This window comes from Mesorhizobium sp. B2-7-1 (genome assembly GCF_006440735.1).
In the GTDB taxonomy this organism is placed as follows: Bacteria; Pseudomonadota; Alphaproteobacteria; order Rhizobiales; family Rhizobiaceae; genus Mesorhizobium.
This window is the reverse complement of the sequence record NZ_VFUA01000021.1, coordinates 1-57,110: the sequence shown is the minus strand read 5'-3', so window position 1 is coordinate 57,110 and position 57,110 is coordinate 1. Positions and strand designations below refer to the sequence as shown.

51 protein-coding genes (1 of these 51 running past the window's edge) are annotated in these 57,110 nt (G+C 64.5%); 14 read left to right on the top strand and 37 right to left on the bottom strand.

Features of this window, described 5'->3' with window-relative positions; translation table 11 throughout:
- Positions 1-1,080 carry the 5' portion of a sugar ABC transporter substrate-binding protein gene (locus FJ471_RS11270; protein WP_140803226.1) on the bottom strand. 30 nt of this gene lie to the left of the window's left edge, so 1,080 of the gene's 1,110 nt are visible here — the first part of the coding sequence; its start codon is at positions 1,078-1,080; its stop codon lies beyond the left edge, outside the window.
- Positions 1,081-1,270: 190 nt separating this feature from the next.
- On the opposite strand from FJ471_RS11270, the gene FJ471_RS11265 reads away from it, so the two are divergent.
- On the top strand, positions 1,271-1,981 hold the full coding sequence (locus tag FJ471_RS11265) for a TetR/AcrR family transcriptional regulator (RefSeq protein ID WP_140803225.1): 711 nt from the start codon (positions 1,271-1,273) through the stop codon (positions 1,979-1,981).
- Positions 1,982-2,113: 132 nt separating this feature from the next.
- Here the strand turns inward: FJ471_RS11265 and FJ471_RS11260 are convergent, their stop codons facing one another.
- The 18 genes from FJ471_RS11260 to FJ471_RS11175 form a co-directional block, all read right to left on the bottom strand.
- Positions 2,114-2,926 carry an NAD(P)-dependent oxidoreductase gene (locus tag FJ471_RS11260; RefSeq protein WP_140803224.1) on the bottom strand — a complete coding sequence of 271 codons (813 nt, stop codon included), beginning with the start codon at positions 2,924-2,926 and terminating at the stop codon, positions 2,114-2,116.
- 3 nt (positions 2,927-2,929) lie between these two features.
- On the bottom strand, positions 2,930-4,132 hold the full coding sequence (locus FJ471_RS11255; RefSeq protein WP_140803223.1) for a pyridoxal phosphate-dependent aminotransferase: 1,203 nt from the start codon (positions 4,130-4,132) through the stop codon (positions 2,930-2,932).
- Complete coding sequence (locus tag FJ471_RS11250; protein WP_140803222.1) at positions 4,132-5,748, bottom strand: hydantoinase B/oxoprolinase family protein; 1,617 nt, start codon at positions 5,746-5,748, stop codon at positions 4,132-4,134. Before FJ471_RS11250 ends, FJ471_RS11255 begins: the two co-directional genes overlap by 1 nt.
- The gene (locus FJ471_RS11245) at positions 5,745-7,841 is read right to left on the bottom strand and encodes a hydantoinase/oxoprolinase family protein (RefSeq protein WP_140803221.1); all 2,097 of its coding nucleotides are present in this window, start codon (positions 7,839-7,841) and stop codon (positions 5,745-5,747) included. Before FJ471_RS11245 ends, FJ471_RS11250 begins: the two co-directional genes overlap by 4 nt.
- On the bottom strand, positions 7,838-9,508 hold the full coding sequence (locus FJ471_RS11240) for a thiamine pyrophosphate-binding protein (RefSeq protein ID WP_140803220.1): 1,671 nt from the start codon (positions 9,506-9,508) through the stop codon (positions 7,838-7,840). The genes FJ471_RS11245 and FJ471_RS11240 overlap by 4 nt, the downstream gene beginning before the upstream one ends.
- Positions 9,509-9,707: 199 nt before the next feature.
- Positions 9,708-11,111 (bottom strand): FAD-binding oxidoreductase, encoded by a 1,404-nt coding sequence (locus FJ471_RS11235; protein WP_140803219.1) that lies wholly within the window; start codon positions 11,109-11,111, stop codon positions 9,708-9,710.
- Positions 11,112-11,164: 53 nt separating this feature from the next.
- Positions 11,165-11,920, bottom strand: coding sequence for an amino acid ABC transporter ATP-binding protein (locus tag FJ471_RS11230; protein WP_140803218.1), 756 nt, complete (start codon positions 11,918-11,920; stop codon positions 11,165-11,167).
- A gap of 11 nt (positions 11,921-11,931) precedes the next feature.
- The gene (locus FJ471_RS11225; protein WP_140803217.1) at positions 11,932-13,011 is read right to left on the bottom strand and encodes an amino acid ABC transporter permease; all 1,080 of its coding nucleotides are present in this window, start codon (positions 13,009-13,011) and stop codon (positions 11,932-11,934) included.
- A gap of 3 nt (positions 13,012-13,014) precedes the next feature.
- On the bottom strand, positions 13,015-14,178 hold the full coding sequence (locus FJ471_RS11220; protein WP_140803216.1) for an ABC transporter permease subunit: 1,164 nt from the start codon (positions 14,176-14,178) through the stop codon (positions 13,015-13,017).
- Positions 14,179-14,259: 81 nt separating this feature from the next.
- The gene (locus FJ471_RS11215) at positions 14,260-15,294 is read right to left on the bottom strand and encodes an amino acid ABC transporter substrate-binding protein (protein WP_140803215.1); all 1,035 of its coding nucleotides are present in this window, start codon (positions 15,292-15,294) and stop codon (positions 14,260-14,262) included.
- Between the two features lie 89 nt (positions 15,295-15,383).
- Positions 15,384-16,331 carry a LysR substrate-binding domain-containing protein gene (locus FJ471_RS11210; protein WP_140803214.1) on the bottom strand — a complete coding sequence of 316 codons (948 nt, stop codon included), beginning with the start codon at positions 16,329-16,331 and terminating at the stop codon, positions 15,384-15,386.
- 82 nt (positions 16,332-16,413) lie between these two features.
- On the bottom strand, positions 16,414-17,163 hold the full coding sequence (locus FJ471_RS11205) for an SDR family oxidoreductase (protein WP_140803213.1): 750 nt from the start codon (positions 17,161-17,163) through the stop codon (positions 16,414-16,416).
- A gap of 11 nt (positions 17,164-17,174) precedes the next feature.
- On the bottom strand, positions 17,175-17,885 hold the full coding sequence (locus FJ471_RS11200; RefSeq protein WP_140803212.1) for an SDR family oxidoreductase: 711 nt from the start codon (positions 17,883-17,885) through the stop codon (positions 17,175-17,177).
- Positions 17,886-18,179: 294 nt separating this feature from the next.
- Positions 18,180-18,968, bottom strand: coding sequence for a FadR/GntR family transcriptional regulator (locus FJ471_RS11195; protein WP_140803211.1), 789 nt, complete (start codon positions 18,966-18,968; stop codon positions 18,180-18,182).
- 56 nt (positions 18,969-19,024) lie between these two features.
- Positions 19,025-19,372 carry a RidA family protein gene (locus tag FJ471_RS11190; RefSeq protein WP_140803210.1) on the bottom strand — a complete coding sequence of 116 codons (348 nt, stop codon included), beginning with the start codon at positions 19,370-19,372 and terminating at the stop codon, positions 19,025-19,027.
- 13 nt (positions 19,373-19,385) lie between these two features.
- A complete protein-coding gene (locus tag FJ471_RS11185; RefSeq protein WP_140803209.1) occupies positions 19,386-20,192 on the bottom strand; it encodes an SDR family oxidoreductase in 807 nt (268 codons plus the stop codon).
- Positions 20,185-20,997 (bottom strand): shikimate dehydrogenase, encoded by an 813-nt coding sequence (locus FJ471_RS11180; RefSeq protein ID WP_140803208.1) that lies wholly within the window; start codon positions 20,995-20,997, stop codon positions 20,185-20,187. Before FJ471_RS11180 ends, FJ471_RS11185 begins: the two co-directional genes overlap by 8 nt.
- 3 nt (positions 20,998-21,000) lie before the next feature.
- On the bottom strand, positions 21,001-21,891 hold the full coding sequence (locus tag FJ471_RS11175; protein WP_140803207.1) for a 2-hydroxy-3-oxopropionate reductase: 891 nt from the start codon (positions 21,889-21,891) through the stop codon (positions 21,001-21,003).
- A 113-nt stretch (positions 21,892-22,004) separates the two neighbouring features.
- Between FJ471_RS11175 and FJ471_RS11170 the strand changes: the two genes are divergently transcribed.
- Together FJ471_RS11170 and FJ471_RS11165 are read left to right on the top strand one after the other, a co-directional pair.
- A complete protein-coding gene (locus FJ471_RS11170) occupies positions 22,005-22,769 on the top strand; it encodes an aldolase/citrate lyase family protein (protein ID WP_140803206.1) in 765 nt (254 codons plus the stop codon).
- A 14-nt stretch (positions 22,770-22,783) separates the two neighbouring features.
- Positions 22,784-24,001 (top strand): FAD-dependent oxidoreductase, encoded by a 1,218-nt coding sequence (locus FJ471_RS11165; RefSeq protein WP_140803205.1) that lies wholly within the window; start codon positions 22,784-22,786, stop codon positions 23,999-24,001.
- Between the two features lie 97 nt (positions 24,002-24,098).
- Here FJ471_RS11165 and FJ471_RS11160 read toward each other — a convergent pair whose 3' ends face one another.
- The 10 genes from FJ471_RS11160 to otnK all read right to left on the bottom strand — a co-directional run bounded on the left by FJ471_RS11160 (position 24,099) and on the right by otnK (position 35,078).
- A complete protein-coding gene (locus FJ471_RS11160; RefSeq protein WP_140803204.1) occupies positions 24,099-25,766 on the bottom strand; it encodes a N,N-dimethylformamidase beta subunit family domain-containing protein in 1,668 nt (555 codons plus the stop codon).
- Between the two features lie 37 nt (positions 25,767-25,803).
- Entirely contained in the window at positions 25,804-26,649 is an 846-nt protein-coding gene (locus tag FJ471_RS11155; protein WP_140803203.1) for an SMP-30/gluconolactonase/LRE family protein, read from the bottom strand.
- A 24-nt stretch (positions 26,650-26,673) separates the two neighbouring features.
- The gene (locus FJ471_RS11150) at positions 26,674-27,693 is read right to left on the bottom strand and encodes an ABC transporter ATP-binding protein (RefSeq protein ID WP_246684688.1); all 1,020 of its coding nucleotides are present in this window, start codon (positions 27,691-27,693) and stop codon (positions 26,674-26,676) included.
- Between the two features lie 3 nt (positions 27,694-27,696).
- Entirely contained in the window at positions 27,697-28,683 is a 987-nt protein-coding gene (locus tag FJ471_RS11145; protein WP_140803202.1) for an ABC transporter ATP-binding protein, read from the bottom strand.
- Positions 28,680-29,516: an ABC transporter permease gene (locus FJ471_RS11140; protein WP_140803201.1), complete on the bottom strand. Its 837-nt coding sequence runs from the start codon at positions 29,514-29,516 to the stop codon at positions 28,680-28,682. Before FJ471_RS11140 ends, FJ471_RS11145 begins: the two co-directional genes overlap by 4 nt.
- Entirely contained in the window at positions 29,513-30,526 is a 1,014-nt protein-coding gene (locus FJ471_RS11135; RefSeq protein ID WP_140803200.1) for an ABC transporter permease, read from the bottom strand. The genes FJ471_RS11140 and FJ471_RS11135 overlap by 4 nt, the downstream gene beginning before the upstream one ends.
- Before the next feature lie 33 nt (positions 30,527-30,559).
- On the bottom strand, positions 30,560-32,047 hold the full coding sequence (locus tag FJ471_RS11130; RefSeq protein WP_246684689.1) for an ABC transporter substrate-binding protein: 1,488 nt from the start codon (positions 32,045-32,047) through the stop codon (positions 30,560-30,562).
- A 265-nt stretch (positions 32,048-32,312) separates the two neighbouring features.
- Positions 32,313-33,023: a GntR family transcriptional regulator gene (locus FJ471_RS11125; RefSeq protein WP_224667266.1), complete on the bottom strand. Its 711-nt coding sequence runs from the start codon at positions 33,021-33,023 to the stop codon at positions 32,313-32,315.
- Between the two features lie 127 nt (positions 33,024-33,150).
- Positions 33,151-33,801, bottom strand: a complete 651-nt coding sequence (locus FJ471_RS11120) for a class II aldolase/adducin family protein (RefSeq protein WP_140803198.1) — start codon at positions 33,799-33,801, stop codon at positions 33,151-33,153.
- Entirely contained in the window at positions 33,798-35,078 is a 1,281-nt protein-coding gene (gene otnK / locus FJ471_RS11115; protein ID WP_140803197.1) for a 3-oxo-tetronate kinase, read from the bottom strand. The genes FJ471_RS11120 and otnK overlap by 4 nt, the downstream gene beginning before the upstream one ends.
- 107 nt (positions 35,079-35,185) lie before the next feature.
- Here otnK and FJ471_RS11110 point away from each other — a divergent pair, with 107 nt between their 5' ends.
- The gene (locus FJ471_RS11110; protein WP_210242015.1) at positions 35,186-36,418 is read left to right on the top strand and encodes an aminotransferase class III-fold pyridoxal phosphate-dependent enzyme; all 1,233 of its coding nucleotides are present in this window, start codon (positions 35,186-35,188) and stop codon (positions 36,416-36,418) included.
- Positions 36,419-36,424: 6 nt separating this feature from the next.
- Here FJ471_RS11110 and FJ471_RS11105 read toward each other — a convergent pair whose 3' ends face one another.
- The 3 genes from FJ471_RS11105 to FJ471_RS11095 all read right to left on the bottom strand — a co-directional run bounded on the left by FJ471_RS11105 (position 36,425) and on the right by FJ471_RS11095 (position 39,187).
- The gene (locus FJ471_RS11105; protein ID WP_140803196.1) at positions 36,425-37,102 is read right to left on the bottom strand and encodes a GntR family transcriptional regulator; all 678 of its coding nucleotides are present in this window, start codon (positions 37,100-37,102) and stop codon (positions 36,425-36,427) included.
- 223 nt (positions 37,103-37,325) lie between these two features.
- Positions 37,326-38,303 carry a transketolase C-terminal domain-containing protein gene (locus FJ471_RS11100; RefSeq protein ID WP_140803195.1) on the bottom strand — a complete coding sequence of 326 codons (978 nt, stop codon included), beginning with the start codon at positions 38,301-38,303 and terminating at the stop codon, positions 37,326-37,328.
- Complete coding sequence (locus FJ471_RS11095; RefSeq protein WP_140803194.1) at positions 38,300-39,187, bottom strand: transketolase; 888 nt, start codon at positions 39,185-39,187, stop codon at positions 38,300-38,302. Before FJ471_RS11095 ends, FJ471_RS11100 begins: the two co-directional genes overlap by 4 nt.
- 103 nt (positions 39,188-39,290) lie before the next feature.
- Between FJ471_RS11095 and FJ471_RS11090 the strand changes: the two genes are divergently transcribed.
- The gene (locus FJ471_RS11090; RefSeq protein ID WP_140803193.1) at positions 39,291-40,658 is read left to right on the top strand and encodes an aminotransferase; all 1,368 of its coding nucleotides are present in this window, start codon (positions 39,291-39,293) and stop codon (positions 40,656-40,658) included.
- Positions 40,659-40,700: 42 nt separating this feature from the next.
- A complete protein-coding gene (locus FJ471_RS11085) occupies positions 40,701-42,134 on the top strand; it encodes an NAD-dependent succinate-semialdehyde dehydrogenase (RefSeq protein ID WP_140803192.1) in 1,434 nt (477 codons plus the stop codon).
- Positions 42,135-42,155: 21 nt separating this feature from the next.
- On the opposite strand, the gene FJ471_RS11080 is transcribed toward FJ471_RS11085, so the two are convergent.
- Both FJ471_RS11080 and FJ471_RS11075 read right to left on the bottom strand, forming a co-directional pair.
- A complete protein-coding gene (locus tag FJ471_RS11080) occupies positions 42,156-42,836 on the bottom strand; it encodes a GntR family transcriptional regulator (RefSeq protein WP_140803191.1) in 681 nt (226 codons plus the stop codon).
- An 81-nt stretch (positions 42,837-42,917) separates the two neighbouring features.
- Positions 42,918-43,472, bottom strand: a complete 555-nt coding sequence (locus tag FJ471_RS11075) for a VOC family protein (RefSeq protein WP_140803190.1) — start codon at positions 43,470-43,472, stop codon at positions 42,918-42,920.
- 133 nt (positions 43,473-43,605) lie between these two features.
- Here FJ471_RS11075 and FJ471_RS11070 point away from each other — a divergent pair, with 133 nt between their 5' ends.
- Together FJ471_RS11070 and FJ471_RS11065 are read left to right on the top strand one after the other, a co-directional pair.
- Complete coding sequence (locus tag FJ471_RS11070; protein WP_140803189.1) at positions 43,606-44,526, top strand: aminotransferase class IV; 921 nt, start codon at positions 43,606-43,608, stop codon at positions 44,524-44,526.
- On the top strand, positions 44,523-45,290 hold the full coding sequence (locus tag FJ471_RS11065) for an SDR family NAD(P)-dependent oxidoreductase (protein WP_140803188.1): 768 nt from the start codon (positions 44,523-44,525) through the stop codon (positions 45,288-45,290). Before FJ471_RS11070 ends, FJ471_RS11065 begins: the two co-directional genes overlap by 4 nt.
- Positions 45,291-45,293: 3 nt before the next feature.
- Here the strand turns inward: FJ471_RS11065 and FJ471_RS11060 are convergent, their stop codons facing one another.
- The 3 genes from FJ471_RS11060 to FJ471_RS11050 form a co-directional block, all read right to left on the bottom strand.
- A complete protein-coding gene (locus FJ471_RS11060) occupies positions 45,294-47,480 on the bottom strand; it encodes an alpha-ketoacid dehydrogenase subunit alpha/beta (protein ID WP_140803187.1) in 2,187 nt (728 codons plus the stop codon).
- Between the two features lie 192 nt (positions 47,481-47,672).
- Positions 47,673-48,794 carry an NAD(P)/FAD-dependent oxidoreductase gene (locus FJ471_RS11055; RefSeq protein WP_140803186.1) on the bottom strand — a complete coding sequence of 374 codons (1,122 nt, stop codon included), beginning with the start codon at positions 48,792-48,794 and terminating at the stop codon, positions 47,673-47,675.
- Positions 48,795-48,796: 2 nt separating this feature from the next.
- Complete coding sequence (locus FJ471_RS11050; RefSeq protein WP_140803185.1) at positions 48,797-49,486, bottom strand: GntR family transcriptional regulator; 690 nt, start codon at positions 49,484-49,486, stop codon at positions 48,797-48,799.
- 164 nt (positions 49,487-49,650) lie between these two features.
- On the opposite strand from FJ471_RS11050, the gene FJ471_RS11045 reads away from it, so the two are divergent.
- From FJ471_RS11045 to FJ471_RS11020, 6 genes are all read left to right on the top strand, one after another.
- Entirely contained in the window at positions 49,651-51,027 is a 1,377-nt protein-coding gene (locus FJ471_RS11045; RefSeq protein ID WP_140803184.1) for an aspartate aminotransferase family protein, read from the top strand.
- Between the two features lie 215 nt (positions 51,028-51,242).
- Positions 51,243-52,301, top strand: a complete 1,059-nt coding sequence (gene torT / locus FJ471_RS11040) for a TMAO reductase system periplasmic protein TorT (RefSeq protein ID WP_140803183.1) — start codon at positions 51,243-51,245, stop codon at positions 52,299-52,301.
- A 160-nt stretch (positions 52,302-52,461) separates the two neighbouring features.
- Positions 52,462-53,949 (top strand): sugar ABC transporter ATP-binding protein, encoded by a 1,488-nt coding sequence (locus FJ471_RS11035; protein ID WP_140803182.1) that lies wholly within the window; start codon positions 52,462-52,464, stop codon positions 53,947-53,949.
- The gene (locus tag FJ471_RS11030; protein WP_140803181.1) at positions 53,946-54,971 is read left to right on the top strand and encodes an ABC transporter permease; all 1,026 of its coding nucleotides are present in this window, start codon (positions 53,946-53,948) and stop codon (positions 54,969-54,971) included. Before FJ471_RS11035 ends, FJ471_RS11030 begins: the two co-directional genes overlap by 4 nt.
- Positions 54,968-55,957: an ABC transporter permease gene (locus FJ471_RS11025; protein ID WP_246684687.1), complete on the top strand. Its 990-nt coding sequence runs from the start codon at positions 54,968-54,970 to the stop codon at positions 55,955-55,957. The genes FJ471_RS11030 and FJ471_RS11025 overlap by 4 nt, the downstream gene beginning before the upstream one ends.
- A gap of 26 nt (positions 55,958-55,983) precedes the next feature.
- Positions 55,984-57,110: hydantoinase/oxoprolinase family protein (locus FJ471_RS11020; protein WP_140803180.1), on the top strand; the 1,127-nt coding region annotated here is incomplete at its 3' end.

Below are 57,110 nucleotides of genomic sequence, written 5' to 3'. Positions count from 1 at the left end.
ACCCCAGAAGTCCTTCCAGTTGTAGGAAGGAACGGAATCGAGATATTTGGCCTTGAAGTCCGCCGCGTCCTTTTTTGAGATGAGGATCGTCGGGCCGTAGAATTCACGGTGCTCCTTCGGCTCCTCCGAGGGTTTGAAGGCGCCCGTCGCCGCGTAATACGCAAGCGCCGCCGTGATGCCGCCACCCCAGTGCGGATTGGTGAAGACGGTCGCCAGAAGCTTGCCGTCCATGACGAGCTTCACGGCCTCCGGATTGCCGTCATAAGCGACGATCGGCATATTCTCGATGCCTTCCGCGCGCAGGGCTTCGATGACGCCATAGGCGATGTTGTCGTTCGCACAGTGAACGCCGGTGATCTTGTCGCCGAACCGGGTCAGGAAGGAGGCCATCAGCTCCGTGCCCTTGGTCGTGTCCCAATCGGCGGGCTGGGCATCGAGAAGCTCGATGTTGGGGAAGTCCTTCAGCGCGTTCTTCAGGCCGTTCAGACGTTCGATCGCCGGATTGTTGGCGGCAATGCCGCCCAAATGCACGACGCCGCCCTTGCCACCCATGGCATCGAACAGGATACGCGCCGTCTGCTCTGCCGGCTTCTCGTCCGACCAGGTCATGTGCGAGACGTAATTGTCGCCAATGTCCCACGGGTGCAGGTCGTCGGTCTTGTTCCAGATCGTGGAAATGTAGGCGCCGGCATCCCGTACCGCTTCGACCACGGGACGGGCGTTCGGGCTGTCGTTGGCGTCGCAAGCGATCGCGCACTTGCCGCCGGTCTTGGCCAGGAACGCCTTGATGTCGGCCAGCGACTTTTCGGAAGATCCCTCGTTGATCAGCGAGATGAGGGAATCCTTGGACTTGCCGAGGGATTCCACGAACGTCTCCCCGCCCGACACGACCGAGTTCCAGTAAGCTGAAGCGCGGTCGCGATAGGACCAGGCGATCGCCGGATCTGTGATCGCCGCGCGGGCGCCGCCGCCGAAAGCGAAGGGGGCCGCCATGGCTCCCATGCCGGCAGCCGTGGCGAGAAGAAAATTTCGCCGGTTGATGGTCTCGCGCTCTATGTAATCCTTGATGAAAGTCGACATGCTACCTCCCATTTGGTAACGACCCGCAGGGGCGGGCCACCTATTGAGCAACTCGAGAAGCCTAGCCGTCCAAACCCGCCCTCTGGTCGCTTAATGCACCATCTAGTTACTTCCTGAACATGCAAGAGTCAAGCGGCGGCGCAGCGCGCGGCCTGTTGACTTCTTGGACAATTGAAATGACTTTCAGCGTATGACCGATCGTCGCCTGCACGCTGGAACTGGAATCAAGGGAGCGGCCAAAGTGGACGCCACGTCCGACAAATCAAGCAATGTCGCCAAGAAGAAGCGCCTTCGGGATGCCGAAGCGACCAAGCTTCGCATTCTGGAAGCAGCAAAGAGCGATTTCGCCAAGAATGGCCTTGGGGGTGCGCGCGTCGACGTCATCGCCGCGAAGGCCAAGGCCAACAAGCGTATGATTTATCACTATTTCGGCAGCAAGGATAACCTTTTCCAGACCGTCGTTGAAAATGCCTATCTCGACATTCGGACGGCTGAGCTGAAGCTCCATCTCGACGATTTGGAACCCAAGGAGGCTCTTGAGCGCCTCGTCCAGTTCACGTGGCAATATTACCTGAGGAATCCTGAGTTTATCACCTTGGTCAATAGTGAGAACCTTCACAGAGCAAAGCATGTGAAGAAGTCTGAATTGATAAAGACGGCGAGCAGAAAATTCGTTGCAATGGTCTCGAGTATACTTGATAGAGGCGTAATAAGTGGGGATTTCCGTGCCGGTATCGATCCTGTGCAGCTGAATATTACGATTGCCGCGATCGGTTACTATTACATCACAAACCGCTTTACGGGTTCAATTATTTTTGAGCGGGATCTGATGGACAAGGATGCTCTCAACGAGCGCCTGGAGTTCAATATCGACACCATTATCAGGCTTGTAAGTGCCTGACCTTTTTGTGGAGTTCGGGCACGTGCTGCGGGCCACGCCGTTGTGGATCTCGCCCGTCCACCCTGGGCTGAATGCGCTGGTTTCAACCCAAGGACGACCTCCACAGTTCCGCGACCGGATGTCAGCTGGTGCTCACGCCGGCTTATCGTCGGGGTGGCCAAGCTCGCAGAACCAGCCGCCGAGATATTTCACCGACGGTTTCTTCGGATCGGGAACAGGGGTCTTCGCCTCGACGGCGGCGCGGAACGGCTCGGCGCTGTCCTGCGGGATAAATCCCAGGTGGTCCGCACCGCTGTTGTCGACCATCTTCAGCTTGTTGTCGGAGATGCCGAAGGAGATGGTGTGGCCGACGCGCGGCGCGGTAAGCGATGCCTCGACCAGCCGTACGCAATCGGCGAAGGAGAGATACGACCACAGCATGCGGCGGTCGGCCGGTTCGGGGAAGGACGAGAAGATGCGCAGGCACACGGTCTCGATGCCGAACTTGTCCCAATAGAGCCGGCTCAAGCTTTCGACGAAATTCTTCGACACGCCATAGAGGCTGTCGGGGCGTACCGGCGCGTCGACGCCGATATGCGCCTCGATCTCGTGATAGCCGATGGCATGCACCGACGAGGCGTAGATGACGCGCTTGACGCCGTGTTTCCGTGCGCCTTCATAGATGTGGTAGGAGCCGCGGATGCTGGAATCGAGGATCGTCTGCCATTCGCATTCGAGCGGCGCGCCGCCGAAATGCACGATCGCGTCGCAATCCTTGGTCGCCGCGATCGTGGCGTCCATGTCGGCGAGATCGAACACCGCTTCCTCCTCGTGCGGCGCAAGATCGCCGAACGGTTCGCGGCCCGCCAGGCGGATCGTCTTAGCCAGCGGCGCCAGGCCCTTGCGCAACACTGAGCCGAGGCGGCCGGCAGCGCCGGTGATCAGGATACGTTCGTAATGCGGCATCACTTACTCCACTTGCGCGACAGCGGCGTTGATCCGCGCGATCGCTTCGGTCAGCACCTCATCGCCGGTCGCGGTCGAGATGCGGAAATAGGGTGACAGTCCATAGGCGACGCCCGGCACCGACGCCACCCGGCCTTCGTTGAGAAGATAGTTCGACACGGCTGCGTCGTCCGCCAGCACGGCGCCCTTGGGCGTCTTGCGGCCGATCAGGCTGGCGCAGCCGATATAAGCATAGAAGGCGCCCTCCGGCGGCGACAGCGTCAGGCCGTTGATCTTGCGGATGCCGTCGACGACCAGATCGCGGCGCCGCTCGAAAGCCTGGCGGAAGCGCGCGACCTCGTCCTGCGGGCCGTTGAGCGCTGCGACCGTCGCGGCCTGCGCGATCGAGCAGACAGACGTGCAGGACTGGCTTTGGATTGTCGACATCGCCTTGAGAAGCGGCGCCGGCCCGGCCGCATAGCCGACGCGCCAGCCGGTCATCGCATAGGATTTCGAGACGCCGTTGACGATCAGCGTGCGGTCCTTGAGCTCGGGGCAGGCCTTGCCGAAGGAGATGAATTCGCGCCCGTCGAAAAGGATGTGCTCGTATATCTCGTCGGAGAGGATGAGCACCTGTGGATGCTTCGCCAGCACCGCGCCGAGCGCCTTGAGGTCGGACTGAGAATAGACCGCACCGGAGGGATTGCCGGGCATGTTGAGGAAAAGCCACTTTGTCCTTGGCGTGATTACCTTTTCCAGCAGCGCCGGCGTCAGCCGGAAGCCGGCGGTCTGCGGGCACTCGACGACAACCGGCGTGCCGCCGAGCAGCTTCACCATTTCGGGATAGGAGACGAAGTAGGGCGCAGGCAGGATCGCCTCATCGCCGGTCTCCAATGTCGCCATCAGCGCGTTGAAGATGATCTGCTTGGCGCCGTTGGCGACGACGATGTCGTCGGCTGTGTAGTCCAGCCCGTTCTCGCGCCGGAATTTTCCAGCGATGGCTTCGCGCACTTCGGCGGTCCCGGCAGCGGCCGTGTAGAGCGTCTGGCCAGCCTTCGCCGCAAAATGGGCGGCCTCGACGATGTGATGCGGCGTCGGAAAATCGGGCTCGCCCAGGCCGAGGTTGATCACGTCGACGCCCTTGGCGCGCAGCGCCTTCGCGGCCTGCGAAGCGGCCATCGACGCGGAGGGCTTCACCGCCGAGAGGCGCGAGGCAACATAGCTCATCAGTCGTTCTCCGTGATGTAACCCTTGGACCGGTCATTGGCTCGCGCGGCCGCATTGCGTTTGGCCGGATCGCCATAGCCGCCGCCGCCCGGCAGCTCGAGGATCAGCCGGCGCCCCGCCGGCACATGCTGCCAGCCCTTAGGGCGCATCCTGGTGCCGTCGTCGAGGTTGACGATGCCGGCAACGCCCGGCTTGCCGCCCTCGCGGCCGTGGGCCGGATGATTGACGCGGTCGAACATGGCCGAGAAGTCGAACTCGTGGCCGTCGGTCGCGGCGATCTCGATGATCTGTCCCAGGCCACCGCGGAATTCGCCGTCGCCGCCGGAATTGGGTCGCAGCTCCTTGCGCCAGATGACGATCGGACCGGTATGCTCGGTCGCCTCGATCGGCATGGTGTGCACGCCGGACGGAAAAGCCGTTGCCGACAGGCCGTCGAGTTCGGGGCGGGCGCCCATGCCGCCGGAGTTGAACATCAGCACCTCGGCGCGACGGCCGGACGCGCCGGCGACGGGCCGCGCCGAAATATGGATGTTCCAGAGCGCGCCGGCGCCTTCGGCGAGGATCTTTCCTGGCAACGCCTTGGAGAAGGCGCCGAGCACCAGATCGGGAACCATGTGGCCGAAGATATGGCGAAGCGCTACCGGCGCCGGCCGCACGGCATTCAGGATGTTGATGGGCGACGAGACGGTGAAGAAGGCGAGCGAGGCGGCGTTGTTTGGGATGTCGGGCGCCACCATGCATTTCAGCGCATAGCAGGCATAGGCCTTGCTGTAGATGATCGGGCAGTTGATGCCCCAGCGGCTCATCGGATCGGTGCCGGTGAAATCGACTTCGACATGGTCGTCGCGGACGGAGACCGTCGCCGCGAGCTTGATCGGCTCGTCATAGCCGTCGGTCACCAACTCGTTCGACCAGCTTCCCTTCGGCAGCGCCTTGATGCGTTCGAGCATGGCGTCCCGGGTGCGTGAGAAGATGAAGTCGCCGAGACCGTCGAGCGAGGTGAGGCCGATCTCCCTCATCATGTCGACGAGGCGCCGGTGACCGACCTCGTTGCAGGCGGCCAGAGAATAGAAATCGCCGACCACCTGGTTGGGTTCGCGGACATTGGCGCGCAGGATGCGGACGAGGTCGAGATTGACCTTGCCCTTTTCCGCGAACTTCATGATCGGGATCTGGATGCCTTCCTCATAGACCGACTTGCCGTCGGCGCCGAAGCCGCGCCCGCCGACATCGACGACATGCGCCGTGCAGGCGAAGAAGGCAACGAGCTCGCCATTGAGGAAGGACGGCGAGACCATGGTGATGTCGTGCAGATGGCCGGTGCCGAGCCAGGGATCGTTGGTGACATAGGTGTCGCCCTCGAACATCTCGTCGCGGGGGATCGCGTTCATGAAATGCAGCACGGCCTCGGCCATGGTGTTGACGTGGCCCGGCGTGCCGGTGACTGCCTGCGCCAGCATCTGGCCGCGCGGATCGAACACGCCGGCCGACAGGTCGCCGGATTCGCGCACGGAGGTCGAGAAAGCGGTGCGCAGCAAGGTTAGCGCCTGCTCCTCGACCACCGAGATCAACCGATTCCACATGACCTGCATGCGAATTTCGCCAATATCGCTCATGCCTGGCTGCCTTTGCGGATCAGGAGTATCGCGCCGTCGCTCTGGATGACGGCGTCGAAGCTGGTGGTGACGACGGTAGAAGTCTCGCGCTCGACGATGACGGCAGGGCCCGCGACGCGGTCGCCGGCGCAAAGCGTGTCGCGCTCGACAATGCCGTAGGTCTGCGGCGCGCCGGTCGCCGGATCGAACACCGCGCGGGTGGTGGCCGGTTGGCTGGTCTTCTTGCCCGTGGTCAGCTCGTGCCGCGTGACGGCAGGACGAACATCCGTCGCCTTCACCGACCAGGTCACGATCTCGATCTCCAGTCCGTCGAGGCCTTCGATGGCGCGGCCGAAGAAGCGCTGGTAGTTCGCCTCGAAGAGGTTCTTGAGCTTGGCCACCGCATCGTCGCCGAACGATTCGTCCGCCAGCGGTACGGGGATCTCCCAGCCCTGGCCGGCATAGCGCATGAAGGCGGTGATCTCGCAGACGATTTTTCCGCTGGCGCCGGTGCGTACAAACCCCTCGGCGGAGGCTTTGAGGTCGGCGAGCAGGGCATTCACTTCCGTTGACTTGAAGCGAGACAGGCGCGTTAGCTTCGAGGCAAGCGCCTCATAGCCGAATGGCGCCTTGAGGAAGCCGATCGCCGATCCAACGCCGGCCCCGCGCGGCACGATGCACTGGTCGATGCCGAGCTTTTCGCAAAGCCTTGCGGCGTGGAGGGGCGCCGCGCCACCGAAGGCGATCATCAGATTGTCGGAGATGTTCTTGCCATTCTCGACGGCGTGGACGCGGGCGGCATTGGCCATGTTCTCGTCCACCACCTCGCAGATGCCGAAGGCGGTCGAAATTGCATTCAGCGACAGGCGCTCGCCGACATCGCGCAAGATGGCCTGCTCGGACGCGGCCGTGTCGAGCTTGATCGCGCCGCCGGCGAAATTGTCGGGGTCGAGCTTGCCGAGAACGAGGTCAGCGTCCGTGATCGCCGGGCGCTTGCCGCCGCGGCCGTAGCATGCTGGGCCGGGTTCCGAGCCGGCGCTTTCCGGTCCGGTCTGGATGCGGCCCATGGCGTCGACCCAGGCGATCGAGCCGCCGCCGGCGCCGATCTCGATCATCTCGATCACCGGAATGGAGATCGGCATGCCCGAACCCTTGGAAAAGCGGTAGGTGCGCGCCACCTCGAATGTCCGCGCCGTGCGGGGCGCATAGTCCTCGATCAGGCAGATTTTTGCAGTAGTGCCGCCCATGTCGTAGGAGACGACCTTTTCAAGCCCGAAGCGCCGGGCGATGTCGGCGGCGAAGATGGCGCCTCCCGCAGGGCCGGATTCCACCAACCGTACCGGAAATTCCGAAGCAGTTTCGACCGAGATCAGGCCCCCGCCGGAATGGATCATGAAGACCGGGCAGTCGGCGCCCATGTCCTTCAGGCGGATTTGCAGGCGGGCGAGGTAGTCGGCCATCTGCGGGCGCACATAGGCGTTGGCGCAGACCGTGTTGAAGCGCTCGAACTCGCGCATCTGCGGCGAGACGTCGGCGCTGATCGAAATCGGGATGGTGAGTTTTCGCGAGAGGATTTCGCGCGCGCGACGCTCGTGGTCGGGATTGGCGTAGGCGTGGATGAATCCTATCGCTACCGAGCCGAAATTGCCGGCCGCGATCCGATCGGCGATCTCCTCCAGCGCAGCCTCGTCGAGCGGCTGCAATTCCTGGCCTTCGGCGCCGATGCGGCCCCTGACGGTGAAGCGGTCCTCGCGCGGGATCAGCGGCATCGGCAGCTGCAGGTTCAGATCATACTGCTCGAAGCGGTTCTCCGTCCGCATCTCGATCACGTCGCGAAAACCTTCCGTCGTGACCAGCGCGGTCCTGGCCCCGCGCCGCTCGATCAGCGCGTTGGTTGCGAGCGTCGTGCCATGGATGATGATGCCGATCTCGGCTGCCGAAATGCCGGCGTCGCGGATGACGACGTCGATGCCGTCGAGGATCGCCTGCTCGGGCGCCGCATAATTGGTCAGCACCTTGGTCGAAAACATCGTTCCCCTGACATCGAGGGCGATGTCGGTGAAGGTGCCGCCGATGTCCGCGCCGAGACGGATGTCGTCTGATCTGGAGGTCATGCCTTGGCCTTCTGCGAAGCAAGCGCGGCGTCGCGCATCTGGGAAAGGGTCTGCCGGGGCGTGAGCGCTTCGGGCGAGATGGCGATGTCGAGGACGGCGCCGGTCGCGGACTGCAGCGCACGCCCGAACGCCGCCGCGAAATCCCCGGTGGTTTCGACGCGCTCGGCGTGAAAACCATAGGCCTTTGCCAGCGCCACGAAGTCCGGGTTTTCCAGCGAGGTGCCCGAGACGCGGGCCGGATAGTTGCGTTCCTGGTGCGCGCGGATCGTGCCATAAATGCCGTTGTTGATGATCAGCACGATCGGCTGAGCGTCGGCCTGCATGGCGGTACCGAGCTCCTGGCAATTCATCTGGAAGTCGCCGTCGCCGGCAAAGCAGACGACCGTGCGGCTTGGATAGGCGACCTTCGCTGCAACTGCCGCCGGCAGGCCGTAGCCCATGGCGCCGGATTGCGGCGCGAGCAGCCGCGCTTGGCGTCCGAACTTGAAGAACTTGTTCGGCCAGACGGTGAAATTGCCGGCGCCGTTGGTTAGGATGACATCGGCCGGCAAAGTCTCGCGCAGCCAGGTGCTGACCGCCACCATGTCGACGGGACCGGGCTGGACCGGCGCCGCGAATGTGCCCTCATAGGCCTTGCGCGCCGTCGCGCGCCAGTTGGCCCAGTCACCCTTTACCGGCGTCAGCGCCTTGGCGAAAGCGTTCGGGCCGGCGTGGATGCCAATCGCGGGCACGTAGATCTTGCCGATCTCGCGGTCGGAACCGTGGACATGGATCAGCTTCTGGCGTGGCACCGGAACGGAGAGCAGCGTGTAGCCGTCCGTCGTCATCTCGCCGAAGCGGACATTGACGGCCAGGATCACATCCGCATCGCGGATCAGCGTCTTGACGTGCGCCACCATGCCGACGCCGGCTTCGCCGACGAATACCGGCGAATGGTTGTCGAACTGGTCCTGGTAGCGGAAGGCGGCGACGACCGGGATGTCGGAAGCCTCGGCGAAGGCCTGGAGCGCGGCGCGTCCGTCCGCGGTCCAGTTGGTCCCGCCCATCAGGAGCACCGGCCTCTCGGCCGCAGCCAGCATCTCAAGCGCCGACGCAACGGCATCCTGCGACGGAGCGGCTTCGAAGATCGAAGCAGGGCCGTTGAGCGGCGCGGCCTCGGTCAGGGTCGTCAGCATGTCTTCGGGCAGTGCGACGACGACGGGGCCGGGCCGGCCGGTCAAGGCGGTGGTCCAGGCGCGCGCGACGATCTCGGGGAGCCGCGCGACGTCGTCGATCTCGACCGCCCATTTTGCGACGGTCCCGTAGACCGCCCGGTAGTCGATCTCCTGGAAAGCTTCGCGGCCCTTCATGTCGGTGCCGACCTGGCCGACGAAGAGGATCATCGGCGAGGAGTCCTGCATCGCCGTGTGCACGCCTATGCTGGCATTGGTCACGCCCGGGCCGCGCGTCACGAAACAGATGCCGGGCGATCCCGTCAGCTTGCCATAGGCGGAGGCCATGAACGACGCGCCGCCTTCGTTGCGGCAGAGCACATAGTCCAACTTGCCATGGGTATCGTGCAGGGCGTCGAGAACGGCGAGATAGCTCTCACCGGGAACGCCGAAGCTCTTGGTCGCGCCCAAGGCGATCAGGCACTCGACAAGAAGGCGACCGCCATTGCGGACCATGCTTCGACATCCTCTTAGCTGGCGGCAAGCGGACCGAGCCTGCCCTCGCAACTATACCTGCACCGCGGTGGGCCGGCGCGAAATCAAGAAATGCGATCCATACGAAAGTTTTTCTTTGCTAGTGCGTTGACGCAATTCCGAACGGAAGGTTACGGCGAAGGCACCGAACCGGATCGCTCACACTTTTCCTGGAATTGCTCTATGGAACCCGCACCAAAACACCAGGGTTCATCGTGGCTTGCGGATCGAATGCGCGCTTGAGCCGCGCCATGAGGATCCGCTCGGTCGAGCTGCGATTGCGGTCGGCCATGGCGATCTTGGCGCGGCCGAGCCCATGCTCGGCAGCGAAGCTGCCGCCCATGTCGGTGGCTAAAGCGGCCAGCGCCTCGGCGAATGCTGCCGCCTTGCCGTCGAAATCGGCGCGGCCTTCCGGCGGCGACAGATTGTAGTGGATGTTGCCGTCGCCGAGATGGCCGAACGGATTGATCCGCACGCCCGCAAGAATGTCGTTGCATAGCTTCGCGCCCGCCTCGATGAAGCGCGCGATCGCGCCCGGCGGCACGGAGATGTCGTGCTTGAGCTGCTCGCCCTCCAGCCGCTGGCCCTCCGGCTGCTCCTCGCGCAGGCGCCAGAACTGCGCCCGCTGCGCACCCGAATTGGCCAGCGCGCCATCAACGACGAGGCCTTGCTCCATGCCCCATTCCAGCGCCGAAGCCAGGATGTCGTCGAGAGGGACGCGCGTCGAGCCCGACGCCATCTCGACGAGCAGATAGACGTCGCCTCTTGTCTCCAGCTGATAGGCGAGGTCCGGCAGATGCTTGAGCGCGAGCGTCAGGCCGACATCCGAAAAGAATTCGAGGCCGGCCAGGAATTCTCCGGCCTCGCCACGCAGGAAGGCGCCGAAGGACACGGCGGCGCTGAAATCGGACATGACGAGAAGCGCGCTCGCCTGCTGCTTCGGCGTGGGATAAAGCCTGAGCACCGCGCGCGTCACGATGCCGAGCGTGCCTTCCGAACCGCAGAACAGCTTGCGCAGCTGGTAGCCGGCATTGTCCTTCTGCACGGCGCGAAGTCCGTCCCACACCGTGCCATCCGGCATCAGGACCTCGAGGCCGAGCACCAGGTCCTGCATCATGCCGAAGCGAAACGCCTGGCTGCCGCCGGCATTTGTACCGATCAGGCCGCCGATCCTGGCGCTGCCTTCGGCGCCGAGATGCATCGGAAACATCAGGCCATGCGGTTCCAGCGCCTCATGCAACCCGGCCAGCACGACGCCGGCATCGACGAGGATCGACCCGCTCTCCAGATCCGGTTCGCCGATCGCCGTCATGCGCGAAAGCGAGACGATCACCGCGTTCGCCTGATCGGCGACGGCGCCGCCGCACAGACCGGTGTTCCCGCCTTGCGGGATCACCACCGCGCCTGCCTCCCTGCATATGTTTACGACTGCCGCCACCTCCACGGTGCTGGCGGGCCTGGCAACGCCAAGAGGCGCCACGCCATAGCGGTTGAGCCAATCGCGGCGGTAGGGGTCGGCATCGCTACCCGAAAGCCAGCCTTTCGGCCCGAGGACTGCCTGCAATGCGCTAACGAGATCAACCATCTGGGTACCTGAGATGTGGGATGAGCCGCGTATAGACAGTAAGACCGTCCGGCTCAATGACCCAGGACCTGCGACAGGAATTGTCGCGTGCGTTCGTTGCGGCAAGAGGTGAAGAACTCTTCCGGCGGCGCCTCCTCGACGATCTCGCCGCCGTCCATGAAGACCACCCGGTCGGCGACACGCCGCGCAAAGCCCATTTCATGCGTGACGCAGATCATCGTCATGCCGTCGGCGGCGAGCGTCACCATCACGTCCAGCACCTCCGATATCATTTCCGGATCGAGCGCCGAGGTCGGCTCGTCGAAAAGCATGATCTGCGGCTGCATGCAAAGCGCCCGCGCGATCGCCACGCGTTGCTGCTGGCCGCCGGAGAGCTGGCCGGGAAACTTCATCGCCTGCTCGGGGATGCGGACCTTCTCGAGATAGCGCCGGGCGGTCGCCTCCGCTTCCGCGCGCGGCAGCTTGCGCACGATCATCGGCGCGATCATGCAGTTGTCCAGCACCGTCATATGCGGGAACAGGTTGAAGTGCTGGAACACCATGCCGACTTCGCGCCTGATCCCGTCGATGTTGGCGACATCGTCGTCGAGTTCGGTGCCGAGCACGGTAATGCGGCCGCCATTGTGCTCTTCAAGCCGGTTGATGCAGCGGATCATGGTGGACTTGCCGGAGCCGGAAGGACCGCAGACGACGATCCTTTCGCCTCGCTCCACGGACAGGTTCACCTTCCGCAATGCATGGAATGTCCCGTAATATTTGTCGAGGTTTTCGATGCGGACCGCCGGTCCTGAGACTTTGCTCGAGTTCATATGCCGCCTCCTTACCGTTCGCCGACCGACATGCGGCGCTCGAGGAAGGCGCCGTAGCGAGACAGGCTGAAGACGAAGACGAAGTAGATGAAGGCGATGAAGGCATAGACCTCGACATAGGCGAAGCGCCATTCGCCGGTGCCGTAGGCGGCGTTGCCGGAGGCCAGGATCTCGAAGAAGCCGACGATGACCACAAGCGAGGTCTCCTTGAACGAGATGACGAACTGGTTGATCGTCGCCGGCAGCGCGTTGCGCATCGCCTGCGGCAACAGGATGCGGCCGATGCGCTGCCAGTAGCTCATGCCGAGCGCCATGGCGGCTTCTTCCTGTCCCGCCGGAACGCCTTGCATGCCGCCGCGCACGATCTCGGCCTGATAGGCGGAGAAAAACAGGGCGGAGCCGAGGATGACGCGATAAAGCTTGTCGCCCACCAACCATTGCGGCAGCGCGAAGGGCAGCACGATGGCGAAGGTGAACAGGATCGAGATCAGCGGCAGCGAACGGACCCCGTCGATGATGAGGGCGGTGGTCCGCGATATCCAGGGAAGCTCCGAGCGGCGCAGCAGAGCCAGGCAGATCGCCAGCGGAAAGCCGATCAGGCAGGTGGTGACGAAGATGAAGAGGGTGAGCGCCAGGCCGCCCCAGGCTTCCTCGCCGACTTGGGGCAGCCCAAGCACGCCGCCCTTCATCAGCACATAATAGAGGGCCGTGCCTGCTCCCCAGACGAGCGCGATGCGGCGTCCGGTCCAGAAGGCCGGGAGGCAGCTCAGCACGGTCATCACAACGACGGTGACGCAGGCCAGCGCCGAGCGCCATTGCTCATCGAAGGGGTAGAGGCCGAACAGGATGATGCGCCACCTTGCCGCGATAACCGACCAGCAGGCGCCGGCCGCGGCCTGGCAGGCCTCGGGTCCGCCGCTCGTCGTGAAGACGGCCGAGAAGACCGCCCAGTTGAGCAGCTTCCAGGCAATGAAAGCCATGACCGCCAGCGAGATCAGCGACAGCAGGGCCTGAAGCGGCGTCGCGAAGAAGCGGCGCTTCAGATCTTCGATCTTCCCCGGGGCAGGGGGCGCGACAACGACCATCTCCATGCCTCACCCCCTCAGTTGATTGCCCTTCAGGGCAATGGCTTTGTTGATGCGGTTGAAGATCGCGGCGAGGCTGAGATTGATGGCGAGGAAGCCGGCCATCAGGATGCCGATCACTTCCAGCGTCTGGCCGGAATGGTTGATGGTCAGCGCCACGATCATGAAGAAGTCGGTGAAGCCGACGGCGATGCCCATGGTCGTCGCCTTCATCAGCCAGACATACTGGTTGGCGAGGATCGGCAGCATGGCGCGCAGCGCCAGCGGCAGCCGCACCAGCGTGAACACGCGCCACGGGCTCAAGCCCAGCGAGAGCGCCGCCTCCATCTGGCCCTTGCCGACGGCCTTGAAGCCGCCGCGCACGATCTCGGCGATGTAGGAGCCGCCATAGATGGCAATGGCGATAGCGAGGGCGGAAAACTCCGGCGGAATGCGCAGGCCGCCCTGCAGGTTGAGGCCTCGCAAGGTGGGGAAGTCGAGCATCGGCCCGTCCGGCAGGCGACCGAGCGCCAGGATGACGGCAGCGGTGGCCAGCGCCGTCGCCGCCGCGGCCAGTTGAATGCCGAGCCGCTCGCCGAATGGTTGGCTCAGGCGCGAGGTCCGGCCGAGCCAGAGCGGGAGCGCGATTGCCGAGATCACGGCAAGTATCGCCGCCGCAAAGGCGATGCCGCCGACATTCGGAACCGGCACGTAAAGGCCGCGGCTGGTCAGCAGCATGCCCCATGCCTCATGCGCTGCGCGCGGCGTCGGCAAATGCGTGATGATGGCGTACCAGAAGAAGACCTGGAGGATCAGCGGGATGTTGCGGAAGATATCGACATAGGTACGGCCGAGCAGCCGCGCCAGTTCGTTAGACGAGGTCCGCGCCAGGCCGACGATCGTTCCGACCAGCGTCGCCAGCATCAACCCGACGGTGCCGAGGAACAGCGTGTTGATGATGCCGATAAGGAAGAACCACCAATAGGGATCGTTGGCCGTGGCAGGCAATAGCGAGAAGTTCACGTCCCAGCCGGTCGACTTGTAGAGAAAGTCGAAACCGGAGGTGATCCCCTGCTCGGCCAGATTTCGCCGCGCGATCACGACGCCGGCGAGCACCAGCGCCGCGAGCAAGCCGACATAGAGGACCTGCAACAGCGCGTTGCGGACCTTCTGATTTCTCAGCAGGCTGACCATCGACCGATCTTTCTCGAATAGCTGCCGGCTCCGTCCGACCGAAGCCGGACGGAGCCCGAGCGGGACAGGTTCAGACTAGGATCAGTCGATCACCAGCGGGAACAGGACACCGCCATTGTTCCACAAATTGGTCAGCTCGCGATCCATCTTGTAGGGCGAATCCTTGCCGAGATCGCGCTCGAAGATCTCGCTGTAATTGCCGACCTTCTTGATGACGTTATAGGCCCAGTCGTCGGAAAGCCCGAGGCCCTTGCCCATGCCGGGCGTGACGCCGAGGAACTTCGCCACCTGCGGCGAGGTCGGCTTGGCCTTGATCTCGTCGACATTCTTGGAGGTGATGCCTTCCTGCTCGGCGAAGATCAGGGTGCTCAGCGTCCAGTTGGCGATGTCGACCCAGTTGTCGTCGCCCTGGCGCATGATCATCACTTCAGGCTCGACCGCGAGCACGTCGGGCAGGATCACATGGTCCTCGACCTTGCTCTTGGCGATGCGGGCGATGGCCAGCGTCGGACCCCACTGCGCATAGAGATCGCAGCGCCCGGAGAAATAGGCCTGTTCGAGCTCTTCGGTCTTTTCGATCAGCACCGGCTCGAGCTTGATGCCGAGCTTCTGTGCGTAGGCGGCGACCTGCTGTTCCTGCGAAGTGCCGGCGGGAATGCAGATCGTGCCGCCATTGGCGTCCTTGAGCGACTTCAGGTTGAGCTCCTTATGCGCCATCACCTTGGTGGTTCCGAGGTAATAGGACATGGAGAATTGCAGGCCGAGCTCGGTGTCGCGGCTGAGCGTGCCGCCCGAGGCCTTGATGATGATGTCGACATCGCCCGACTGCAGCGAGGGCCAGCGCTGCGCCCAGCTGATCGGCACGATCTTGAGCTTCGCCGGATCGCCGAACACGGCGGTCGCCACCGCCTTGCAAAGGTCGATGTCCATGCCCTTCCAGTTGCCCTTGTCGTCCACCTCGGCAAAGCCGAGATAGGAGCCGTCATGGCCGGTGCAGTTGAGCATGCCGCGCGCCTTGACGGCTTCGAGCGTCTTGCCGCCGGCAGCTTCCGCGGGTGCTGCCAGATGCACGAGGCCCAGGGCCATGGCAGCGGCCCCCCATTTGATCATTTTCATTTTGATTGTCTCCACTGTTGAGGTTGTTCCGTTTCTTGTTGTTGGAGCCCCACAAGTGCTTTTTCGGGACCCGGTCTCGAGACCGCTTCTCAGTCGGAAAGCGGGGTCGGTTTCGGCAAGGAGAGCTTGAGGTCGCTCCGCCAATCCTCCTGCGCCAGCCATCGATGGAGCGCGGCCACCGCCTTCACGCGTAGATGCCCGCGCGGGACGACGAGGTAGAAGCCGGGGACTTCCTCCGGCTTCATGTCGGCGATGGCGTCGCGGCCGATCGGCGCGACCAGCGCGCCGGAGCGGAAATCCTCCTCGGCGTCGATGACGGAGACGAGGCCGACGCCGATGCCTTGCAGGGTTGCACGGCGCATGGTCGCCGCGTCGTCGAAGCTGATGCTGCGGTCGCCGTCGGTCAGTTCCACGCCGAGGTGCCGCAATATGTCAGGCCACAGGCGCTTCGACTTGACCGTGTCGAGCAGCGTAAACTTCGTCAGATCACGCGCCGATTTGATCTTCTCGCCGATCGCTGGCGTGCAGCAGATGATTTTCGGGTCAGGCACCAGCAGCGTGACCTCGTAGTCGGGCCAGTTGCCGTAACCCCACTGCACAGTCATATCGATGTCGTCGCGGCCGAAATCGGGCAGGTCGACCATCGTGGTCAGGCGCAGGTCGGCACCAGGCAGCATCTCTCGGAACAGCGACAGCCTCGGCAGCAGGTAATGCGTGGCGAAATACGGGCTCGCATTGAGGTTGATGCGGTCGCGGTAGTTCGACTTGGTGACGCGGCGCACGCCTTCGGAAAACTCGTCGAAGCCCGCCTTGACGTAGTGCGAGAGCAGGATCGCCGACTCGGTCAGCTCGATCGACCGGCCCTTGCGCTCGAACAGTGTCACCTGAAGCGTGTCTTCGAGAAGCTTGATCTGCTGCCCGACTGCCTGCGGCGTGACCAGGAGCTCGTCGGCCGCCTGCCGGAAGCTCTTGTGTTGCGCCACGGCATGGAAGACGCGAAGCGCATTCAGCGAAGGAAGGCGAAGCTTGCCGGTCATGGTAAATTCCGCCTCCTTTCGTTCGAGACTCCGTTGCTCATTCAGTGCCGAAGCTCAGCAGTCGCCGGCTGCCGAATTGATTCTAAGCGTAGATGTAACCACCTGAAACGATTACGTTTTCACCGGTCATGTAGGTGTTCTTCGGGCCACCCGTCATCAGCACCCATTCGGCGATCTCGGTGGGCTCGGCGCCGCGGCCGAGCGGGCTTGCCTTGGCCAGTTCCTCGAGGAAGCCGAGGGCCTTGGCCTTCTCGGTGGCCATGCCGGCCGGCGCGACGGAATTGACCAGGATACCGTCCTTGGCGACGTAGTGCGCGAAGGACCGCGTCAGGCTCACGACGGCGGCCTTGGTGGCCGCATAATGGGCGTTCTGCGGATGCGCCTTGAAGGCGTCGACGGAAGTGAGATTCACGATCCGCCCGCGCACATGATCCTTAGGCTCCTGCGCCTGCATATGGCGGACCGCCGCCACCATCATATGGTAGGTGCCCTTGATGTTGATGCCGTTGGAGGCGTCCCAGTCCGCGTCGGTGATTTCGAGCAGCGGCCGGCGCGGATAGATGGCGGCGCAATTGATCAGCGTGTCGACGCGCCCAAGCTTGGCCACGATGGCATCGAAGGCGGTGTGGCACTGCGGACCGATCTGGATGTCGCACGTGGCCGCCGCTATCGGCAGGCCCTTGGCCTTCGCCGGCCCAAGCGCGCTCTCCGCCGCTTGCTGGTTGATGTCGATGATGCCGATCTTTGCCGCCCCGGCCTCGACAGCCATCTGGGCCAAGAGCGCGCCGAGGCCGGCGCCGCCACCAACGATCAGAACGGAGAGATCCTTCATTGCAGTTTTCCCTACTTGGTGCCGCTCGGCGAGGTCGGCCAGGTCGGCATGATGTCGAAACGGGTAACGTCGGCCCATGCCGGCAGCGCGAGCACGGCGACGACCATCCGGGCCACGTCATCGGGCTGCACCACCTTGCTGGCGTACATGGCGGCGCGCGCCTTGGCGTCGAGGATGTCCTGGTAAAGCTGCGTCTCGACGCGGCCGGCGACGATCTCGGTGACGCGCATGCCGAAGGGGGAAAGGTCGGCGCGCAGCGCGCCGGCAAAGCCGGAGATCCCCGCCTTGGTGGCCGAATAGACGGCGATGTTGGAGAATGCGGCGTGGGCCGCGACCGAGCTGGTGAACAGGATATGCCCGGACTGCCGCTCGCGCATCTGCGGCACGACGAGGCGGGTGAGCAGGATCGCGGCGCTGAGGTTCACCTCCAGCGTCGCGTCGATGTCTGCGATCTTCATGTCGGCGAAATTGCCGAGCGGCGGCATGATGCCGGCATTGTTGATCAGCACATCGATGGTGAGATCCGCCAGCACCGATTCCAGCGCCTCGCGGTCGGTGACGTCGACGGAGATCGGTACGATGCCCGGACGTTCGGCCTGCAATTCCCTGAGCGCGGCCTGACTGCGGCCGACCGCGTAGACGTCATAGCCGGCATCACTCAAGGCGATCGCCATGGCCCGGCCTATGCCGCTCGTCGCTCCGGTGATGAAGGCTGTCGTCACTTGGGCTTTCCCATTGCGGCTTCCCCATTTGCCTAGGTTTCAGTGTGCGGCGCGGGCCGGCGCCGCGAAACCAAGAAAACCAGCAAAAAGGAAAGATAAACTTTCGAAAGCCTGTTCGGCGGCTGGAATATTCCAACGTGTCCGCCCGACGGCGAAAGCCTCTGGCCCAAGGAAAACAGTGGTTTCAGCGCGCCGAAGTGATTTTCCGGCCGCAACCTGAGAAAAAACATGGCTTTCGCAAACGGCCGGCAGGGCGCGCATCGATGACGGCGGACCAGATCGAAACCGGCGAAATTATCCGGCCGTCGGCAGGGGCTTTCTCAGGTCCTTGAAAAGCGAGGCCGCGGCGGCTTTCTGCTCCGCTTCGGTTGCCTCGATGCCCGAGGCTTTCGCCAGCGCGCGCACGCGTCCCAGGCTGTTCTGCAGATGCTTGCGCATCGCCTGGCGGGCCTTGGCTCCGTCCTGCCTTTCGATGGCGTCGACGATGGCTTTGTGCTCGCTGTGGATGCGCGCGTAGTAGCTGTCCTTGAGCGCGGGCTCGACGACATAGCCGAGCTGGAAGCGCGGCACAATCATCGGCCCGAGATAGGCGAGGAAGCCGTGGATGAACTCGTTGCGCGCGGCCTTGGCGATCGCGAGGTGGAAATCATAGTCGTAGTGGATCTGGACGGCGGCGGGGTCCGGGTGCCGGGCATCGATCTCATCCATCATGGATCGGATTTCGCTGACTTCCCTGTCGTTCCGCCGTTCCGCGCAGAGCCCGGCGGATTCCACTTCGACGCTCAATCTGAGCTCGAGCAGGGCGATGGTTTCCGGCAATGTCCTGAGCGCCTCGTCGGGAATCGAAAAATTGCGCGGCGCAGGCGTTTCGCTGACGAACATGCCGCGCCCCTGCTGCGGCACGACCATGCCCTCGGAGCGCAGCCGGGCCACCGCCTCGCGCACGACGGTGCGGCTGACGTCGTATTCGGCGCAAAGCTCCGCCTCTGTCGGCAGTTGCGCGCCGGGAAGCAGCGATCCAGAGCGGATCTTTTCGGACAGACTCTCCGCCACGACGGTGGAAAGCGGCTTGCGCTTCGTCATTCAGGCTCTTCCGTCCAAGTTGAGATTCGCGATGATGCCCGAACCAACAAGACCATTCAAACCGCCGCGGTGACGATCAGCTCGACCAGCATGCCGGGCTTGGCCATGCGGCCTTCGCCGGAGGAGCGCGCCGGCGCATGCTCCTTCGGCATCCAGGCGTCCCAGACCGTGTTGACCTCGTCGAAGTCCCTGATGTCGTCCAGCCACATCTGGACGTGGAGGATGCGCGTCTTGTCCGTGCCTGCCTTGGCGAGCAGCGCGTCGATCTTGCTGAGCACCTCGCGCATCTGGTCGGCCGCGGACTGGCCGGGTTTTGCGACCTGGCCGGTCAAATAGAGCGTGCCGTTGTGGATGACGCCGTGATGGATGCGGGTGTCGAAGTCGAAGCGCTGGATATCGCCCACTGGTTTTCCTTTGTCAGATTGCCGGCGTCTGCCGGATGGGGTTGCCTTGCAGGTACTGCGCGTAAGGCGCCTGGACGAGCCAGCCGGCGTCGACCGGCAAGGCCACGCCGGTTATCGACGCGGCGCGGTCGGAGCAGAGGAACAGGGCCGCCTCGGCGACATCGCGCGGCTCGACGAAGCGGCGCAGCGCCGTCGTGGCCTGGATGGCTTCCGGGTTGCGCTCGCCCTTTGCGATCTTCACCTTCAGTCCGTCCGACAGCGTATAGCCCGGTGCCACGGCATTCACGCGAACGCCATGCGGGCCGAGCTCGGCGGCCAGCATCTGGGTGAGCGCCAGAACCGCGTGCTTTCCTGGCGTGTAAGCCGGCAACGACAGCGGCGCGAAAGAGGCAAGCGAGCCGACATTGAGGATCGCGCCGCGCCCGGCGGCCGACATCAGCCGGCCGAACACCTGGCAGCCAAGCAACGTGCCGCGATAGTTGATGCGCCACATCCGCTCGTCTTCGGCGAGGTCCTGGTCGAGCACGTGCTTGCCGCTCTGCAGGATGCCGGCGCAGTTGACCACGACATGTGGCGTGCCGAAGGCGTCGCCGACAGCCCGCGCCAGCGCTTCGACCGAGGCGGGATCGCCGACATCGGTCTGGGCAAACAGCGCGCGTGGCGCGCCCGCTTTCTCGCAGGCGCCGGCCGCTTCCTCGCCCCGCACTGCATCACGGCCGGCGACCACCACCTGATAGCCGTCCTCGGCGAAGCGTTCGGCCACTGCGCGGCCGATGCCGGACGTGCCGCCGATGACGACGGCGGTCATTGCATCAGCCATTGCGGCGATCCTTCCGATCGATGTCGAAGAATTCGGCCATGGCCTCGACCTGGAAATCCATCATCGGGCGACCGGGCTGGATGCGGCAGCCGATCTCTTTCGCCGCTTTGAGCAGGGCCGTCTCGGCCGGCTCCATGATGATGTCGACCACGGTCATCTCCGGCGTCAGCTTGCTCACATCCATCGGCAGCGGGTCGCCGGCTTTCAGCCCGGACGGCGTGGCGTTGATCGCCATATCCATGCCGGACGGATCGGGCTCGCCAACCTCGATGCGGCAATTGGGGAACGACTTGTTGACCAGCGAAGCGAGCTTTTGCGCGCGGTCCTTGTCGACATCGGTCAGGCGGATCTCGGCCGCGCCTTCCTCGGCGAGGCAATAGGTCAGCGAAGAGCCCGCGCCGCCGGCGCCGACCTGGAGTATGCGCTTGCCGGAAATCTGATGTCCCCCGGCCTTCAGGCCATCGATAAAGCCGACGCCGTCGAAATTGTCGGCGTACCAGCTGCCGTCCGCCTGCCGACGCACCGAGTTGGCGCTTTGCACGCGAGCGGCACGGTCATGGGCGGCAGCGCATTTGTGGTAGACCGGGACCTTGTAGGGCACCGAGATGATCACGCCCCGGATATTCTCCGCCGCCGTGATGCCGGCCCAGAACGTGTCGAAATCTTCCGGACGGCAGCTCAGCGGCACCATCAGGCTGTCGAGCCCCTTCTGCTCGAAGATCTCGTTGAAGATGCCAGGGCTTTTGGCATGACCCACGGGATGGGCCAGCATGACGTAGATGTCGGCCTTGCCGGTTCCGCGCATCGGTTATTCCTTTCCGTTTGACAGTTCGTGATCACTGAGAATTTCGAGGGCCCGCACGAGCGACGAATGGTCGGCTTCCGAGCCACCCGCCCGGGCCGAGCAGGCATTCATCAACTGCTGCGCCGTTGCCGTGCCCGGCAAGGCAACGCCGAGCGCGCGTGCGCTTTCGAGCGCCAGATTGAGATCCTTCTGGTGCAGCCGGACGCGAAAACCTGGCGCGAAGCTGCGGGCGATCATGCGCTCGCCATGCACGTCGAGCACGCGCGAGGAGGCAAAGCCACCCATCAGCGCGCTGCGCACCTTCGCCGGGTCGCAGCCCGCTTTGCTCGCAAAAACAAGCGCTTCGGCAACGGCCTCGATGTTGAGCGCGACGATGATCTGGTTGGCGATCTTGCAGGTCTGACCGGCGCCGTTCTTTTCGCCGATCAGCGTGATGTTCTTGCCGAGCTTCTCGAAGATCGGCAGCGCCCGCTCGAACTCGGCGACCGGTCCGCCGACCATGATGGTGAGGCTGGCCGCCTTGGCGCCGACCTCGCCGCCGGAGACCGGCGCATCGAGATAGCCTGCGCCTGCCTGCCTTATCTTCGCGGCAAAGCCGGCCGTGGCAATCGGGCTGATCGAGCTCATGTCGGTGACCAGCTTGCCGGCCGAAATTCCGTCCAGCACGCCGTTCTGCCCGAGCAGGACGCGCTCGACGTCGGGTGTGTCGGGAAGCATAGTGATGACGATTTCAGAAAGCTGCGCCACCTCGGCCGGAGAGGCGACGACCGATGCTTTCAGATCTTTCGGAAGAGGCGCGCGATTGAGGACGGTGACGATCCCATGTCCGGCATCGGCGAGATGCCGCGCCATCGGTGCACCCATGACGCCAAGCCCGATGAAGCCGATTTTCATTAAGCAACTCCCAATGTGGTGTCACAGCGCCTTGCAGCTCAAGCGTGACGTATGATATAGGACATCATACAAATTTCAATGCACCTTCTTTACGGCTGGAGACCGATCGCAAAATGCAGGAGCGCGTCAATTCGCTGAAGGCGGCCGTACAGGCCGGCCGGGCTCATATCGGCATCTGGTGCTCACTGGTCTCGGCGCTCACCACCGAGATCGTGGCGGGCTCCGGGGCGGGCTGGCTGCTGATCGACGGCGAGCACAGCCCGAACGATCTGCGCAGCATCATGGCGCAGCTGCAGGTCGCGGCGGCGTTTCCCTGCGAGGCGGTCGTCCGCTTGCCATCCGACGATCCCAATCTGATGAAACAGGCGCTGGATGTCGGGGCCCGCAGCCTGATGATCCCGAATGTGCGCACGGCGGAGCAGGCGCGCGCGATCGTCGCTGCCATGACCTATGCGCCGGTCGGCTTCCGCGGTTTCTCGGTCGGTCACCGCGCCAACGCTTTCGGCCGCATCGCCGGCTATCATGCAAAAGCGCGTGAGCAGCAGCTGCTTGCCGTGCAGATCGAAGACGAGGCCGGCGTCGCCAATGCCACCGAGATCGCCGCGGTCGAGGGGGTCGATGTCCTGTTTGTCGGGCCGGGCGACCTGTCCACGAATATGGGCGCGATGGGCAATCCCGGCGCCAAGCATGTGCAGGAGGCGATATCGTCCGTGCGCAAGGCCGCTGCCTCGGCAGGCAAGGCCAGCGGTATCCTGGCTCCCGTGAAGGCCGACGCGGACTGCTATCTCGCCGACGGCTTCACCATGGTGGCCGTTGGGTCGGACCTCGGCCTACTGGCGCGAGGTTCTGATGCCCTGATTGCCTCGTTCAACCAGTAGAGCGGAGAACAGAAGTGGCTATCCCTCCTTACAAGTCCCCTTCGCGCGGCGCCTATGACATCGTCATCGTCGGCGGCGCCGTCGTCGGCTCATCGACGGCCTATTGGGTGAGCCAGGCGCTGGGCAGCGGCGCCTCGATCCTCGTGGTCGAACGCGACTCGAGCTACGAATTCTCCTCGACGGCGCTTTCCACCAGCGCCATCCGCCAGCAATATTCCAACCCGATCAATGTGAAGATCAGCCAGTTCGGCATCGAGATCATCCGCGGCTTCCAGGAGCGGATGGCGCCTTTCTACACGGACGAGCCGGCGCCCGATCTCGGCTTCAAGGAACATGGATATCTCTATTGCTGCTCGCCGGAAGGCGTGGACGCGGCGCGCGAAAGGGTCGAGCTGCAGCGCAGCCTTGGCGCGCAAACCGTCTTTCTTGAACCAGGCGCCTTGAAGGAGCGTTTTCCGTGGCTGAATGTCGACGATCTCGGCGGCGGCTCGTGGGGTTCGCGCGAGGAGGGCTGGTTCGATTCCATGGGCATGCTGAACGGCTTCCGCCGCGCGGCGCGCGGCAGCGGGGTCGAGTATATCGACAACGCAGTGACGGCGCTGGACATCGTTGACGGGCGGGTCGTCTCGGTGCGGCTCGCGACAGGCGAGACGGTCGCTTGCGGAACGCTGGTCAACGCAGCGGGTCCGCGAGCGCAGCAGGTCGCCGCCATGGCTGGGCTGTCAATCCCGGTCGCGCCCTACAAGCGCTACAGCTTCGTCTTTGCCAGCGCCAATCCGATCCCCGGCCGCATGCCCAACGTCATCGACCTTTCCGGCACCTTCGTGCGGCCGGAAGGCGAGCTTTTCCTCACCGGCAACACGCCGCAGGGCGACGGACCGGCCGACTACGACGACTTCGAGATGCATTTCGAGGAGTTCGACGACTATATCTGGCCGGCGCTATGGCATCGGATCCCGGCCTTCGACGCGCTGAAGGTGCAGACCAGCTGGACCGGCCACTACGAATACAACATGCTCGATCACAACGGCATCGTCGGCTTCCACCCCGAGGTGAAAAACTTCATGTTCGCCAACGGCTTCTCGGGCCACGGCCTGCAGCAGTCGCCTGCGGTTGGCCGGGCGGTCTCGGAGCTGATCATTCACGGCGCTTTCCAGACGCTCGACCTGTCGCCCTTCTGCTATGAACGCATTGCGCGCAACGAACCGTTTCTCGAGGAAGCGGTGATCTAGAACCTTGAAGACCACCGGGACCAAGCAAGAAATCGAGCTTCGCTACCAACTGTCCAAAGACTTCGCCTTGCTGCTTCGTGACTTTGCGACAGCTGAGTTATGAGCTTGTGAACCGATCAAGAACGTTGCGGGTGATCTGCTCGGTGAAGCGGTCGCCGCGCTTGAGGCCCATGACCCACTCGCATGTCGCTGCGGTCAGCACTTCACCCTTGCCGCGCGTCATGTGCACCATCATGCCGGCGCCGTATTTGTAGCGGGCGAGCCCTTCCGGCGTCACCTCGCCGGTGACGCATTTGACCAGGCCCTCATGGTCGCTGCTGCGGACATAGTAGCGGAAGCCTTCGCCGTCCGGCTCGTCCTCGGCAAGCACCGCCGGCGCCATGGCAAGGATTTCGATCGTTTCCGGCTGACCATCGACGGGGACGGGGTAGGGCAGGCCATGCCTGAACGTGTAGTCTAGACCATCGACCTCGTAGGCGAAGATGCGCTCCTTATCGCCGAAGATGTCGGCATAGTGAAGCCCGGTGCGGGCAAACACCCAGTGCTCGGGCCGGTAGACGGTGAAGCCCTTCTGGCCGTGCGGCGCGAAGCCGCCCCAGGACGCGTAGAGTCCATGCAATCCGTTGACGCCGACCGTCGAGGCGCCTGGCCAGGCGACGTCCTTGTCTTCCCATGCGGTCGACAGCAGATGCGCCTTGTCGGTGCCGGCGACGGGATCGTTATTGATGGCGTTGAACTTGTGGCAGATCTGGCGCTTGCCGTCGTCCTCCAGCCGGATCTGCCAGAGGAAGTTGGCGCCGAAGCGTGCAAGCCTGCCGCCGCGTTCGACATAGGCTTCGATCGCCAGCCGCATCTCGCGGGTCCAGTATTCGTCGTGGCCGACAATGGTCACGCACGGATAGGCGTCGAGCAGTTCCGGCCTGTAGTGCAGGTCGGTCTGCGTGATCATGTCGAGCTCGTAGCCTTCCTTCTCCGCCCACAGCACGAAATGGCGGTCGAACTGCGCCCAGCCGGCGGCGGCGTAATACTGGCCGAAGCCGTTGGCATAGGCCCATTCCTTCATCGGGTAGCGCGGCGCATCGCCGAACTCGGGCAGCGGGTCGGCGCAGATGCGTGGCGCGCCGGGCGGCAGCCAGACGACGCCACGGGTCCACGGGCGCTCGAGAGAAAGCACGGGCGAGGGCTGGTCCTTGCCCGGACCGACAACGCCGAAATAGTGGTTGGCGCCGCCGAAATCATTGTAAGCGGTCCAGGTGCCGGTCGGCAGGATCATCAGGATCTTGGCGCGGCGCGTGGCCGCTGTCGGACGCACGACGAAGAAATGATGCTGGACGAACTTGCCGCCATTGGCGCGGGCGCAGGTCGAGACGACACGGTAGAAGCCCGAGCGCAGATCGGCCGGCAGCCGCCAGCGGTGGCTGACGGGCCAGCCGCAGCCGGAGCGGTATGCATCCGCCGGCGTCGGCGCGAAGGCGCCGGCGACGTCCTCGACCTTGTGGACGGTCTCCGGCCGATAGCCGTCGCGGTAGATCTCCAGCGTCCAATGCGGAGCGGTGGTCGAGGAATGGAAGACGACCTCGTCGCCCGGGTCATAGGACATCGTGTCCGTGTAGGTATAGACCTCGGGCAAGGCAGGGTCGCCGCGCGGCGCCTCGTACCAGGGGTTGGAGTGCCAATGCTCGTCGGCGGACATGGCCCAGGCCTTGCGCGGGCGGATGTTGACGGGACCGAGTTCGGGCGGAACGAAATCGTCTTCACGGGACATGGGCTTGCTCACTCAGTTCATCTGCAGGAAAGGTCGGTCAAAGCGTGTACGAGACGAGTTGGCCGGGCAGGCCGAGCGTGACCCAGAGCCGGCCGTCATGGACGCAGCAATTGGTCGGGTCGCTGCCCTCGCCGCAATCGATCATCTCGACCAGCCGTCCGGTGGTGTCGAGGATCGCGACCCGGTCGCCGGTGCTGCCGGTGACGTAGAGCAGGCCCTCCTGGAAGACCATGCCGTCGGGATTGAAGCGGCCGTCGAAACGAACCCATTCGCTCATCGCGCCGACGCTGCCGCCGTTCCAGTCGAAGCGCAGCAGACGATGCTCCATGGTGATGCCGACGATCAGCGAGCCGTCGGGATGGAACACCAGCCCGTTCGGGAAGCCGGTCATCTTGGCCAGCGCACGGACCTTCCGGTCCTGTCCAGCCGCAAGCAACTGCCCGCCATGATAGGCACTGGCATCGGCGCCCAGCACCTCCCAGTTCTGCGGGTCGGTGAAGACGATTTCGCCTTCGGGCGTGAAGATCAAATCGTTTGGCCGCGAAGGCTTGGCGCCGGGCACATGGTCGGCAAAATTCTCCCAGCGGCCGTCGAGCTGCAGGCGTTGGATGCAGCCGGGAATCATCGGCGCGGCGAAGTGCAGCTTCTCCAACGATTCCGGCGCGAGGCCGCCATTGTTGCAGATGTAGAGCGCGCCGTCGGGGCCGAGCCGCATGCCGTTCGGCGCGCCGGGAAGGGTGGCCAGCTCGCGCGCGGCACCGTCCTTGAAGGCGCGGACCTTGGCGTGCAGCAGGTCGACGAAGGCGATAGAACCATCCGGGAGCGCCACCGGTCCCTCCGGAAAGCCCAGGCCCGTCACATGGATTTCCTTCGACCGTTTCATAACGCCTCCCTCTTCGCTGTGCTTCTAGCTGGCGACGGCCAGCCCGCGCCTGGCGCGTCCCACCTCGCCGCCCGCCCGTGCCGTTTCTTCGGGCGCAAGGTGGCAGGCCACCATCTGGCCGGTGCCGGGCATGGCGCGCAGCGGCGGCACTTTCTCCCGGCAGATATCGCGCGCCAAATGGCAGCGCGGGTGGAACCGGCAACCGGATGGCACGTCGGCCGGATTGGGCGGATCGCCGGTGAGCATGATGCGCTTCCAGCCGACCTGGCGGCGCGCGGCAAGCGTCGGCGCCGCCGACAGCAGCGCCTGCGTGTAAGGATGCAGCGGCCGCTGCATGATCTCGTCGGCCGTTCCCTGCTCGATGATGGTGCCGAGATACATCACCGCAATGCGGTCGGCGACGTGGCCGATGACGTCGAGGTCATGCGAGATGATCAAATAGGAGATGCCGCGCTTGCGCTGGATCTGCAGCATCAGATTGACGATCTGGGCCTGGATCGACGGATCGAGCGCCGAGGTCGGCTCGTCGGCGACGATGATTTCCGGTTCGAGCGCCAGCGCCCTTGCGATGGCGATGCGCTGCAGCTGGCCGCCGGAAAATTGACCGGGCAGTTTTTGGATGTCGATGTTCTCCAATCCGACGAAGGAGAGAAGCTCGCGGATGCGTGGCTCAAGCCCGGCGCCAAGCTTGAGGCCATGGGTATCGAACGGCTCGCGCATCACTTCGGCGATCGTCATGCGCGCGTTGAGCGAGGCGAGCGGATCCTGGAACACGGCCTGCAGGCGACGGCGGATCGGCAGCATGCGCCGGCTGGCGAAACCGGTCACGTCGACGCCGTCGAAGCGCACGCGCCCGTCCGTCACGTCGACCAGCTTGAGCGCCAGCCGGGCGAGAGTGGACTTGCCGCATCCGCTCTCGCCGACCAGCCCCAACGTCTCTCCCCTGCCCACGGCGAGCGAAACACCGGCCACCGCCTGCACGGCGCGGCCGCCACGGCGCTGCGAGAAGATTTTCGAGACGGCATCGAGTTCGAGAAGCGCCATGGGTCAGCTCCTCGCCGCTGTCAGGGACATCGCCGCCTCGATCGGATGATGGCAGGCGAGCTCCACGACGCCGAATTTGCGCCGTGGCGGCTCGACGGCCTTGCAGTCGTTCTGCGCGCGCGGGCAGCGCGGATGGAAGCGGCATCCGGCGGGGAAGGCGCCCAGCCCGGGCGCGCCGCCGACGATGGCGTTGAGCTCCTGCTTGGCCGGCGTCTGCGAAATCATGGCGCTGGTCATCAGCGCCGCAGTGTAGGGATGCGAGGGCTGCAGCATGATGGAGTCGGCCGGCCCGACCTCGGCAATGCGGCCGGCATAGAGCACAAGGATCCGGTCGGCCACTTCAGCGACCACGCCCATGTCGTGGGTGATCAAGATGATCGTCAGCGCCATCTCGTGTTTCAGTTCGGCAAGCAGCTCGAGCATCTGCGCCTTGATGGTGACGTCGAGCGCCGTCGTCGGCTCATCGGCGATCAGCAGGCTCGGCCCGGCGGCCAGCGCCATCGCGATCATGGCGCGCTGCCGCATGCCGCCGCTGATTTCGTGCGGATAGGCGGAGGCGACGCGGCGCGGGTCGGGAATGCGGACGCGCTCCAGCATTTCCACGGCGCGCTTCCTTGCCTCGGCGCGGCCGGCAAGGCCATGCGCGACAAGCGTCTCCGCGATCTGGTCGCCGACCGGCCAGACCGGGTTCAGCGAGCTCAGCGGATCCTGATAGATCAGGCCGATCTCCGGGCCGCGCAGCTTGCGCAGTTCGGCGTCGGGCCGCTTCAGCATTTCGCGATCCTTGAAGCGGATCGAGCCGGAGACGAAGGCGGTGGGCGGCTGCAGTCCGGCGATCGACATGCCGGTCAGCGACTTGCCCGAGCCGGACTCGCCGATGATGACGAAGGTCTCGCCCGCTTCGACGTCGAAGGAAATGCCGTCCACCGCGACGAGGTTCTGACCCTCGCGCTGGAAGCCGATTGCGAAGTCGCGGACCGACAGGATCATGCGGCCCGCCTCGAAGCGAGCGCGTCGCCGATCAGCGAGAAGGCGGTGGCGGTCAGCATGATCATGGTGCCGGGAAAGACAAGGTACCACCAGGCCGAGCCGAAATAGGGGCGCGAGTCGCGGATCAGCAGACCCCATTCCGGCGTCGGCGAATTGGCGCCGAGGCCGAGGAAGGAAAGGGCGGTGACGGCGACCAGCGCGTAGCCGATATCGGTTGTGATACGCACATTCACCTCCTGGACGACGAAGGGGATGATGTGGCGGCGCAGGATGGTCATCTCGGAGACGCCGAGCGCCCGGGCGGCCTCGACATGCGGCCGCTCGCGCAGGCGCAGCACCTCGCCGCGCACCAGCCGCGCATAGCCCGGCCACCAGATGATGGCGAGCGACAGCGCCACGCTGTCGAGGCCGCGTCCGATCGAGGCGGCGACGGCGAGCGCCAGCACCAGCGCCGGGAAGCCGAAGAACAGGTCGACGATGCGCATCATCAGATTGTCGATGCCCTGGCGCGCCATGCCGGAGACCGCGCCATAGATCACGCCGAACAGAGCGGAGGCGAAGACGATGGCGATCGCCACGCCGAGCGAATAGCGGGTGCCGTAGACGATGCGCGAGAAGACATCGCGGCCGCCCTCGTCGGTACCGAAGATGTGGGTGAGGCTCGGCGGCTTCAGCCGGTCGGCCATGGCGAGCGCGATCGGGTCGTGCGGCGCGATCAGGCCGGGCAGAAGCGTGAAAGCCGCAAGGATCACCAGCACCAGCAGCGCGAGCGGCAAGAGCACGCCCTTCGGCCTCGCGATGGTCCGGCGCGCGGGCTGGGTGGAAATGCTCATGAGCCGACACTCTGCACGCGCGGATCGATCACCGGATAGAGAAGGTCCATCACCAGGTTGATGATCACGAAGCCGGCCGTGGACACGATCGCCAGCGCGATGACCGGCGAATAGTCGAAGACCTGGAAGGACTGGTAGGCGTAGAGGCCGATGCCGGGCCAGTCGAAGATGACCTCGACCAGGATCACCCAGCTGATCATGTAGCCGAACTGCATGGTGGTCGCCGTCAGGATCGGCGACAGCGCATTGCGCAAGATGTGCTTGAACAGGATACGGTTGGGCGACAGGCCCTTGCCGCGCGCCGTGCGCACGTAGAGCCGGCTCTGTTCCTGGATGAGGGCGGCGCGCGACAGCCGCGTTCCGACCGCAAGCAGGTTGACGACGATGGTCGCGGCGGGGAGCGTCAGATGCTTCAGGCTGGCGCGAAAGGCCGAGAGGCTGCCGGCGAGCAGGGAATCGACCAGCAGGAAGCCGCTGATGACAGGCGGAGCCGTCTCGCGGATCGGGAAGCGCGCGCCGAGCGGCAGCCAGTGCAATTTGTAGAAGAAGAAGAACTGCAGCGTCATGCCGAGCCAGAACACCGGGATACCGGTGCCGATCATGGTGATGAGGCGGATCGCGCCGTCTACCGCGCCGCCGGGGCGGCGGGCGGCGAGCACCGCCAGCGAGAAGCTGACCGCCAGATAAAGGACGAAGCTGACGATCAGGAGCTCCAGCGTCGCCGGCAGATACTGCTTGAGGTCGGTGCTGACGCTGCGGCGCGTGCGGATCGACTCGCCGAGGTCGCCCTCGGCGAGGCCGATCATGTAGGTAGCGAATTGCTCCGGCAGCGGACGGTCGAGACCGTGCTCGACGCGGATGCGCTGCACGGTCTCCTCGGAGGCGTTCTGGCCGGCCAGGAAGGCGGCGGGGTCGGCCGGAACGACACGGCTGAGGAAGAAGGTTATGACCGCGACGGCGATGAGGACGAGAAGGCCCCAGACCAGACGCTTGAACAGGAAAGCGATCACAACCGTGCTATCCGCATGCTCACCTCGCTGCTGTTACTTGCTGTACATTTCCCAGAAGCGGGCGTTGATGTACTCGGCCGGGTCGATGCGGTAGCCGCCGATCCGGTCAGGCTCGGGTACCACTGTCTTGGGCCGCGCGGTCCAGATGATGTAGTGGGAGTCCACCACGATATCGGCCGCCTGCTTGAGCAGCTTGCCGCGTTCGGCGGCGTCGGAAATCGTCGGCAGCTTGGCCACGAGGTCCTGCAGCGTCTGGTCGAAGAATTTGCCGGAATTGTAGAAACCGCCCTTGAGGTAATGCGCCGCGAAGAACTTGGTCGCGTCGGATGGGCTGAGGTTCGCGTTGCCGAGCACGAAGCAGTTGCTCTTGTCGGACTTGATGGCGGTGATCGCCTCGACGAAGGGCTGCTCCTCGATTTCGACGGTGACGCCGAGCTGCTGGGCCGAAGACTGAAGCACGGTCGCGGCAAAGCGGAATTCCGGGAAACCGGCAGGCACCGAGCATTTCATCTTGGCGTTGGCGAGACCCGACTTGGCAAGTGCCGCCTTGGCGCCGTCGAGGTCGGTCTTGATCTCGGCCTCTTCCTTCTCGGGGCTGCCGGGGAACCAGGACGGCACCGGGCCGCGGCCGACTTCGGCCTTGCCCTGGAAGGACTGCACCATGGCGTTGTAGTCGAACGCCTTGACCAGCGCTTCGCGGAAATCCTTGTTGTTGGTCGGCGCCAGATCCATGTTGAGATAGATCGCCGGCCACGCCCACAGATTGTTGCCCTCGACCATATGGAAGCCGCTGCTGGTGCCGATGCGCAGGGCCTCGTCGAGCGGCACGAAATTGGCGAGGTCGAACTCGCCGCCTTCAAGGCCGCGGGCGCGGTTGGCGCCGTCGGTGACGAAACGGTCGAGCACGCGGTCGAACGGCTTTTCCGGGAACTTGCCCCACCATTTGTCGTTGCGCTTCAGCTCGATCTGGGTGCCGCGTGTCCAGGACACGAATTCGTAGGGACCGGTGCCGTTGGCGTTCTCGTTGAACCAGGCCTGGCCGAGGTCGTCCTTGTGCTTGGCGATGTCCTCGTCCGACACCATCTCGATGCGGCTGAGGTTGGAGGCGAGGAAGACGGTGGGCGCCTTGGTCTCGATCTTGACGGTCTTGGGGTCGACCACGGTGACGCTGGCGATGTCGTCGACTAGATAGGACTGACCCTGGCCGATCTTCAGCAGTCGGTCGAGCGTCGCCTTGACGTCGTTGGCGTCAAAGGCGGTGCCGTCGTGGAAGGTAACGCCGTCGCGCAGCTTGAAAGTCCAGGCCTTGCCGTCCTGCTGCCATTCCGTCGCCAGCGCCGGCAACAATTTGGATGGATCATTAAGATCGAAGTCGACCAGGCGATCGTAGATGTTGCGGGTGACCGTGAACTCCCAGTTCACATTGGCCTTGGCCGGGTCAATGGTGCTCGGCTCGCCGGCATCGGCATAGACGAAAGTGGACGCGTCGTCGGCGAAAGCCGAGTAGGAGACGCCGCCCATCAGAAGGCCGAGCGCCAGTCCCAAAATCCCATTGCGAAGCTTCATCGTTCTCCCCTTATTTTTGGTCTCTGGAAATAGAATATATCATATATGATGAAGGTCGCAAGCGCGCATGATGACGTTTCCGCGCCGCGTGGCGAGCGGTGAAAGCAAGAATGGACGAAAGCGTTGAAGCCCGGCGAAAAGGCTTGGTACTCGCGGCCCATCCAGAGATTTTCCTCGGATGGAGCGGGGCCTGGATATCGGGTTTTCTAGAGGGTGCCGGCTAGCGTCGCGACCGTCGCGGGGGCTCGTCTTCGGCGTCTTCCCTGCTCTCTATCGCGGCGAGGTGCTCGACGAATTTGCGGCCGCCCTCGATCAGGTCCTGTTCGAAGGCGCGGCGCAGCGCCGCCTCGTCCTTGGCACGCAAGGCGGCGATCACGTTGACGTGCTGGTGCTGGCCTTCATAGGTCGGGTGGCCATGCGGGTAGAGCAGGCTGAGCAGCGGGCCGGCTTGGATCCACAGCCTCTCGATCATCTCGATGAGATGCGGCATTTCCGATTTGCGATGAACCGTGAAGTGGAAGTCGTAGTTGTATTGAAGCGCGGCGGCATAGTCCTTGGTGCGCTCTGCCTCGATCAACTTGTGATGGATATCTTCGAGGGTTTTCAGGAACGGTTCGTCGATATGCGGCATCGCTTTTGAAGCGGCATAGGGTTCGAGCACCAGCCGGATGTCGCGCAGTTCCAGATATTCCTTGAGGCTGATCCGCCGCACACGGATATAGTAACCCGGCTTCATTTCCAGCGCGCCGTCCTTGACCAGCTGGAAGATGGCCTCGCGTACTGGCGTCTCGCTGGTGCCAAGCTGCTGGGCGAGGTCGCGAATCTTCAGCCGGTCGCCGGGGTGGAGCCGCGCCGACATCAACTCCTGGCGAAGACGCAGGTAGATCTGCGAAGACAGGCTCGTCGCCTGGATCTCAGGCAGGTTCTGCATTCGTCAGCGGACTCGCTTTTTGCATCTGGCCAATGGTTCTCAAGATCATACGCCGCCAGACCTGTCCATATCGCGGGCCGGCAGCCATTCGAAAATTCAGTTCATAAGAACGGTGTTCCTGTGCTTGCTAGCCTGGCAACAAACCCGTTCCATAATTGCCGTATCGCTTTCCGACCCGCTCCATTTCCGCTTCGGGAAGCAGCACCGGCTCGCCGCCTTGCAATGCCATCAGATACTGACGGGCCAGGGTTTCAAGCTTCACCGTGGTCTGGAAGGCGGCTTCGAGCGTCTTGCCGATGGCGATCATGCCGTGATTGGCGAGCAGGCAGGCGGTGCGGCCCTTCAGCGCCTCGACCGCTGTTTCTCCGAGCCCCGCGGTGCCGAAGGTGGCGTAACGGGCACAGCGCACATCGGCGCCGCCGAAGGCCGCGACCATGTAATGGAAGGGAGGCAGCGGCTTGCGCAGGCATGCCAGCGCGACGCAGGCATCGGCATGGGTATGGATCACCGCGTTGGCGGCCGGGTAGGCGTTGAGGATCGCGGCATGCATGTGCCATTCGCTCGATGGAATGCCGCCGATCGTGCTGCCGTCCTCTTCGACGCGGACAAGCTTCGACGGCGTCAGATTGGCGCTGTTTGCCCCGGTCGGCGTGATCAGCATGCCGCCGGCAATCCGGCAGCTCACATTGCCGCTGTTGCCGTGATTGAAGCCCTTGTCCTGCAGACGCCTCACGGTGTCGGCGATTGCCTGGCGGGGTGTGTCTTCGTCCGTCGTCATGAGTGCTCCGGATGCCGCATGGATTCCAGCGTCGGCAGGAACATGTCCACAGGGCCCAGCTTCCCCGATTTCAGGCTGAGGGCGACGACATCGGCCTCTTCCGTCGTCGCCCTGGCAATCCCTGGCCCCTGATAGGCGCCGACCCTCAAGCGGTCGATGCCAAGCTGCTCGACCACCGTGCCGGACGTCTCGCCGCCGGCGACGAGAAAGCGCCGGACGCCGCGTCTGTGCAGTTCGACGGCAAGCCTACCGAGAACAGCTTCAGCGAAGGCCGCGGCGCCGTCGCGACCGAGTTTCGCCTGCGCGGCGCCGACCTGTTCCGGGTCGGCCGAGGTGGCGATCGAGACCGGGCCGCTGCCCAGGTGCTTGTCCGCCCAGGCGAGGGCCGCCGCGACGGTTGTCTCGATACTGTCGACGGCGGAAATGTCGATGCGGTGCACCGGCCTTGCTTGTTCGAACGCTGCCAGTTGCTCCAGCGTCCGTTCGGCGCAACTGCCTGCAAGCACGACGCCGGGGCTTTCCACCGCCGGCAGCGGCCGCTTCGGCGGCGCGTCGTCCAGCCAGCCGCGCTCGCGCCAGAGCGCGGGATAGTGGCGGATGATCGGCGCGTTGCCGGTCATCAACGGCCAGTCGACGGTGAGCGCCGCGACCGCGGCGAGATCCTCGGCATAGATTGCATCCAGGATGACGTGCCGGATGCCTTGCGCGACCAGATGATCGAGATAGGCGCGGCGACTGGCGAGTTCCGCCCGCACGACATTGTGCGGCAACAGCCCGACGGCGAGTTTCGACTGCCGCTGCAGCACGCGAACGAGGTTGGAATCAGTCATCGGGGTCAGCGGATCGAACCGTTTCGACGATTCCGAGACGAGCTGCGCGCCGACGAACAGATGGCCCTGGAAAACGCTGCGCGCGAGATCGCCGGAACTCGGGCAGAAGCCGGTATGCGTGGCCCGCGTCAGGGCAAGCAGGCTGTCGGCCACCGGGCCGATATTGCCGTCATCGGTGGAATCGAAGGTTGCGCAATATTTGAAGAACAGCCGCCTTGCGCCGATGTCGAGCAACCGCTGTGCCGCGTCCTCCGATTTCCGCACAGCCTCGGCGGCAGGAACGACGCGGGTCTTTTGGGCGACGACCACAGCGGGCGAGTTGGCGAAATGCTGGACCAGGGCAGGCCTGGTCACGAATCCGCAGTCGACGCCGAGCGCCACCAGCATCGCGGCCGTTTCCATGCCGCCGGTGAGATCGTCGGCAACGATGCCGATGATGGGCTGCATTTTCTCCGCGTCCCCGAACTATTGTGCGCGGATGATACATGATATATCGAATGCTGCAACAAGTCTTGGCGAGTCGGGCGGAACGCGCCAGGCGGGGGCATTCTTCCATGGATCAACATTCAAAGAGCATCGACGACGCCTTGCGTGCCCGGGCAAAGCGCGTCATCCCCGGCGGCATGTGGGGGCATCAGAATGCACCGCGCTTGCCGGCCGGCTACCCGCAATATTTCTCGCGCGCTCAAGGGTGCCGCAGCTGGGATGCGGACGGACGCGAGTACATCGATTTCCTCTGCGGATGGGGGCCGATGATCCTGGGCTATGGCGACGCCGACGTCGAGGCCGCGGCCGACAAGCAGCGCGCGCTAGGCGATGCGATGAACGGGCCGAGCGAGCGGCTCGTCGAGCTGGCGGAACTGATGGTCGAGACCGTCCCGCATGCCGATTGGGCGATGTTTTCGAAGAACGGAACCGACGCGACAACCGCCTGCCTGACGATCGCCCGCGCAGGCACCGGGCGCCGCAAGATCCTGGTCGCGCGCGGCGCCTATCACGGCGCCATTCCGTGGTGCTCGCCGTCGGTCGCGGGCGTTACCGAGGAAGACCGGGCGCATCTTGTCCATTACGACTACAACAACGTCGAGAGCCTGGAGGCCGCGGCCGAGCTGTGCAGGGGCGATCTCGCGGCTATCCTGGTCTCGGCCTTCAAGCACGACCTCGGCAAGCCGCATGAATTGCCGACCGTGGCGTTCGCGCGAAGGGCGCGGGCGCTCGCCGACGATGCCGATGCCGCGCTGATCGTCGACGACGTGCGCGCCGGCTTTCGCCTCGATATGGGCGGCAGCTGGGAACCGGTCGGCGTCCGGCCCGACATGGCCGCCTGGAGCAAGGCGATCGCCAACGGCCATGCGCTGGCCGCTGTCACCGGCAATGACCGTTTTCGCGAGGGAGCGACACGCATCTTCACCACCGGCTCCTTCTGGACCGCCGGCGTGTCGATGGCGGCGGCGATCGCAACGATCCGGAAGCTCGGCGCAGTCGATGCGGTGGCGCATATGCGGACCATGGGCCAGCGCTTCCGCGACGGTCTCGATGCGCAGGCGCGGAAGCACGGCGTGCCCTTGCGGCAAAGCGGGCCGGTGCAGATGCCGGTGCTTTTGTTCGACAACGATGTGGATCGGAAGCTCGGCGACACGTTCTGCCTGGAAGCGCTCGCCCGCGGCGTCTACCTGCATCCGGCGCACACGCTGTTCCTGTCGGCTGCCCACCAAGAGGCCGATATCGACCAGGCGCTGTCGGTGACGGACGAGGCTCTGGCAGCGGTCGCGCGGCTGCAGGCCTGATAAGGGTTAGGACGCAACGAAGCCTTCGTGTCCCTGCAGGAAGCGCAGGAAATCCTCGCCGCCCAGGATCAGGTCCCGCTCCATGGCAGCGCGCGCCTTTTCCGAATTCTTCTCGCGCAAGCCCTCGATCACCGTCTCGTGCTGGGCGGCGCCGACATATTTGTGCTCGCCTTCCTTGAAGAAGACGGTCAGCATCGGCCCCATCGAGACCCACAGGCTCTCGATATGAGCGACCAGCATCTCCATGCCGGAGAGCCGATAGACGGAGAAGTGGAAGTCGCGGTTGTAGCGGAATGAAAGTTCCGGATCGCTGGCCCGGTCCGCCTTCTCGAATATCTTCTGGATGGCGGTCAGCTTGTCGATGTCATCCTTCGTCGCATTCTGGGCCGCAAGCCCGGCGGCAAGGCCCTCCAGCGACAGCCTTATGGTGCGCACCTCCATGTAGCGCGCCAGCGTCAGCGCTGGCACGGTGACGAAGCGGCCGGAGCGCAGCTCAAGGCCGCGCTCGCTGACCAGCCGCAGGCAGGCTTCGCGGGCAGGGGTGACGCTGGTGCCGAGCTGGTCGGCGAGGTCCTGCATCACCAGGCGCTGGCCCGGCCGGAACTGCCCCGCGATCAACCCTTCGCGAAGGGCGACATAGGCGCGTGCGGACAGATTGCCTTGCTCGAGCGGCTGAATGTTCACGGCAAAGGTCTCCTCGGCATTGTTGTGTGGCGTCTTCTGCCGGCGGTGATTCTACAAGATATAACCAATAGACGCTTTTTCCTTCACTGTATTGTAGAGCCTGCTAGAGCAGGATGACGTTTCGTTGGATCGTCATCCTGCTCAGCTCTTTGTTGGAGCATGATCTTTTCCGAAAACCGGTTCCCACTTTTTGCTACGCTGACCTGCGGTTCGGGATCATGCTCTAAGCGAGCAGGGATTGCGCGACGCTTTCGACGCCCGCCGCATCGAGCTTGTAGTGACGGTAGAGATGGGTCGGTGGCGCGATGAGGCTGTACTCGTCCTTGATGCCGTGCCTGACGAGCCGTGCGCCGCCGCCTTCCTCGGCCAGCACCTCGGCGACGGCGCCACCCAGGCCACCGAGGATGTTGTGCTCCTCGACAGTCAGGATAATGCGCGACTTGCGCGCCGCCGCCATCACCGCCGCGCGGTCGAGCGGCTTGATCGTGTGCATGTCGATGAGGCCGACGGAGTGGCCCTTGCCGTTGAGCGCTTCCATCGCCTGCTTGGCCGAGTGCACCGCCATGCCGCAGGCGATGATGGTGATGTCGTTGCCGATGCGGTGGACCACCGCCTTGCCGAATTCGAACGGCGCATCATCGGCATAGACGACCGGGTCGTGGCCGCGCGAGATGCGAAAATAGATCGGCTGCGGGTGGCTGACCGAAGCGCGCAGCGCCGCGGCGAATTGCGGTCCGTCCGCGGTCGAGACGACGGTGAGGTCGGCGATCGAGCGCATGATGGCGATGTCCTCGGTGGCGTGATGCGAGGTGCCGTAGAAGCCGAGCGAGATGCCGGTGTGGTGGCCGATCAGGCGAACTGGCTGCGCGCAATAGGCGACGTCCATGCGGATCTGCTCGCAGCAAAGCAGCGCCAGGAAAGAGGCGAAGGTCGCGACATAGGGCATGACCCCGGTGGTCGCCATGCCGGCCGCGGCCGAGACCATGTTCTGTTCGGAGATGCCGAACTGCGTGAAGCGTTCGGGAAAACGCCGGGCAAAGCCGGCGAGACCGTTGGAGTACTGCAGATCGGCGGTGCCGGCGACGACCGGATGGCCGGCTTCGGCGAGCTCGATCAGCGTGTTGGCCAAAGTGGCGAGAGAGGGCGCGCGCTTGTTGAGCTCGCGGTACTGCCAGCTGTCGGGATGCAAGGCCGCGCTCATTCCGCACCCTCCAGGATCGTCTCGCGGGCGCGGGCTTCGTCTTCCGGCGCGAGATAGCCGAGATGCCAGCCGGGTTCGGTTTCCATGTAGTCGATGCCCTTGCCCTTGACCGTTTTGGCGATGATGCAGCAGGGTTTCTCCCGGCCGGTGTCGGCCTTGACCTTGCGCAGCAGGTTGGCGAGCGCGACGACGTCGTGGCCGTCGACCTCATGCACTTCCCAGCCGAAGGCGCGCCACTTCTCGTCCAGCGGCTCGACCGCGGCGACATCGTCGACCTTGCCGTCGAGCTGGTAGCCATTGCGATCGACGATCGCGACGAGCCTGCCCAGCCGATGGGTGGCGGCGCTGATGGCGGCCTCCCACACCTGGCCCTCCTGCATCTCGCCGTCGCCGAGCAGGACGAAGACGTTGAAGTCCTGTCCGTGGAAGCGGCCGCCCAGCGCCATGCCGACGCCGTTGGAAAGGGCGTGGCCGATCGAACCGGAGCTGAAGTCGACGCCCGGCACCTTGCGCATGTCGGGGTGATCGCCGAGCGGGCTGCCGAGGCGGGTGTAATCGTCGAGCCAGGAACGGTCGAAGAAGTCGAGATCGGCGAGAATCGGGAACTGGCCGACCGCCGCATGGCCCTTGCCCATCAGGAAACGATCGCGTTCCGCCCAGTCAGACTCGCCGCGACGGATCCGCATCGTGTCGTAGTAGAGCGTCGAGAAGATCTCGGCACAGGAGAAGACCGACGAATAGTGACCGACCTTGGCGATCGAAATCAGCCTGATCGTCTCCAGCCGCACGAAGCGCGCGCGCTCGCGCAGGCGGGCGGCCTGCTCGTCCGATATCCCGTCATTGCCGCTGTTGCTCGGCCACCGGCTCGCGCCTGAGGACGCCATGGTCGATCTCCTCCGTTTCCGTTTATCTACCCTCGACAACTTATAAGTTATAAGATATTTGATTGAGCCGCAAGACCAAACATCCGCTCTTGGGGAACAGGAAATGCTGCACAATTCGGCTCGGGCGATCGACATGAGCCTGCATTTGCATTCGCAGACGGACCCGCGGCGGCACGAGCAGGATGGGCCGCTGATCATCTCCGGCGGCGAGGGCGTCTATGTCCGCGACGATGCCGGAAACCGCTATATCGAAGGCATGGCTGGCCTATGGACGGCATCGCTCGGCTTCAACGACAGCAGGCTGGCCGCCGCCGCCGGCGCGCAATTCGCCAAGCTCGCCAACTACCACACCTTCAACCATCGCTCGAACGAGCCCTGCATCGATTTGATCGAGCAGCTCGCAGCGGTATCGCCAATTCCGGATTGCAGGATATTCCTGGCCAATTCCGGCTCCGAAGCCAACGATTCCATGATCAAGCTCGCCTGGTATTATCAGACGGCGCGCGGCAAGCCCGGCAAGCGGCGCATCATCAGCCGCACCGGCGCCTTCCATGGCAGCACGGTGATGGGCGCGGTGCTGAGCGGCCTGCCGCATATGCACCGCTCGTTCGGCATGAACACCGACGACATCCTCTTTGCCGGCAAGCCGCATTTCTACCGCGAAGGGCGGGAGGGCGAGAGCGAGGAGGCGTTCGCCGGCCGGCTGATCGCCGAGCTGGAGGCGATGATACTGGCGGCTGGCCCCGAGACGATCGCGGCCATGATCGCGGAGCCGGTGATGGGGGCGGGCGGCGTCATCGTGCCGCCGACGGGTTATTTTCCGAAGCTGCGCGCGTTGCTCGACAAACACGACATCCTGCTTCTGGCCGACGAAGTGGTTTGCGGCTTCGGCCGCACCGGTAACTGGTTCGGCAGCCAGACCTTCGGCTTCAAGCCGGACATGTTCTCCGTCGCCAAGGGTCTTTCCTCCGGCTACCTGCCGATCGCGGCGGTGGTCGTATCAGATGCGCTCTACCAGGCGATCGCCGACGAAGGGCAGCGGAACGGCGTCTTCGGGCACGGCTTCACCTATTCGGGCCATCCCGTCGCCTCGGCCGTCGCCGCCGAAGCGTTGCGCATCTATCACGAGATCGATGTCGTCGGCCGCGCCCGGACGCTGGGCGCGCAGATGCTGGGAGCACTGCGCAACGCGCTCGCCGATCATCCTATGGTTGGCGAGATCCGCGGCGTCGGCCTGCTTGCCGGCGTCGAGCTGGTCGCCGACCGGCGCACCAAACAGGGTTTTCCGGCCGAGGCCAGGGTTGGGGCGCAGGTCGAACGCGCCTGCCGGCAACGCGGCATCATCGTGCGCAATATGGGCGACGTGCTGGCGCTCTGCCCGCCTTACATCATCGAGCCGGACCAGATCGACGAGCTCGTCCGCGCGCTTTTTCTCGCCATCGAAGACACCAGGGAGAGCCTCTCGCTCTGAGGCTTGGCTGCCATGACAATCACCATCAGACAGGACAAAAGCATGTATCCAGAAGTCGGGCTTTTCATCGACGGCAAGTGGGGCCCGGCGGCCGGCGGCAAGACGCTCGAGGTTCGCAACCCGGCCACCGACGAAGTCATAGGCTCGGTTGCGGTGGCCGGCGCCGCCGATCTCGACCGGGCGCTCGCCGCAGCCGAACGCGGCTTCAAGGTCTGGCGCAAGGTCTCGGCCTTCGAGCGTGGCAAGGTGATCCGTGAAGCCGCGCGCCTGATGCGCGAGCGTGCCGGCAGGATCGCCGGCCTGCTCAGCCTCGAACAGGGCAAGCCGCTGGGCGAGGCGATGACCGAAGTTCTCGCCTCGGCAGATATCCTCGACTGGTTTGCGGAGGAAGGGCGCCGCACTTATGGGCGCATCGTGCCGGCGAGAGCCAGCAACGTGCACCAGTTGGTCGTGCGCGAGCCGGTCGGGCCGGTCGCGGCGTTCACGCCGTGGAATTTCCCGGTGTCGCAGACCATCCGCAAGATCGGCGCCGCGCTCGCCACCGGCTGCTCGATCATCGTCAAGCCGCCGGAAGAAACGCCTGCCTCGCCAGCCAGCCTCGCCGACGCCTTCAGGGATGCCGGGCTTCCCGACGGCGTGCTTAATCTCGTCTACGGCAACCCGCCGGAGATTTCGAGCTACCTGATCCCGCATCCGGTGATCCGAAAAGTGTCCTTCACCGGCTCCGTCCCCGTTGGCAAGCAACTCGCCGCGCTCGCCGGCCAGCATATGAAGCGCGCGACGATGGAGCTTGGCGGGCATGCGCCGGCGATCGTCTTCGACGACGCCGACCTGGACAACGCGGCGAGCCTGCTGGCGGCGGCCAAGTTCCGCAATGGCGGCCAGGTCTGCGTCTCGCCGACGCGTTTCTTGGTTCAGGAGAAATCCTACGCGCCGTTCGTCGACAAGCTTGTCGGCCATGCGCGCGCCATGAAGGTCGGCGACGGACTGACCGAGGGCACCCGCATGGGGCCATTGGTCAATGAACGGCGGCTGCAGGCCGTCGAGGCGATGATTTCCGAAGCGGTGGCCGAGGGCGCCAAGCTCGAGACCGGCGGCAAGCGCATCGGCAACAAGGGCGCCTTCTTCGAGCCGACCGTGCTCAGCGGCCTGCGCCCCGGCATGCGCATCATGAACGAGGAGCCGTTCGGTCCGGTGGCGCTGGTGATACCGTTCGGCACGTTCGACGAGGCGGTGGCCGAGGCGAACCGGCTACCCTACGGGCTCGCGGCTTATGCCTTCACCCGTTCGCTGAAGACGGCGACCGAGCTTGGCGCTGAGATCGAGACCGGCATGCTGACGACGAACCATCTCGGCCTAGCGCTGCCGGAAGTGCCTTTCGGCGGCGTCAAGGACAGCGGCTACGGTTCCGAAGGCGGCTCGGAAGCGCTGGAAGCCTATCTCGTCACCAAGTTCATCAGCCAGGCGGGTTTCTAGTGTCTTCCACCAGCGCTTGGACTAGCCGAACATCTCGGTATGCTGTTCGAGCTGCAGGCGGGTGCGGCGGATATGGCCGTAGAGGATGAGGCCGGCCTGTTCGCCGTCACGCCGCTTCAGCGCTTCGAGGATCAGCCGATGCTCGTGATGCACCGCCGCCATGCCGGCCTTGCCGACCGACGCGGCGAAAGCGCGACGGTATTGCTGGGTGGTGTTCCAGAACTTGTGGATCATCTGGGCGAGTTGAGGCATGCGCGCGCCTTCATAGCTCAGGAGATGAAACTCGCGGTCGAGCTGCAGGAACTCGTCGATGCTGCCGGCGGCTTCGATGCGCGAGACGAGGTCTTCCAGGCGCCCAAGCGTTTCGGGCGAAAGATTGGCGCTGCTTTCGGAAAGCGCCAGCGGCTCCAGCCGCTCGCGGATCTTGTAGATCTCGATGCATTCGGCGCGGTCGAGCTTGGAAATCCAGGCGCCGCTGTTGGGCACGAGGATGACCAGCCCCTCGCTTTCCAACTGTCTGAGCGCCTCGCGCACCGGGATGCGGCTGATGCCATATTCCTCGGCGAGCTCCTCCTGGCGCACACGGCTGCCCGGCCGCAACCGCCCCGACAGGATGGCGTCGCGCAGCGCCTCGGTGACGCGGCCACTGGCCAGGGCGGCGCCGTTGCTCTCGGTTCCGCCGCTTGCGCGTCTGCCGGCCATGATCTCAATTCCCCGCATCGTGTCGATCCCGAAGATGTTAGTGCATCGGCGAGCAGCTGGGAATCGGCACGAACCAACCGCTCACAAATGAGGGCTGGCCGGATGCCAGAGCCGACGCTCCGTCTCGCGCTCATAGGCCTTGCCCGCCGGGAACGAGACCAGTTCGAGCTGCATGCCCCAGGGGCTCAGGAAATAGACCCAGCTCTGACCGCCGCTCGGCCCCTCGGTGCGCACCGTCGGCTCGCCGAGCACACGCACGCCTCGCGCCTTAAGATAGGCGACCGCCTCATCGATATCGTCGACATAGAAGGCAAGATGATGCCCGCCGACATCGCTGTTCCTGGGCTGGGCGCCGTCCTTATCTGGAGCGGTGTATTCGAAGATCTCGAAATTGGAGCCATGACGGCAGCGCAGGAACTTGAGCCGCTTCATCACTGTACGGGGGTGGACGTTGAGATGGGTTTCCATCCAGTCTCCGTCGGACCGGAAAGGTCCGAGCTCGTAGAAGGGCTCGCAGCCGATGATTTCGACGAAGAAACGGACAGCTTCGTCGAGATCGGGAACGGTAAAGCCGATATGTTCGGTGCCGCGCAGCCCCGGGAGGCCTTTGCCGACATGGCTTGTGTCATGAAGCATTGCTGGTCCGGTATTTATAATTCAGACGCGACCGTATCCAACGGATGGCAATTGGCAAGCAAATTAGGCGATCTGGCCGAATAAATTCGCCATATTGTATCCAATGATAGATTCGACATCAGTGGAGGATTTCATGACAGACCGCACCGCTTACGATCCGGCATTGGGCATAGCCTATGTCAACGGCAGCTACATGCCGCTTGCGGAGGCGGCCGTTCCGATCACCGACCGTGGCTTTGTGCGTTCCGACGCGACCTATGACGTCACCCATGTCTGGAAGGGCCGTTTCTTCAGGCTCGACGACCACATCGAGCGCTTCCTGGCCTCGATGCGCGGCCTGCGCATGAGCCTGCCGCTGTCGAAGGCCGAGATAGCCGACATCCTGGTCGAATGCGTGCGCCGGACCGGGCTGCGCGACGCCTATGTGCAGATGACCTGCACGCGTGGCGTGCCGCCGGCCGGCACCCGCGATCCCAGGCTCTGTCAGAACCGGTTCTATGCCTTCGCACAGCCCTTCGTGTGGATCGCCAATGACGAGCAGCGGCGTGACGGGCTGAAGATGGTGGTGAGTTCGGTGCAGCGCATCCCGCCGGAATCGCTCGATCCGCGCCTTAAGAATTTCCACTGGCTCGACCTGACGATGGGCATCTTCGAGGCCTACGACAAGGACGCCATCGTTGCCGTGCTCAACGACGGCAAGGGCAATGTCACCGAAGGCGCCGGCTTCAACGTCTTCGCGGTGAAGGACAATGTCGTCACCACGCCCGAGCGCGGCGTCTTCGAGGGCATGACGCGCCGCACGGTGATGGAGCTTGTGGGTGAGGCGGGCGTCACCTGCGAAGTGCGGCCGCTGCCGATCGAGGAATTGCGCGAGGCCGACGAGATCTTCATATCGAGCTCCGCCGGCGGCATCATGCCGGTGACGGTGCTTGATGGCCGCATCTATGGCAACGGCAAGCCCGGCCCGGTCACCAGCCGCATCCACGACCTCTACTGGGCCGCGCACAGGGAAGGGCCGCTTTGCACCCTCGTCGACTACGGAGCGGCGGCATGAGCGCAGCGGTAGAGCGCGTCTTCCTGGTGACGGGCGGCACGCGCGGCATCGGCGCGGCCTGCGTCGAGCGGCTGACGGCGGACGGCGCGCGGGTCGTCTTTACCGGGCGCGACCAGGCCGCCGCCGATGATGTGATCGCCGCGGTTCCAGGCGCCGTCTTCGCCGCCGGCGACGCGACCAGCGAGACCGACTGCAAGCGCGCGATCGAGGTGGCGCTGGAGCTTGGCAGGGGGCGTATCGCGGGCCTGGTCAACAATGCCGGTGCCGGCGGGCGCGGGGCCTTCGACCAGACGACGCTCGACGACTGGAACAGGACGATGACGGCCAACGCCACATCGGCCTATCTGTTCACGCGCCATGCGCTTTCGGGCCTGCGGGCCGCGCGCGGCGCCGTGGTGACGATCTCGTCGGTGGCCGGCCTGGTCGGTGAGGAGGGACTTGCGATCTACACCGCTTCCAAGGCGGCGCTGATTGGCCTCACGCAAGCGCTGGCGCTCGAATACGGCTCGGAGGTGCGCTTCAACGCCGTTTGCCCGGGTCAGATCGCCACGCAGATGATGGCAAAGACGCTGGCCATTCCGGCTCGGCGCGAGAGGCTGGAAAAGCGCATTCCCGCGGCGCGCCTCGGCACACCGGAAGATGTCGCGGAGGCGGTCGGCTGGCTGCTGTCTCCCGCCGCGGGCTTCGTCAACGGTGCGGTCCTCAGCGTCGACGGCGGCGAGACCGCCGGTTTCATGACGCCGCGTGATGATCCGAAGGCCTGACGTTCAGCCAAGCGGCCGCCCCTGGTCAGCCATGACCTGGCGCAGTCCGCGCTCGACGTCGGCGGGGCGTGCGCAAGCGGCGGTCTCGAGCACCTTGGAAATGCTCGGCGAGGCTTCGCCGCCATGGACACGCTGGATCGGTTGGTCGAGCCAGTCGAAGCAGCGGTTCTGGATCTCGGCGGCGAGCAGGCCGCCATATGACGTGCCGCGCGCGCCCTGTTCGACCACCAGTACATTGCCGGTCTTGCGGATCGAGGCTTCGATGGTCTGCCAGTCGAGGCCGGCGCGATCGAGCGAGCGCAGGTCGATGACCTCGGCGTCGACGCCGAGACGTTCGACCGCCTCGAGCACCGGACGCACCATGGCGAGATAGGTCAGGACGGTCATCACCGTGCCCCGGCGCACCACCTTGGCCTTGCCGAGCGGGATGAAATAGTCGAGGTCGTCGACCGGCGCCGGACCGGTGGAATTGTAAAGCTCGACATGCTCGATGACGAGCACCGGATCCTTGCAGCGCAGCGCGCTGTTCATCAGCCCGACATAGTCGAACGGCGTCGACGGGGCGACGATGCGCCAGCCGGGCGAGGTGGCGAAGATGCCGGCCGGGTCCATGGAGTGCTGCGAACCGTAACCGGTGCCCATGGCGACCTTGGTGCGCAGCACCAGCGGCACGTCGATATCGCCGCCGAACATGTGGCGCGCCTTGCCGATCTGGTTGAAGACCTGGTCGGCGGCCACCCACATGAAGTCCGGATACATGAACTCGACGACCGGGATATAGCGGCCATCCATGGCGATGCCGCCGCCAAGCCCGGTGAAGGCGGCTTCGCTGATCGGCGTGCCAAGCACCCGGTCGGGGAAGGCAGCAGCAAGGCCGCGCGTCGCGCCGTTGGTGCCGCCTTTCAGCCGATGCACATCTTCGCCCATGATGACGATACGGTCGTCGGTTGCCATGCGCCGCTGCATGACGTTGGCCACCGCGTCGATGAATTTGGCGCCGCCGTCGATCGCGCCGCCGAAGGTTTCCAATTCCTCGGTGCGCATCCTGGCAAATTCCTGGAGGTCGCCGCGTATGCCGTGGTCGCGAAAACCTTCGTCCGGCCAGAGCGCGGGCTTGATGCGGTTCTTGCCGTCCGCCTGCTCAACGAGCTCGGCGGCGACATCGGCCATCAGCGCAAGCGCGCGTTCGCGCAGAGCGGCAACGCCTGAGCTGCCGATGATCTGACGCTGTTCCATTTCGCTCGCCAGCCGGTCGAGCGGGTCGCGCGCCCGCCAGGCCGCTTCCTCGGTCTTGTCGCGATAACCGAAGGCGCTGCCGGGCAGCGGGCCGTTCTGATGGAAATAACGGTAGACGTCGGCCTCGATGATGGCAGGCCCGCCGCCATTGCGCATCAGCTCCATGGCTTCTTGCGTCGCAAGATAGACGGCGAGGGGATCCATGCCGTCGACCTTCCAGGCGGGAATGGCGAAGGCCGATCCGCGTGCCGATAGGCGCGGCTCGGCGGTCGCTTCCTCGACATGGGTCGAGACGGCGTAGCGGTTGTTCTCGATGAAGAAACAGAGCGGCAGCTTCCAGGCGGCGGCGATGTTCATCGTCTCCAGCACCGAGCCGATGTTGACGGCGCCGTCACCGAAATAGGCAAAGGCCACGTCGCCCTTGCCGGCGCGCCTATGCGCCCAGGCGGCGCCGGCTGCCAGCGGCACGCCGCCGCCGACGATGGCGTTGGTGCCGAGATTGCCGGCCTCGGCCCAGCGCAGATGCATCGAGCCGCCGCGACCGCGACAGAAACCCTGCGCCAGGCCCAGGATCTCGGCGAGCGATCTTTGCGCCAAGCCGCGAATGTCCGGCGAGAAGTCGTCGGCAGGCGCCAATCCCTGCGGCGCAACATAACGGATCGACTTGGCGAGGAACTGGTGATGCGCGCGATGGGATCCATTGATCTGGTCGCTCGCCCGCATCAGAGCGGCCGAGCCGACAGCGCCGCCTTCCTGGCCGACCGCGGAATGGGCTGGCCCATGCACCAGGCCCTGGCCGGCCAGCTCCAGCACTTTTTCCTCGAAGGCGCGGATCAGATGAGCCGAAACCAGCATCGATTCCAGCACAGCCGGATCGGCGTCGTCCCAGTCGGCTCGTGTCGTGCGGAGCTCGCGCCAGGGGGCTGATGGGGCCAATGTTGCGTAATCGGGCATCAGGATTTCCTGGCGGGCTCGTGGGTAGGGGGTCAAAAAGCGTATTGGATACGATAGTGAGGTGAATTGCCTTTTGAAAGGCGAAAATTGCCGCTCTTCGCTTTAATCGGATACAATTGGCGGATATGTCAGCCTTTCGCCGAGATAGACGCGCGGGTATCGGCCGGCCTTGATGGTCGTGCGTGGGCGCAGTCAGTCCGTCTCAGGTGCGAGAATGCGCGTCACATGTTCGGCAATCGCCAGGCTGGAGGTCAGTCCCGGGCTTTCGATGCCGAACAGGTTGAGCAGGCCGTCGATGCCGTGCGTCGCAGCATGCTGGATCACGAAGTCGCTGTTGGCGTCGCCCGGACCTGACAGCTTCGGCCGGATGCCGCTATAAGCGGCCTGCAGGCTGCCGTCGGCCAGGCCAGGCCAGTATTTGCGGATCGCGGCGTAGAAGCGTTCGCCGCGCGCCGGATCGACGCGATAATCGAGGGCGTCGATCCACTCGACATCCGGTCCGAAACGGGCGGTGCCGGAAAGGTCGAGGGTAAGATGGACGCCGAGCCCGCCAGGTTCGGGCACCGGATAGACAAGATGCGAAAAGGGCGCGCGCCCGGCAACCGAGAAATAGTTGCCCTTGGCGTAGCGAAGCGTCGGCAGGAACTGTCCGTCAAATCCCTCGAGCGAGCCGGCCAACGCCACGGCGCCGAGACCGGCCGCGTTGATGAGGCGTGATGTAGCGATCTCGAACTCTTCGCCGCTCGCCGTATCCATTGTCCGCAGCACGATCCGATCGGCCTCGACGCGGCCCGAGACGATACGGGTGTTGAGGGACAGCATTGCGCTGTTCTCCTCGGCATCGCCGAGCAGGGCAAGCATCAGCCCGTGGCTGTCGACGATGCCGGTCGATGGCGAGAGGAGCGCGGCGGTGCAATGCAGGGCCGGTTCCAAGGCTTGCGCCTCCGCGGCGGAAAGGTAGCGCAAATCCTCGACGCCGCAGGCCGCGGCGCTGGCGCGAATGGCGGCCAACACCGGCTCCTGCGTCTCGTCGGTCGCGACGATCAGCTTGCCGGAGCGGCGGTGCGCAATCGAACGTTCGGAGCAGTAGCGGTAGAGCATGTCGCGGCCGGCGACGCAGAGCCGGGCCTTCAGCGATCCTTGCGGATAGTAGATGCCGGCATGGATCACTTCCGAATTGCGCGAGCTCGTCTCGGTGCCGATGGCATCCGCCGCCTCGAGGATCAGCGTGTCCAGCCCGCGTGCGGCAATCTTGCGCGCAATTGCAAGGCCGACGACGCCGGCACCGGCAACGATGCAGTCGATCTGTTCCATTCTCAGCCCGCCTTGGCCGTGTCGGTGGCGTGCCTGCCGAGCAGCCGTTCGAGAATCACGTTTCCGCCCTCGGTGATATCGGCGATGATCGCACGTTCGGCGGCATCGGCATCCTTCTTCTCGACCGCGGCGAGAACCGCGTGGTGATTGTCGATCATGGCGCGGCCGCCTTCGTGGTAGGATTCCGCGATCAGCGGTCCCATCTGCAGCCAAAGCCGGTTCAGGATGCCGCGCAGCACCACCATGTCGCCGATGTCGGCAAGCGCGAAGTGGAAGGTCTGGTTAAGCTCCAGCCCTTCGGTCCAATTCCTGTCGGCGATCGCGCGCTCGTTGCGTGCAATCAAATCGCGCAGCCGCTCGATATCCTTAGCTGTCGCCTTGAGCGCTGCCTCGCGCGCGGCAAGCCCTTCGAGCTTCAGCCTGATCTGGCGGATCTCGCGATAGCGTTCCAACGTGATGATGGGAACGCGTACCTCGCGCGCCGATTTCTGCACCAAGGCTTCGTCCTGGATCAGGCGCAGGATAGCGTCGCGCACCGGCGTGACGCTGGTTCCAAGCGACTGGGCGAGGTCGCGGATGGTCAGCCTGGCATCCGGCGCGAAGCGTCCCTTGATCAGCGCCTCGGCGACGCGCGCATAGACGGTCTCGCCGAGGTTTTCGCGCTCGAGCGTTTCGAAGCTGAAGCTCGCCATGCCGTTCCCGTCCCGTTTTTTGGCTGTCGTCCCAAAAAGGCTTGACAGTATATCTTATAAGAAACATGATGCATCAAACAGCATAATGCAAGAGGGAACTGCGACCCCTGAACGAGGGGTAGGCAGGGCAATTCCCGCTTGGACGCCTGCAGACAGGAGCCGTCATGGACGCCAGACCGAATTCCCCCGAAGCCCGCGACATCCGCTACCACCTGCACGGCTACACCAATGCCCGCAAGCATCAGGAAACCGGGCCACTGGTGATTGAAAAGGGCGATGGCATCTATGTCGAGGACCTTGCCGGCAATCGCTACATCGAGGCGATGGCGGGCTTGTGGAGCGTCGCCGTCGGCTTCTCGGAAAAACGGCTGGTGGACGCTGCGACAAGGCAGATGTCGAAGCTGCCCTTCTATCACGACTTCGGCTCCAAGGCTCATTCGCCGCTGATCGACCTTGCCGAGCAACTAGTGCAGATGGCGCCGGTGCCGATGAGCAAGGCCTATTTCACCAATTCCGGTTCCGAGGCCAACGATACCGCGATCAAGATGATCTGGTACCGGTCGAACGCGCTCGGCCAGCCGGCACGCAAGAAGATCATCAGCCGCAAGCGTGGCTATCATGGCGTCACCATCGCCTCGGCGAGCCTGACCGGGCTGCCCACCAATCATCTCTCCTTCGACCTGCCGATCGCCAATATCCTGCACACCTCGACGCCGCATCACTGGCGCGACGCTCAGGCCGGCGAGAGCGAAGAGCAGTTCTCCGCACGGCTCGCCGATGAGCTGGAACAGCTCATCCTTGCCGAGGGGCCTGAAACGATCGCCGCCTTCATCGGCGAGCCGATCATGGGCGCCGGCGGCGTCGTCGTGCCGCCTGCCGGCTATTGGGAAAAGATCCAGGCAGTGCTGGCCAAATACGACATCCTGCTTGTGGCCGACGAGGTGATTTGCGGTTTTGGCCGGACAGGCGAGATGTTTGGCTCGCAGACCTTCGGCATGAAGCCCGACATCATGGTGCTGTCGAAGCAGATCTCCTCCTCCTACCTGCCGATCTCGGCACTCATCATCAACGACAAGGTGTTCGAGCCGATCGCCGACGAGAGCGACCGCATCGGCACCTTCGGCCACGGCTTCACCGGCGGCGGTCATCCGGTCGCCGCGGCCGTCGCGCTGGAGAACATCAAGCTCATCGAGGAGCGCGACCTCGTCGGCAATGCGCGCAAGGTCGGCGCGCATCTGCAGGCGCGGCTGCGCAAGCTCGCCTCGCATCCGCTGGTGGGCGAGGTGCGCGGCGTCGGTCTGATCGCCGCCGTGGAGCTCGTCGCCGACAAAGCGAGCAAGGCGCCATGGGGCAAGCCGGCGGCGCTCGGCGCGCTGGTCAACGGCCTGCTGCAGCAGAACGGCGTCATCTCGCGCAACATGGGCGACGCGATTGCCTTCTGTCCGCCGCTGATCATCACCGAGGCGCAGGTCGACGCATTGGTCGATGCGTTCCAGCGCTCGCTCGACGCGGCCTTGCCGCAGGTCCACCCGCAGGGCTGAAGGACTTAGCGCAGATGGGAGTCGCTCATTCTCGCGTTGACACATAAGATATAAGATGTAAGTTTCTATCGAATTGGATACATTCTTGTTGCAATTCGTCGCTTGACGTTATGAAATGCCAACACAGAAGTGGCAATTGGATACAAAATAGGCAATCAAAGCCGAAATTGAGAAAATTCTGGCCCGCCTGGGCGCTGAAAAAATGGGAGACTGATATGAGTGGATTGAGAAAATCACTGGCTTTGGCGCTGTCGGCGACGGTGCTGTCGGCCGGCATGGCGCATGCAGCCGACTGGTGGCCGTTCAAGATCGCCTCGGCCAAGGACGGCGATCTGAAGAATGTAGGAGAGATCGAGTACAAGCCGCTCGACAAGGCGGAAAAACCCTGGAAGCTCTGCGTGCTCTTCCCGCATCTCCAGGACAGCTACTGGGTCTCGGTGGATTATGGCATCGTCGAGGAAGCCAAGCGCCTCGGCGTCAAGGTGACGGTGTTGCAGGCGGGTGGATACACGGCCCTGCCGAAGCAGATCTCGCAATATGACGACTGCGTCGCCTCCGGTGCCGACGCCATTCTGGTCTCGGCGATTTCGGAAGCCGGCGTGGCCGCCAAGATCAACGAGGGCATGGGCAAGGGCATCGTCAACATCGCCGTCGCCAATCCGATCCTGGAGACGCCGATCACCGCCCGCATCACGCCTGATTTCTATCAGAAGGGTTTTCAGACCGGCGAGTATGTGAAGAAGTATCTGGGCGACAAGCAGGGCACCGCCGTGGCGTTCCCTGGACCGCAGGGCAGCGGCTGGGCCGAGACCTACATGAACGGCTTCCGCGACAGCACCAAGACCGGCAACATCAAGCTGGTCGGCGAGATGTTCGGCGAGGCCAGCGTGCCGGCACAGCTCAAACTGGTCGAGGATGCGCTGCAGACCCATCCGGACGTCAACGTCATCTGGGGCGGCGCACCGACGGCGGAAGCAGCGATCGGCGCGGTCGCCGACGCCGGCTTGAGCAACGTGACCATCATGTCCTCCTACGAAAACCAGACCATGCTGAAGGCCGTCAAGGACGGCTCGGTGCTGGGCTTCGCCACCGAGTATCCGGTCATCATGGGACGCATCGGCGTCGACCTCGCGGTGCGCGCGCTGGAGAAGAAGGATCACGAAAAGGTCCTGCTGGTTGCCCCCGGCATCGTTACCAAGGACAATGTCGACAAGATCGACACGACCCAGATCTTCGCGCCGGACAACTGGCGCCCGGTGTTCTCGGTCGAATAGTGGCGAGGCCGCCGGCGCGGCCTTCAGCTTCGCGATTAAATCGCGATCCTCCCGGCCTGGCCGCCTTGCAGAAGGCGGTCAGGCGACTTGACGCAATTCCGGGCGAACCGCCGTGCAGTTTGCTCGAATTGCTCCTGCCGGCTTTGGGCCTTTGGACGAGATGCTGGAAGTTACAGGGTTCACCAAGAGATTCCGCGGCATCGCCGCGCTCGACAATGTCGACTTCTCCCTCAACGAGGGCGAGGTCCATGCGTTGCTTGGCGAGAACGGCGCCGGCAAGTCGACGCTCATCAATCTCATTGCCGGCACTTTCCCATGGGCCGAAGGCGTCTACCGCATCAACGGCCGCACCATCACCAGCCTGACGCCGCAGGTGGCGCAGGAGATCGGCATCGCCGCGGTCTTTCAGGAATTCAGCCTGGTGCCCGACCTCACCGTGGTCGAGAACATCTTCCTCGGCCGGGAGCAGTCGTCCGGCCTCTTCTTAAAACGCAAGCAGATGCGGCAGGCCGCAGCCGAGCTGCTGGACAGTCTCGGCTTCCATCTGCCGCTCGACGAGAAGGTCGCCTTCCTGTCGCGCGCGCAAAAGCAGATGGTCGAGATCGCCAAGGCGCTGCGCATGCGCCCGAAGGTGCTCATCCTCGACGAGCCGACCGCATCGCTTACCGATGGCGAGGCGGAGAAATTGTTCAACGCGATAGCGCTGCTCAAGGCGCGCGGCGTCGGCATCATCTATGTCTCGCACCGCATGAGCGAGATCCGCAATCTTTCCGACCGCGTCACCGTGCTGCGCGGCGGCAAGAAGATCGGCACCGTCGTCACCGCCGAGATTTCAGACGAGGGGCTGATCGAGATGATGGTCGGTCGTCCCGTCGAGCAGCTCTTTCCGAAGATCGACCACAAGCCCGGCGCGGTCAGGCTCGAAGTGCGCGACCTGACGACCGAAAAACACTCCGTCATCAGCGCCTCCTTCACGGCGCGCGCCGGCGAGGTGGTGGGTCTCGCCGGCCTCGTCGGTTGCGGGCGCAGCGAGCTCTGTCGCGCCGTCTTCGGCCTTGAGACTGTCGAGGCGGGTACGATCACTTTGGGCGACAAGCCGGTCGAGCGACCGACGCCCACCTCGATGCTTGCCGCCAATGTCTGCTATTTCCCTGCCGATCGCGGCTCGGAAGGCCTCGCGCTGGCGCGTCCGGCACGCGAGAACGCGACCATGAGCTCGCTCGACCTGCCGGAATTGTCGTCCGGACCGCTGCTGAAATTCTGGCGCGAAAACGAAGCGATTAGGGCACCGCTCGGCAATCTCGCGCTGAGGCCGATGGCGCCCGAGCGCAAGGCCTCCGCCTTCTCCGGCGGCAACCAGCAGAAGCTGATGCTGGCGCGCGGCCTGATGAAGCCCTTCGACGTCTACCTGTTCGACGAACCGACCGTCGGTATCGACGTCGGCGCCAAGGCCGATGTCTACAATCTCATCAAGTCGCTGGTCGAGGCCGGCGCCTCGGTCGTCGTCTCGACGTCCGAATTGCCGGAACTGATTAATCTCGCCTCGCGGGTCTATGTCATGCACGAGGGCAAGGTCGTCGCCGAGCTTGCCCAGCATGAGCTCAGCGAAGCCCAGGTGCTGTCGCATTATTTCGGAGGGCGCGCATGAGCTCTGAGACGGCGACCATGACCGTTGCCAACGCGCCATCGCACCGCGCGAGCCGGCTCGACCGCTTTCTCATGCAGGGCGGCATCGTCATCACCTTCCTGGTCGTGGCGGTGGTCGCGACGGCGTTGATCGAGCCGCGCTTCCTCAACCGGCTCAACCTGCTCAATGTCATGCGCAACTTCGCGCTGCTGCTCATTCCGTCGCTGGCGCAGATGCTGGTGATGACGGCCGGCGGCTTCGATCTTTCGGTGGGCGCGGTGGTGGCGGCGACCTCCGTGGTGACGGCAGCGGTGATGCTGGTCGGCAACGGCTATTTTCCCGGCATGGAACTCGCCGTCATCATCGCCTCGCTGGTGATCGCGCTCGGCGTCGGGGCGCTTGTCGGGCTCGTCAATGCCGGTCTGGTTTCGGCCTTTTCGCTCTCGCCCTTCATGGTGACGCTGGCGATGATGTCGGTGCTGATGGGCATCGCGCTCTATTTCACGCAAGGCATTCCGATCTACGGCGTCACCGATTCCTTCGTCGCCAATGTTGGGCGCGGCCAGTTCCTGGGCCTGCCGATCGTGCTTTGGGCAGCGCTTGGCGTCCTTGCCGCCTGCATCGTCATGCAGCGTTTCACCGCGCTTGGCCGCCATATCTATGCGGTGGGCAGCGACCAACGCTCGGCGCGTCTGTCGGGCGTTGCGACAGGCCGCACGCTGATCGCGGCCTATATGCTCGCCGGCTTGCTCGCGGCGCTCACCGGCTACCTGATGACGTCACGGCTCGGCTCCGGCCAATCCACCATAGGCGGGACGCTGGCGCTCGAAACCATTGCCGCTGCCGTCATCGGTGGCGTCTCGCTGCGCGGCGGTGTCGGTCGCGCGGAATTGGTGGCGCTTGCAGCGCTGTTCCTGTCGGTCATCGCCAACGCGATGAACCTGGTGCAGGTCGACAGCAGATATCAAACGCTGGTGCTCGGCGCCGTTTTGATCATAGCCTTGGCCATCGAACGGCTTCTGCTGAGGAAGCGGCAGTCATGAGCATGGAGGCCAAGACACAACCGATGGCTCAGCTCTCCGGCCTCTCACCGAGGGATGTGCTGCGCGCCGCGCGGCTGCCGATTGCTATCGTCGTCGTGCTCATCCTGTTCGGCCTGGTCGAGCCGCGTGTTCTGTCCCTCGGCAATTTCCGCAACATCGCGCTGCAGGCGAGCTATCTCGCCATCTTCGCCATGGCGCAGACCATGGTGCTTCTGACCCGCGGCTTCGATCTCTCTCTCGGCTACACCGTTTCGCTGGTCAGCGTCGCCGCCTCGATGGCGATGGTGGCGATGGGCGGTGGCGATGCCTCGATCCTCTACGGCGTCGGCGCCGCCGCGCTGATCGCCGGCGCGATCGGCCTCGCCAACGGCGTGCTCATCGCCGGCATCGGCATCAACCCGCTGGTGACGACGCTCGGCATGGCCAACATGGTGCTGGCCTTCGCCTCCACGATCAGCGGCGGCTTCCCCGTCACCGGCCTGCCGAAGAGCCTCACCGCCGAATTCGCGCAGGGATCGCTGCTCTCGATTCCGATGCCGATCTGGATCGCCGCCCTGGTGTTCGTGCTGTTGTTCCTCGTGCTCAAGGCGACGCGCTTCGGCCGCAGTCTCTACATCATCGGCGCCAATCCAAGGGCGGCGGTCGCGGCGGGCATCCGCACCGTGCCGGTGCTGGTGTTGGCCTACGTTCTGTGCGCGCTGCTCGCCGCGCTCGGCGCGCTTCTGCTCACCGCGCGTACCGGTTCGGGCGAACCCAATCTCGGCGGCAATCTCACGCTGGAAGCAATCGCGGCGGCCGTCGTCGGCGGCGTTCGGCTGGCGCGCGGGGAGGGCGGCGTGGGCGCCGCCGTGCTCGGCGCGCTGTTCGTCACCGTGCTCTCCAACGGCATGAACCTCGTCCAGATCGACGGCTACCTGCAGCAGATCTGCCTGGGCGTCATCATCATCGTCAGCCTGATCGTCAATCGCGACGAAGCCAGGCGCTGATACTCCAACTCTTTCGGGAAGCTCGTATGGCCTATCAAGTTTGCATCGATATCGGCGGCACCTTCACCGATTGTCTCGTCTCGAACAGCAAGGGTGAGATCGCCATCTTCAAGTCGCCGACGACGCCGGGCGAATTCGAGAAAGGCTTCATCAACGTGCTGCATGTCGCGGCCGAGGGCTATGGGCTCAGCGGCGCCGACTTCATGAGAGAGATCGACCTCGTCGTGCACGGCTCGACCGTGTCGACCAACGCGCTGGTCGAGCGCAAGACGGTCAAGGTCGGCCTCATCCTGACCGCCGGCCACCAGGACATACTGGTGCTGCGCGAAGGTCCGCGCAAAGGCGCTTTCCAATGGCGGCTGAACTATCCCGATCCCTATGTGCCGCGCCATCTCACCAAAACCGTCGCCGGGCGCATCGATGCGCGTGGCCGCGAACTCGCGCCGCTGTCGCTGGACGACGTGCGCAAGGCCGCCGCCGAATTCCGCGGCCTCGGCGTCGAGGCGATCGCCGTCGGCCTCTTGTGGTCGGTGGTCAACCCGGCGCATGAGCTCGCCGTGCGCGAGATCCTGGAGAAAGAGCTGCCGGGTATTCCGGTGACGCTCAGCCATGAGATCAACCCGATGCCGCGCGAATACAAGCGCATCATCGCGGCCGCGATCGACGCCTCTATCAATCCGATCGTGCGGACCTATATCGAGAAGCTGAAGACGGCGCTCGACGAGGAGGGTTTCGAAGGCGAGCTGCTGCTTGCCAATTGCGTCGGCGGCATGATGCCTTTGGCCGACATGATCCGGAAGCCGATCTACAGCGTCATGTCCGGCCCGACGCTGGCGCCGATGGCCGCACTGGCGCTGTCCGACGAGCCCGACATCATCGTCGGCGACATGGGCGGCACCACCTTCGACGTCTCGGCGCTGCGCGACCACCAGATCATCGTCACGCCGGACAGCATGATCCATGACGATTCGCTCGGCATTCCCAAGGTCGACGTGCGCTCGGGCGGCGCCGGCGGCGGCTCGATCGCCTTCGTCGACGAAGGCGGTCTGCTGCAGGTCGGCCCACGCAGCGCTGGCGCCCGGCCGGGTCCTGCCTGCTACGGCCAGGGCGGCACCGAGCCGACGGTGACGGATGCCAATGTCGTGCTCGGCAT

Coding starts and splice junctions, on each gene's coding strand:
- FJ471_RS11265 (WP_140803225.1), top strand. CDS start 1,271: ATGACCGATCGTCGCCTGCACGCTGGAACTGGAATCAAGGGAGCGGCC.
- FJ471_RS11260 (WP_140803224.1), bottom strand. CDS start 2,926: ATGCCGCATTACGAACGTATCCTGATCACCGGCGCTGCCGGCCGCCTC.
- FJ471_RS11255 (WP_140803223.1), bottom strand. CDS start 4,132: ATGAGCTATGTTGCCTCGCGCCTCTCGGCGGTGAAGCCCTCCGCGTCG.
- FJ471_RS11250 (WP_140803222.1), bottom strand. CDS start 5,748: ATGAGCGATATTGGCGAAATTCGCATGCAGGTCATGTGGAATCGGTTG.
- FJ471_RS11245 (WP_140803221.1), bottom strand. CDS start 7,841: ATGACCTCCAGATCAGACGACATCCGTCTCGGCGCGGACATCGGCGGC.
- FJ471_RS11240 (WP_140803220.1), bottom strand. CDS start 9,508: ATGGTCCGCAATGGCGGTCGCCTTCTTGTCGAGTGCCTGATCGCCTTG.
- FJ471_RS11235 (WP_140803219.1), bottom strand. CDS start 11,111: ATGGTTGATCTCGTTAGCGCATTGCAGGCAGTCCTCGGGCCGAAAGGC.
- FJ471_RS11230 (WP_140803218.1), bottom strand. CDS start 11,920: ATGAACTCGAGCAAAGTCTCAGGACCGGCGGTCCGCATCGAAAACCTC.
- FJ471_RS11225 (WP_140803217.1), bottom strand. CDS start 13,011: ATGGAGATGGTCGTTGTCGCGCCCCCTGCCCCGGGGAAGATCGAAGAT.
- FJ471_RS11220 (WP_140803216.1), bottom strand. CDS start 14,178: ATGGTCAGCCTGCTGAGAAATCAGAAGGTCCGCAACGCGCTGTTGCAG.
- FJ471_RS11215 (WP_140803215.1), bottom strand. CDS start 15,294: ATGAAAATGATCAAATGGGGGGCCGCTGCCATGGCCCTGGGCCTCGTG.
- FJ471_RS11210 (WP_140803214.1), bottom strand. CDS start 16,331: ATGACCGGCAAGCTTCGCCTTCCTTCGCTGAATGCGCTTCGCGTCTTC.
- FJ471_RS11205 (WP_140803213.1), bottom strand. CDS start 17,163: ATGAAGGATCTCTCCGTTCTGATCGTTGGTGGCGGCGCCGGCCTCGGC.
- FJ471_RS11195 (WP_140803211.1), bottom strand. CDS start 18,968: ATGACGAAGCGCAAGCCGCTTTCCACCGTCGTGGCGGAGAGTCTGTCC.
- FJ471_RS11185 (WP_140803209.1), bottom strand. CDS start 20,192: ATGGCTGATGCAATGACCGCCGTCGTCATCGGCGGCACGTCCGGCATC.
- FJ471_RS11180 (WP_140803208.1), bottom strand. CDS start 20,997: ATGCGCGGAACCGGCAAGGCCGACATCTACGTCATGCTGGCCCATCCC.
- FJ471_RS11175 (WP_140803207.1), bottom strand. CDS start 21,891: ATGAAAATCGGCTTCATCGGGCTTGGCGTCATGGGTGCACCGATGGCG.
- FJ471_RS11170 (WP_140803206.1), top strand. CDS start 22,005: ATGCAGGAGCGCGTCAATTCGCTGAAGGCGGCCGTACAGGCCGGCCGG.
- FJ471_RS11160 (WP_140803204.1), bottom strand. CDS start 25,766: ATGTCCCGTGAAGACGATTTCGTTCCGCCCGAACTCGGTCCCGTCAAC.
- FJ471_RS11155 (WP_140803203.1), bottom strand. CDS start 26,649: ATGAAACGGTCGAAGGAAATCCATGTGACGGGCCTGGGCTTTCCGGAG.
- FJ471_RS11150 (WP_246684688.1), bottom strand. CDS start 27,693: ATGGCGCTTCTCGAACTCGATGCCGTCTCGAAAATCTTCTCGCAGCGC.
- FJ471_RS11145 (WP_140803202.1), bottom strand. CDS start 28,683: ATGATCCTGTCGGTCCGCGACTTCGCAATCGGCTTCCAGCGCGAGGGT.
- FJ471_RS11140 (WP_140803201.1), bottom strand. CDS start 29,516: ATGAGCATTTCCACCCAGCCCGCGCGCCGGACCATCGCGAGGCCGAAG.
- FJ471_RS11130 (WP_246684689.1), bottom strand. CDS start 32,047: ATGGGCGGCGTCTCCTACTCGGCTTTCGCCGACGACGCGTCCACTTTC.
- FJ471_RS11125 (WP_224667266.1), bottom strand. CDS start 33,023: ATGCAGAACCTGCCTGAGATCCAGGCGACGAGCCTGTCTTCGCAGATC.
- FJ471_RS11120 (WP_140803198.1), bottom strand. CDS start 33,801: ATGACGACGGACGAAGACACACCCCGCCAGGCAATCGCCGACACCGTG.
- otnK (WP_140803197.1), bottom strand. CDS start 35,078: ATGCAGCCCATCATCGGCATCGTTGCCGACGATCTCACCGGCGGCATG.
- FJ471_RS11110 (WP_210242015.1), top strand. CDS start 35,186: ATGGATCAACATTCAAAGAGCATCGACGACGCCTTGCGTGCCCGGGCA.
- FJ471_RS11100 (WP_140803195.1), bottom strand. CDS start 38,303: ATGAGCGCGGCCTTGCATCCCGACAGCTGGCAGTACCGCGAGCTCAAC.
- FJ471_RS11095 (WP_140803194.1), bottom strand. CDS start 39,187: ATGGCGTCCTCAGGCGCGAGCCGGTGGCCGAGCAACAGCGGCAATGAC.
- FJ471_RS11090 (WP_140803193.1), top strand. CDS start 39,291: ATGCTGCACAATTCGGCTCGGGCGATCGACATGAGCCTGCATTTGCAT.
- FJ471_RS11085 (WP_140803192.1), top strand. CDS start 40,701: ATGTATCCAGAAGTCGGGCTTTTCATCGACGGCAAGTGGGGCCCGGCG.
- FJ471_RS11080 (WP_140803191.1), bottom strand. CDS start 42,836: ATGGCCGGCAGACGCGCAAGCGGCGGAACCGAGAGCAACGGCGCCGCC.
- FJ471_RS11075 (WP_140803190.1), bottom strand. CDS start 43,472: ATGCTTCATGACACAAGCCATGTCGGCAAAGGCCTCCCGGGGCTGCGC.
- FJ471_RS11070 (WP_140803189.1), top strand. CDS start 43,606: ATGACAGACCGCACCGCTTACGATCCGGCATTGGGCATAGCCTATGTC.
- FJ471_RS11065 (WP_140803188.1), top strand. CDS start 44,523: ATGAGCGCAGCGGTAGAGCGCGTCTTCCTGGTGACGGGCGGCACGCGC.
- FJ471_RS11060 (WP_140803187.1), bottom strand. CDS start 47,480: ATGCCCGATTACGCAACATTGGCCCCATCAGCCCCCTGGCGCGAGCTC.
- FJ471_RS11055 (WP_140803186.1), bottom strand. CDS start 48,794: ATGGAACAGATCGACTGCATCGTTGCCGGTGCCGGCGTCGTCGGCCTT.
- FJ471_RS11050 (WP_140803185.1), bottom strand. CDS start 49,486: ATGGCGAGCTTCAGCTTCGAAACGCTCGAGCGCGAAAACCTCGGCGAG.
- FJ471_RS11045 (WP_140803184.1), top strand. CDS start 49,651: ATGGACGCCAGACCGAATTCCCCCGAAGCCCGCGACATCCGCTACCAC.
- torT (WP_140803183.1), top strand. CDS start 51,243: ATGAGTGGATTGAGAAAATCACTGGCTTTGGCGCTGTCGGCGACGGTG.
- FJ471_RS11035 (WP_140803182.1), top strand. CDS start 52,462: ATGCTGGAAGTTACAGGGTTCACCAAGAGATTCCGCGGCATCGCCGCG.
- FJ471_RS11030 (WP_140803181.1), top strand. CDS start 53,946: ATGAGCTCTGAGACGGCGACCATGACCGTTGCCAACGCGCCATCGCAC.
- FJ471_RS11025 (WP_246684687.1), top strand. CDS start 54,968: ATGAGCATGGAGGCCAAGACACAACCGATGGCTCAGCTCTCCGGCCTC.